58 protein-coding genes and 1 pseudogene (1 of these 59 cut by a window edge) are annotated in these 57671 nt (G+C 53.0%); 18 read left to right on the top strand and 41 right to left on the bottom strand.

Annotated elements, in window-relative coordinates:
• Positions 1-210: 210 nt before the first annotated feature.
• Positions 211-1089, bottom strand: a complete 879-nt coding sequence (locus GC56T3_RS15555; protein WP_013146298.1) for a nucleotidyltransferase-like protein — start codon at positions 1087-1089, stop codon at positions 211-213.
• Between the two features lie 374 nt (positions 1090-1463).
• Between GC56T3_RS15555 and GC56T3_RS15565 the strand changes: the two genes are divergently transcribed.
• Complete coding sequence (locus tag GC56T3_RS15565; RefSeq protein ID WP_011229983.1) at positions 1464-1817, top strand: YgzB family protein; 354 nt, start codon at positions 1464-1466, stop codon at positions 1815-1817.
• A 25-nt stretch (positions 1818-1842) separates the two neighbouring features.
• Here GC56T3_RS15565 and perR read toward each other — a convergent pair whose 3' ends face one another.
• From perR to GC56T3_RS19750, 8 genes are all read right to left on the bottom strand, one after another.
• Positions 1843-2301, bottom strand: a complete 459-nt coding sequence (gene perR, locus GC56T3_RS15570) for a peroxide-responsive transcriptional repressor PerR (protein ID WP_020279379.1) — start codon at positions 2299-2301, stop codon at positions 1843-1845.
• Between the two features lie 224 nt (positions 2302-2525).
• Positions 2526-3002: a thioredoxin-dependent thiol peroxidase gene (gene bcp, locus GC56T3_RS15575; protein WP_013146299.1), complete on the bottom strand. Its 477-nt coding sequence runs from the start codon at positions 3000-3002 to the stop codon at positions 2526-2528.
• Between the two features lie 66 nt (positions 3003-3068).
• Positions 3069-3473: a potassium channel family protein gene (locus GC56T3_RS15580; RefSeq protein ID WP_013146300.1), complete on the bottom strand. Its 405-nt coding sequence runs from the start codon at positions 3471-3473 to the stop codon at positions 3069-3071.
• Positions 3474-3642: 169 nt separating this feature from the next.
• Entirely contained in the window at positions 3643-4596 is a 954-nt protein-coding gene (locus GC56T3_RS15585; protein WP_013146301.1) for an L-lactate dehydrogenase, read from the bottom strand.
• 145 nt (positions 4597-4741) lie between these two features.
• Positions 4742-5527 (bottom strand): ABC transporter permease, encoded by a 786-nt coding sequence (locus GC56T3_RS15590; protein WP_013146302.1) that lies wholly within the window; start codon positions 5525-5527, stop codon positions 4742-4744.
• Between the two features lie 3 nt (positions 5528-5530).
• Positions 5531-6322 carry an ABC-2 family transporter protein gene (locus GC56T3_RS15595; RefSeq protein ID WP_013146303.1) on the bottom strand — a complete coding sequence of 264 codons (792 nt, stop codon included), beginning with the start codon at positions 6320-6322 and terminating at the stop codon, positions 5531-5533.
• Positions 6315-7319 (bottom strand): ATP-binding cassette domain-containing protein, encoded by a 1005-nt coding sequence (locus GC56T3_RS15600; protein WP_013146304.1) that lies wholly within the window; start codon positions 7317-7319, stop codon positions 6315-6317. Before GC56T3_RS15600 ends, GC56T3_RS15595 begins: the two co-directional genes overlap by 8 nt.
• A 69-nt stretch (positions 7320-7388) precedes the next feature.
• The gene (locus tag GC56T3_RS19750) at positions 7389-7556 is read right to left on the bottom strand and encodes a hypothetical protein (RefSeq protein WP_164834633.1); all 168 of its coding nucleotides are present in this window, start codon (positions 7554-7556) and stop codon (positions 7389-7391) included.
• Between the two features lie 157 nt (positions 7557-7713).
• On the opposite strand from GC56T3_RS19750, the gene GC56T3_RS15605 reads away from it, so the two are divergent.
• Entirely contained in the window at positions 7714-9000 is a 1287-nt protein-coding gene (locus GC56T3_RS15605) for a glutamate-1-semialdehyde 2,1-aminomutase (protein WP_013146305.1), read from the top strand.
• 262 nt (positions 9001-9262) lie between these two features.
• Complete coding sequence (locus tag GC56T3_RS15610; protein ID WP_013146306.1) at positions 9263-10342, top strand: aromatic acid exporter family protein; 1080 nt, start codon at positions 9263-9265, stop codon at positions 10340-10342.
• Positions 10343-10355: 13 nt separating this feature from the next.
• On the opposite strand, the gene nikC is transcribed toward GC56T3_RS15610, so the two are convergent.
• From nikC to GC56T3_RS15630, 4 genes are all read right to left on the bottom strand, one after another.
• The gene (gene nikC, locus GC56T3_RS15615) at positions 10356-11255 is read right to left on the bottom strand and encodes a nickel transporter permease (protein WP_011229973.1); all 900 of its coding nucleotides are present in this window, start codon (positions 11253-11255) and stop codon (positions 10356-10358) included.
• 15 nt (positions 11256-11270) lie between these two features.
• Positions 11271-12275 (bottom strand): ABC transporter permease, encoded by a 1005-nt coding sequence (locus tag GC56T3_RS15620; RefSeq protein WP_013146307.1) that lies wholly within the window; start codon positions 12273-12275, stop codon positions 11271-11273.
• 71 nt (positions 12276-12346) lie between these two features.
• A complete protein-coding gene (locus tag GC56T3_RS15625) occupies positions 12347-13951 on the bottom strand; it encodes an ABC transporter substrate-binding protein (protein WP_013146308.1) in 1605 nt (534 codons plus the stop codon).
• On the bottom strand, positions 13948-14895 hold the full coding sequence (locus tag GC56T3_RS15630; protein ID WP_304411977.1) for an ABC transporter ATP-binding protein: 948 nt from the start codon (positions 14893-14895) through the stop codon (positions 13948-13950). Before GC56T3_RS15630 ends, GC56T3_RS15625 begins: the two co-directional genes overlap by 4 nt.
• Before the next feature lie 140 nt (positions 14896-15035).
• Between GC56T3_RS15630 and GC56T3_RS15635 the strand changes: the two genes are divergently transcribed.
• Positions 15036-16703, top strand: coding sequence for an IS1634 family transposase (locus GC56T3_RS15635; protein ID WP_013144996.1), 1668 nt, complete (start codon positions 15036-15038; stop codon positions 16701-16703).
• Positions 16704-16793: 90 nt separating this feature from the next.
• Here the strand turns inward: GC56T3_RS15635 and GC56T3_RS20045 are convergent.
• From GC56T3_RS20045 to fabL, 6 genes and pseudogenes are all read right to left on the bottom strand, one after another.
• A pseudogene (locus GC56T3_RS20045) lies at positions 16794-16901 on the bottom strand (dipeptide/oligopeptide/nickel ABC transporter ATP-binding protein); the annotation flags it as partial.
• A complete protein-coding gene (locus GC56T3_RS15645) occupies positions 16867-17892 on the bottom strand; it encodes an ABC transporter ATP-binding protein (protein WP_013146309.1) in 1026 nt (341 codons plus the stop codon). The gene GC56T3_RS15645 and the pseudogene GC56T3_RS20045, both read right to left, overlap by 35 nt.
• Positions 17893-18493: 601 nt before the next feature.
• Complete coding sequence (locus GC56T3_RS15650; RefSeq protein WP_013146310.1) at positions 18494-19027, bottom strand: DUF402 domain-containing protein; 534 nt, start codon at positions 19025-19027, stop codon at positions 18494-18496.
• A 134-nt stretch (positions 19028-19161) separates the two neighbouring features.
• Entirely contained in the window at positions 19162-19371 is a 210-nt protein-coding gene (locus GC56T3_RS15655) for a YgaB family protein (RefSeq protein WP_013146311.1), read from the bottom strand.
• Positions 19372-19598: 227 nt separating this feature from the next.
• The gene (locus GC56T3_RS15660; RefSeq protein ID WP_011229970.1) at positions 19599-19790 is read right to left on the bottom strand and encodes a gamma-type small acid-soluble spore protein; all 192 of its coding nucleotides are present in this window, start codon (positions 19788-19790) and stop codon (positions 19599-19601) included.
• A 58-nt stretch (positions 19791-19848) separates the two neighbouring features.
• The gene (gene fabL / locus GC56T3_RS15665) at positions 19849-20598 is read right to left on the bottom strand and encodes an enoyl-[acyl-carrier-protein] reductase FabL (RefSeq protein ID WP_013146312.1); all 750 of its coding nucleotides are present in this window, start codon (positions 20596-20598) and stop codon (positions 19849-19851) included.
• 60 nt (positions 20599-20658) lie between these two features.
• On the opposite strand from fabL, the gene GC56T3_RS15670 reads away from it, so the two are divergent.
• On the top strand, positions 20659-20883 hold the full coding sequence (locus GC56T3_RS15670; RefSeq protein WP_011229968.1) for a hypothetical protein: 225 nt from the start codon (positions 20659-20661) through the stop codon (positions 20881-20883).
• Here the strand turns inward: GC56T3_RS15670 and mutY are convergent.
• The 4 genes from mutY to GC56T3_RS15690 form a co-directional block, all read right to left on the bottom strand.
• Positions 20880-21980 carry an A/G-specific adenine glycosylase gene (gene mutY, locus GC56T3_RS15675; protein WP_013146313.1) on the bottom strand — a complete coding sequence of 367 codons (1101 nt, stop codon included), beginning with the start codon at positions 21978-21980 and terminating at the stop codon, positions 20880-20882. The two genes, GC56T3_RS15670 and mutY, sit on opposite strands and share 4 nt — an antisense overlap.
• Positions 21981-22085: 105 nt before the next feature.
• The gene (locus GC56T3_RS15680; protein WP_013146314.1) at positions 22086-23351 is read right to left on the bottom strand and encodes an OFA family MFS transporter; all 1266 of its coding nucleotides are present in this window, start codon (positions 23349-23351) and stop codon (positions 22086-22088) included.
• Positions 23352-23367: 16 nt separating this feature from the next.
• A complete protein-coding gene (gene fdhD / locus GC56T3_RS15685; protein WP_013146315.1) occupies positions 23368-24159 on the bottom strand; it encodes a formate dehydrogenase accessory sulfurtransferase FdhD in 792 nt (263 codons plus the stop codon).
• A gap of 260 nt (positions 24160-24419) precedes the next feature.
• Positions 24420-24767, bottom strand: coding sequence for a DUF2294 domain-containing protein (locus tag GC56T3_RS15690; RefSeq protein WP_013146316.1), 348 nt, complete (start codon positions 24765-24767; stop codon positions 24420-24422).
• A 261-nt stretch (positions 24768-25028) separates the two neighbouring features.
• Between GC56T3_RS15690 and fdhF the strand changes: the two genes are divergently transcribed.
• The 5 genes from fdhF to GC56T3_RS18950 all read left to right on the top strand — a co-directional run bounded on the left by fdhF (position 25029) and on the right by GC56T3_RS18950 (position 30467).
• Positions 25029-27992 carry a formate dehydrogenase subunit alpha gene (gene fdhF, locus GC56T3_RS15695; RefSeq protein ID WP_013146317.1) on the top strand — a complete coding sequence of 988 codons (2964 nt, stop codon included), beginning with the start codon at positions 25029-25031 and terminating at the stop codon, positions 27990-27992.
• On the top strand, positions 27985-28473 hold the full coding sequence (locus GC56T3_RS15700) for a DUF1641 domain-containing protein (RefSeq protein WP_013146318.1): 489 nt from the start codon (positions 27985-27987) through the stop codon (positions 28471-28473). Before fdhF ends, GC56T3_RS15700 begins: the two co-directional genes overlap by 8 nt.
• Positions 28474-28985: 512 nt before the next feature.
• Entirely contained in the window at positions 28986-29969 is a 984-nt protein-coding gene (locus GC56T3_RS15705) for a metal-dependent hydrolase (RefSeq protein ID WP_013146319.1), read from the top strand.
• A 107-nt stretch (positions 29970-30076) separates the two neighbouring features.
• Complete coding sequence (locus tag GC56T3_RS15710) at positions 30077-30238, top strand: small, acid-soluble spore protein K (RefSeq protein ID WP_011229959.1); 162 nt, start codon at positions 30077-30079, stop codon at positions 30236-30238.
• A 67-nt stretch (positions 30239-30305) separates the two neighbouring features.
• The gene (locus GC56T3_RS18950) at positions 30306-30467 is read left to right on the top strand and encodes a YpzG family protein (RefSeq protein WP_011229958.1); all 162 of its coding nucleotides are present in this window, start codon (positions 30306-30308) and stop codon (positions 30465-30467) included.
• A gap of 75 nt (positions 30468-30542) precedes the next feature.
• Here the strand turns inward: GC56T3_RS18950 and GC56T3_RS15715 are convergent, their stop codons facing one another.
• The gene (locus GC56T3_RS15715; protein WP_011229957.1) at positions 30543-30884 is read right to left on the bottom strand and encodes a YfhH family protein; all 342 of its coding nucleotides are present in this window, start codon (positions 30882-30884) and stop codon (positions 30543-30545) included.
• A gap of 169 nt (positions 30885-31053) precedes the next feature.
• Positions 31054-31863, bottom strand: coding sequence for a recombination regulator RecX (recX, locus tag GC56T3_RS15720; protein WP_013146320.1), 810 nt, complete (start codon positions 31861-31863; stop codon positions 31054-31056).
• A gap of 93 nt (positions 31864-31956) precedes the next feature.
• Here recX and GC56T3_RS15725 point away from each other — a divergent pair, with 93 nt between their 5' ends.
• From GC56T3_RS15725 to GC56T3_RS15735, 4 genes are all read left to right on the top strand, one after another.
• Entirely contained in the window at positions 31957-32874 is a 918-nt protein-coding gene (locus GC56T3_RS15725) for a TIGR01777 family oxidoreductase (RefSeq protein WP_013146321.1), read from the top strand.
• A 244-nt stretch (positions 32875-33118) separates the two neighbouring features.
• Entirely contained in the window at positions 33119-33673 is a 555-nt protein-coding gene (locus GC56T3_RS15730; RefSeq protein WP_013146322.1) for a GNAT family N-acetyltransferase, read from the top strand.
• Between the two features lie 130 nt (positions 33674-33803).
• Complete coding sequence (locus GC56T3_RS18955; RefSeq protein ID WP_013146323.1) at positions 33804-33932, top strand: YfhE family protein; 129 nt, start codon at positions 33804-33806, stop codon at positions 33930-33932.
• Positions 33933-34021: 89 nt separating this feature from the next.
• A complete protein-coding gene (locus tag GC56T3_RS15735) occupies positions 34022-34207 on the top strand; it encodes a YfhD family protein (protein ID WP_011229952.1) in 186 nt (61 codons plus the stop codon).
• Between the two features lie 110 nt (positions 34208-34317).
• Here the strand turns inward: GC56T3_RS15735 and GC56T3_RS15740 are convergent, their stop codons facing one another.
• Positions 34318-35148, bottom strand: a complete 831-nt coding sequence (locus tag GC56T3_RS15740; RefSeq protein WP_013146325.1) for a glycosyltransferase family 8 protein — start codon at positions 35146-35148, stop codon at positions 34318-34320.
• Between the two features lie 492 nt (positions 35149-35640).
• Here GC56T3_RS15740 and GC56T3_RS15745 point away from each other — a divergent pair, with 492 nt between their 5' ends.
• Together GC56T3_RS15745 and GC56T3_RS15750 are read left to right on the top strand one after the other, a co-directional pair.
• Positions 35641-36825 carry a CaiB/BaiF CoA-transferase family protein gene (locus GC56T3_RS15745; RefSeq protein ID WP_013146326.1) on the top strand — a complete coding sequence of 395 codons (1185 nt, stop codon included), beginning with the start codon at positions 35641-35643 and terminating at the stop codon, positions 36823-36825.
• Positions 36826-36932: 107 nt separating this feature from the next.
• A complete protein-coding gene (locus GC56T3_RS15750) occupies positions 36933-38132 on the top strand; it encodes an acyl-CoA dehydrogenase family protein (protein ID WP_013146327.1) in 1200 nt (399 codons plus the stop codon).
• An 84-nt stretch (positions 38133-38216) separates the two neighbouring features.
• Here the strand turns inward: GC56T3_RS15750 and GC56T3_RS15755 are convergent, their stop codons facing one another.
• The 6 genes from GC56T3_RS15755 to GC56T3_RS15785 form a co-directional block, all read right to left on the bottom strand.
• A complete protein-coding gene (locus GC56T3_RS15755; protein ID WP_011229948.1) occupies positions 38217-38534 on the bottom strand; it encodes a DUF3870 domain-containing protein in 318 nt (105 codons plus the stop codon).
• Positions 38535-38685: 151 nt separating this feature from the next.
• Complete coding sequence (locus tag GC56T3_RS15760; RefSeq protein WP_013146328.1) at positions 38686-41298, bottom strand: DUF2309 domain-containing protein; 2613 nt, start codon at positions 41296-41298, stop codon at positions 38686-38688.
• Positions 41291-42793, bottom strand: a complete 1503-nt coding sequence (locus tag GC56T3_RS15765; RefSeq protein WP_013146329.1) for an NADH dehydrogenase subunit 5 — start codon at positions 42791-42793, stop codon at positions 41291-41293. The genes GC56T3_RS15760 and GC56T3_RS15765 overlap by 8 nt, the downstream gene beginning before the upstream one ends.
• Positions 42794-43126: 333 nt before the next feature.
• Positions 43127-43495, bottom strand: a complete 369-nt coding sequence (locus GC56T3_RS15770) for a DUF2294 domain-containing protein (RefSeq protein ID WP_013146330.1) — start codon at positions 43493-43495, stop codon at positions 43127-43129.
• Between the two features lie 430 nt (positions 43496-43925).
• Positions 43926-45632, bottom strand: coding sequence for an ABC-ATPase domain-containing protein (locus GC56T3_RS15780; protein WP_013146331.1), 1707 nt, complete (start codon positions 45630-45632; stop codon positions 43926-43928).
• Between the two features lie 333 nt (positions 45633-45965).
• Entirely contained in the window at positions 45966-47423 is a 1458-nt protein-coding gene (locus GC56T3_RS15785; protein ID WP_013146332.1) for a YdiU family protein, read from the bottom strand.
• A gap of 193 nt (positions 47424-47616) precedes the next feature.
• Between GC56T3_RS15785 and GC56T3_RS15790 the strand changes: the two genes are divergently transcribed.
• Positions 47617-48018 carry a hypothetical protein gene (locus GC56T3_RS15790; protein WP_013146333.1) on the top strand — a complete coding sequence of 134 codons (402 nt, stop codon included), beginning with the start codon at positions 47617-47619 and terminating at the stop codon, positions 48016-48018.
• A 192-nt stretch (positions 48019-48210) separates the two neighbouring features.
• Here GC56T3_RS15790 and GC56T3_RS15795 read toward each other — a convergent pair whose 3' ends face one another.
• From GC56T3_RS15795 to GC56T3_RS15835, 9 genes are all read right to left on the bottom strand, one after another.
• A complete protein-coding gene (locus tag GC56T3_RS15795) occupies positions 48211-48843 on the bottom strand; it encodes a response regulator transcription factor (RefSeq protein WP_013146334.1) in 633 nt (210 codons plus the stop codon).
• The gene (locus GC56T3_RS15800; RefSeq protein WP_013146335.1) at positions 48836-49870 is read right to left on the bottom strand and encodes a sensor histidine kinase; all 1035 of its coding nucleotides are present in this window, start codon (positions 49868-49870) and stop codon (positions 48836-48838) included. The genes GC56T3_RS15795 and GC56T3_RS15800 overlap by 8 nt, the downstream gene beginning before the upstream one ends.
• Positions 49867-50598, bottom strand: coding sequence for a cell wall-active antibiotics response protein LiaF (liaF, locus tag GC56T3_RS15805; RefSeq protein WP_013146336.1), 732 nt, complete (start codon positions 50596-50598; stop codon positions 49867-49869). The genes GC56T3_RS15800 and liaF overlap by 4 nt, the downstream gene beginning before the upstream one ends.
• A 64-nt stretch (positions 50599-50662) precedes the next feature.
• Positions 50663-51286: a PspA/IM30 family protein gene (locus GC56T3_RS15810; RefSeq protein ID WP_013146337.1), complete on the bottom strand. Its 624-nt coding sequence runs from the start codon at positions 51284-51286 to the stop codon at positions 50663-50665.
• A 27-nt stretch (positions 51287-51313) separates the two neighbouring features.
• The gene (locus tag GC56T3_RS15815) at positions 51314-51673 is read right to left on the bottom strand and encodes a permease (RefSeq protein ID WP_013146338.1); all 360 of its coding nucleotides are present in this window, start codon (positions 51671-51673) and stop codon (positions 51314-51316) included.
• 267 nt (positions 51674-51940) lie between these two features.
• Complete coding sequence (gene rlmD, locus GC56T3_RS15820; RefSeq protein ID WP_013146339.1) at positions 51941-53344, bottom strand: 23S rRNA (uracil(1939)-C(5))-methyltransferase RlmD; 1404 nt, start codon at positions 53342-53344, stop codon at positions 51941-51943.
• A complete protein-coding gene (locus GC56T3_RS15825; protein ID WP_013146340.1) occupies positions 53341-54207 on the bottom strand; it encodes a DNA-3-methyladenine glycosylase in 867 nt (288 codons plus the stop codon). The genes rlmD and GC56T3_RS15825 overlap by 4 nt, the downstream gene beginning before the upstream one ends.
• Before the next feature lie 178 nt (positions 54208-54385).
• Positions 54386-55177, bottom strand: coding sequence for a delta-lactam-biosynthetic de-N-acetylase (gene pdaA, locus GC56T3_RS15830; RefSeq protein WP_013146341.1), 792 nt, complete (start codon positions 55175-55177; stop codon positions 54386-54388).
• Positions 55178-55357: 180 nt separating this feature from the next.
• A complete protein-coding gene (locus GC56T3_RS15835) occupies positions 55358-56905 on the bottom strand; it encodes a fumarate hydratase (RefSeq protein WP_013146342.1) in 1548 nt (515 codons plus the stop codon).
• A gap of 230 nt (positions 56906-57135) precedes the next feature.
• On the opposite strand from GC56T3_RS15835, the gene yfkAB reads away from it, so the two are divergent.
• On the top strand, positions 57136-57671 hold the beginning of the coding sequence (gene yfkAB, locus GC56T3_RS15840) for a radical SAM/CxCxxxxC motif protein YfkAB (RefSeq protein ID WP_013146343.1). The gene runs 589 nt beyond the window's last position; the window shows 536 of its 1125 coding nt (coding positions 1-536); it begins with the start codon at positions 57136-57138; its stop codon lies off the right edge, out of view.

Genomic DNA, 57671 nt, shown 5'->3' on the forward strand with positions numbered 1-57671 from the left:
TCATACAGCTCCGCAACATTTTCCCGCCGCGGCAGCGATTTAAAATATATCATCGTTCGACAAGGAAGTCAAGAGCTTTTTTCGGCCGGGTTGCCTCCTTCCTTCAATGATCTTGGCAACTGACATTTGTATAAACACAATGAAATTCCTAATAGCATCCATCCTCTCACCGGCTCCCTTCCACTTTTTAGGATCAGCGGAAGGGGACCGTCAAAATTCTTTTTTTTGCAATGTGTAATACCGTTCGAACATTGTATTTCCTTTTGTCGGCATTTCCACGACGGTTAGCACTTTCCTTTCGACAAGATACTCAAGCATGATGACAAGATCAACCGAGTAAGGCGCAAACTGCGGATGACCGGTCATTTCCTCAATGCTCCAAGCACCATTTTTTTCTTTCAGCGCTTCGCATAAATGAGAGGAACCTGATTCTACGTAAGAATGAATCAAAAATTCACTGGCCAGCAACAAAAGTTCCAGCCGTTTCGGAAGCGGTTCTTCACTTCCGACGAGTTCTTCATACAGTTTATAAATCCTTCCATCCATTCGCTTGACTTGATTCCATACGGTCACTTCCGGGTAAAGTCCGTGCTCGATCACGGTCAATCGCGCCAAATGATGGAGGGCTTGCACCATATGGTTGTATGAGTCGAGCCAATGCTTGGCGGCAAACAGCGCCTTGCCACCTGTATAGCGGCGGATCAGTTTGGCAAACTCGAGTCCCATTTTCAATCGCCGTTCTTTAGGCGGGAATTGCTCAAGGCGCTGGCGCAACTGCTGAACATAGCCGTTTCGGTCAAACACGACCTTTCCGTTGAACACCCAGTCGACCGCCTTTCGATGTGACCCGAGAACAAGCCATTCATTTAACTGCCGTTCACTGACTGCATAAAGCACCGCCTTTTTCTCGTTTAGTGAATACTGTCTGAGAAGCATAGGCTCGCTTTGCGGGTCGACAATGACGAGCAGCACGACATCAAACGTATCCGTTGTTGCTGCATGGCAAGCCGTTTTTTCAATCATTAAAATTCCGTGCGTGTTGCAGCGGTTTGCCCATTCGTGATAGATGGGATGCAGCAATTCTTTCATACCTCGCGTCCGTTGCAGAAAGCCGGCCGCGATATCCGGCGGACAAATCCCTCAGATATCCCAACATATCGATTGACAGACAACCATACGTTCCCATTTTGAGCCGGCTGTTTTTTCTGCAACGTTTTTTCCTCCCTTCCACCGTCATCAATCATCACATTGCGTTTGTGCAGATGTTCAAACAATGCTGTCAACGCTTGTTTCATTTCAGAAAGACCAGAATGCTTGCATCCATGAAGCTGTCGTTTGTTGCCGTCATTCGTTATTCGACAAAAAACGAGGAATTCCTTTCTTTAAAACGTCGATTTTGTTGATTTCTTCTTCGCGATGGGACCCCGTTTTATGGTATAGTGGTCTATGTAGGAGGGACTGTGATGAGCATCAAATATTCGAGCAAAATCAACAAAATTCGCACTTTCGCCTTAAGCTTGATTTTTATCGGTGTCATTGTCATGTATCTTGGGCTGTTTTTTCGTACGTCCCCGGTCATCATGACGTTGTTTATGTTGTTTGGGATGTTGTTTCTTGTCGCCAGTGGCATTGTGTATTTTTGGATCGGCACACTCTCGACGAGAGCCGTCCAAGTTGTTTGCCCGTCGTGCGGCAAAGTGACAAAAATGCTCGGACGCGTCGATTTATGCATGTTTTGCCGTGAACCGTTGACGTTAGACCGCGAACTGGAAGGAAAAGAGTTTGACGAAAAGTACAACAAAAAAAGAAAAAGCTGATAGCCGCCTTGTGCTATCAGCTTTTTTAATGCGAATGCGCCGGCGCCCCGCTTTTTTGACAGTCAGGGCAGACTCCGTACACTTCCATGCGATGATGGTCGACCTTAAAGCCGGTGACGTGAGCGGCAAGCTGCTCGACTTCATCAAGCGCTGGATAGTGGAAATCGACAATTTTGCCGCACTCTTCACAGATGACGTGATAATGATTGGAAGTGACGAAGTCAAACCGGCTTGACGAATCGCCGTACGTCAGCTCTTTGACAAGCCCGATTTCCTTAAAGACGCGCAAGTTATTGTAGACGGTAGCGACGCTCATGTTTGGGAATTTCCCTTCCAGCGCTTTGTATATTTCATCAGCCGTCGGATGGGACATCGAGCTGATCAAATACTCCAATATCGCATGACGCTGCGGCGTGATGCGTATGCCAGTCTTTTTCAGCATGTCAAGCGCTTCCTTCAGTTGCTCGTTGTCAGACACCGTCATGCACCTCACTCTCTGTTCAAAGGTGAAAAAAATTATCACTTTATAATATTTATAATTAGTCTACAAAGAATACATGCCATTTGTCAATATAGATGCCATTAATATATGGGCTCAGACGCCATTTTAACAAAAAAAGGAGGCGGAAATTGTTTCCGCCTCTTATGTCATTCATTTGAGGAGGTTACTATGTATCATACGCAAAACGATGTACATTGTCTGGACGCTTACCTAGATGACGCTAGTCGGGCGACTTCCGCAAGCGCCTCATCGACATGCCCCTTCACTTTCACCCCGCGCCATTCTTGAACCAACGTTCCGTCGGGGGCGATAATGAATGTCGAGCGATCAATACCCATATATTCCTTGCCGAAATTTTTCTTTTTCTTCCATACCCCATACAGCTCGGCCACTTCATGCCGCTCATCAGAAAGAAGCAAAAATGGCAACTCATATTTTTCGATAAACGCCTCATGCCGCTTCATCGGGTCGGTGCTCACTCCTAAAATGACGGCGTTCAACTCGGCGAACTGCGCATGGCGATCGCGAAAGTCGCACGCTTCGGCTGTGCACCCCGGGGTCATGTCTTTTGGATAAAAGTAAAGCACCACATACCGGCCGCGAAAATCAGACAGCGAAACCATTTTCCCATTGCTTGCCGGCAAGGTGAAATCTGGAGCTGGCTGGCCAATGGCAATCGTCATGTCGTTCCCCCCGTCTTCTTCATTTTCTTTTAGCGTAGCGAAGACGAAGGGAAATTGCAACTCATATCAGCGATGATCCCAGTCAAACACGGTGCGCGTCACGATGACAGCGGGCATAATGTAGCCGAGCAGCGCTTCGGCAATGGCGATCCACCGCCCGACGCCGATCGGAGTGACATCACCGTATCCGACCGACAAAAGCGTCATACCGCTTAAATACAAGCTGTCTTCAAGCAGCGACAAACGATCTTTCGATGCGCTATTTGGGGATGGGGTAAACACGGCATGGCCATTTACTTGCAAAATCATATAAATCATGGCAAAACCGAGCAACATCGTTAAATACCATTGGACGAGAACCCATAAGCTATCGAGTGACATGCGATGCGTCGCTTGCACGCGCACTGTCCAAAGCGAGGTGATGCTGCCGAGCAGTACGGCGGCAACAACGCCAAGGAAGGCGTAATCCATCACGTTCCCCCCATTTTTGTCCGTCGTTCATATATACGCGGACAACCGGGCGATTATACCGCATGACCCTCCGAACCCTGCTTGAATCGGCAGCACTCCTGTATTCCACCGGATCGCCCGACCCATTTGACAAGCCAGCGTCCCGTCAGACGAAGCCAATCGTTGCGCTTTACTGAGCAAAATAGCGCGCCAATACACCTTTTAACGTCGCAGCACTACGGTGGAACCATTTTTTCTCCTCCTCGTCAAGTTCAATTTCAATCACTTCGCGGATGCCATTTCGGTTGATCACAGCAGGCACACCGATGTAGACATCGCGTTCGCCGTATGGGCCGTCCAAGTAAGCGGAAACGGTCAAAATGGCATTTTCATGATGCAAAATGGCGCGCGTCACGCGGGCAAGCCCCATAGCAATCCCGTAGTACGTCGCTCCTTTTTTCTCAATAATTTGGTAGGCGGCATCGCGCACATTGACAAAAATGCGCTCGAGCTCTTTTTGCGCTTCTTCCCCTTTGGACTCGACCAGCTTGCGGATCGGCACGCCGCCGATATCAGCCTGGCTCCAGACCGGGAGTTCAGTGTCGCCATGTTCGCCGATAATATAGGCGTGCACGTTCGTCGGGGCGACGGCGAAATAGTCGCCCAACAAAAAGCGGAACCGCGCCGTGTCCAAAATCGTGCCCGATCCGATTACTCGCTCTTGCGGCAGGCCGCTGAATTTCCACGTCGCGTACGTTAAAATGTCGACCGGATTGGTGGCGACGAGAAACAGTCCTTGAAATCCGGATGCCATGACCGACTCAACGATCGAGCGGAAAATGGCAATGTTTTTGTCCACAAGATCAAGCCGCGTCTCGCCCGGTTTTTGGTTGGCGCCGGCGCAAATGACAACCAAATCGGCATCGCGGCAATCATCGTAATCGCCGTGCCAAATGTCAGCCGGCTTCGGCGCAAATACTTTCCCATGGTTTAAGTCCATCGCATCGCCCTCAGCCTTGTTTTCATTTGCATCGATGAGCACGATCTCATCGGCAATCCCTTGATTCATTAAGGCAAACGCATAACTGGCGCCGACAAACCCGGTGCCGACGACCGCTACCCGATTTCCTCTCCCGTTTTTCATCACTATTCACCTCTTCTTCCTTTTTGTGAATATATTCACATTTTATTTTACGCCATAACATGCTAACGATACAGACAAGGTTGTGTCGATTGCTTGACCATTGTTTGTCATTTTGATGGCAAATGAACAAAAACGGGCGGGGCGCCTAGCTCCCCGTCCCGCGATATCGCCTCACCCCGGCGTTCCAAAGCATGACCGAAACGGTGAAGCAAACCATGCCGACCACTGGGGTGAAAAAGGCATAACTGTACCATTCCTTTTTATCAAGAAAATAAGCAGCTGGATAAACGCCGACAAAGGCAAACGGCAGCACCCACGTTAAAATATAGCGGATGACGCGATGATAAATATCGATCGGATAGCGGCCATAGCTGCTGATGTTGTACATCATCGGCATGATGGATGTGCGGGCGTCGGCAAAAAAACTGATCGTCGCCAATGAAATGAAAATGCCGGCATAAATCAATGCACCGCCAATGACAAACAAAATAAACACGAAGACATCATACCAATGAAATGAAAGAGACAAGCGGCTGCCGGCATACAGCATAATGATCAGCCCGGGCACAGCGCCAAGCAACGATTCGAGCTCCATCCGCTCCAAAACAATTTGAAACAGGCTGTTTAGCGGGCGCGTCAACACGCGATCCATTTCCCCCTGCACAATATATCGTTCATTAAAATCCCAAAGGTTAAAAAAGGCGCCAAATACGGCATACGGAACAAGAAAAAAACCGTAAATAAACAAAATCTCATCGCGCGACCAGCCGTGAAGCAGTGTCGTATGGCCGAACACGACAAGCAAGAACACTAAGTTCACCGCCTGCGCCATTAAGTCGGACAACCATTCAATGAGCAAATCAGTGCGGTATTGCAATTTTGTCTTCATGTACTGGGCCATATATTGAAAAAAAACAGATACGTAAAACAATGTCTACCCCCCTTGCACAACAAGCCGCTTTTTCGCCACCCGCCATAGCAGCGCGATCGGAAACAATAACAGCACGCACCACGCCGCCTGCGTGAACAATCCATCGCTTACAGCGGCGCCTTGGAAGCTTTCCGTAATGATCATGCTTGGAATATAGCTAATGGCTTGAAATGGCATATACGCCATGAGCTGCTGCGCCCAATCCGGGTAAAACGACAAAGGCAAAATAAGACCGGAAAATAGATCGATAATAAACCGTTTCGCCCTAAGCAACCCTTCATTTCGGAACGTAAAAAACGTCACAACCCCCGCAAGCAAGTTCAGCTCCGAAAAAATGATAAAGCTGAATAGAAGCGACAAGCCAAAAGCGAGCCACGTTTTGGCGTGTCCCGGAAACTGAAGCGGCAAAAAAAGCGATACGACCAAAAGCCCAGGCAGCGATAAAAAGAAAAGGCGAAACAACCCTTCGCCAAGCCCTTGCACAGCTTTCATCCCTAAATAGCTGTACGGGCGGATCAGTTCAATCGCTACTTTTCCATCGCGGATTTCCATGGCGATTTCACGGTCAAGGTTGTTAAAATAAAACGCCCGCGCCAGCCAGGAAATGGCGACATACGTCGTCATTTGCCCAAGCGACATCCCTTGCATCGATGATTTACCGCCATAAATAGCCGACCAAAGGAAGTAATACGCTGCGATGTTAATGGCGTAAATCAAAATGCCAGTGTAATAGTTTGTCCGGTAGGCGAGCATCATTAAAAAGCGGATGCGGACCATTTCGACATACTTACCCATGAACCGCACCTTCCTCATAAATATTGCGGATGATCTCCTCCGTCGGCACTTCGTGAATATGGATGTCGTTTAACGCACAACGGGCAGCGACGCGACTGACAACTTCCGGCACGCCTCCTGATGGGACGTGCGAGACCCAAACGTTTGGCTGTTCACCTTTTTTCCAAACAACCTCCAATCCTTCAGTCAACTGCTGCAAAAAAGCGGCCGTCACCGCTTCGGCGAACGTAAAGGCGACCCGTTTTCCTTGCCCCCATCTTTCTTTCAGGCGCTCAAGCGACCCGTCGTAAATGATTTTCCCTTCATCGAGCATAATGACCCGCTCGCAAAGCGCTTCAATGTCTGACATATCGTGCGTCGTCAGCAGGATCGTCGTGCCATACCGTTCATTCAATTGCTTTAAAAACTGGCGGATGTTGAGTTTGACAAGCACATCAAGGCCGATCGTCGGTTCATCCAAAAACAATAGCGGCGGGTTGTGAATGAGCGCGGCGGCAAGCTCACAGCGCATCCGCTGGCCAAGCGACAGCTTGCGCACCGGCTTATCAAGCAGCGGGCCGATCTCAAGCATGTCAATCACCTCGGCCATATGGCGGCGATATTGCTCGTCCGAGACGCAGTACACTTTTTTCAACAGCCGGAACGACTCTTGAACAGCGATGTCCCACCATAATTGCGAACGCTGGCCGAACACGACGCCGATCGTGCGCACGAATTTTTCCCGCTCTTTATGGGGATTCATCCCGTTGACGACAATGCGCCCAGACGTTGGCGTTAAAATGCCGGTCAACATTTTGATCGTCGTGGATTTGCCGGCGCCGTTTTCGCCGATATAGCCGACGATTTCCCCTTGCTTAACAGCAAACGAAATGTCATCAACCGCTCGAACGAGCGTATAACGGCGCGTCCATAAATCGCGAAACGCTCCGACAAGGCCGGAGCGGCTTTTGTGCACTTTAAATTCTTTGCGCAAATGTTCTACTTCAATCGCGTTCATCGTTCTCCTCCTGACCTCTCCTTGGCGTCAAATGAAAAAGGCGGCTTGCGCCCTTCTCCCTATGTTGCATTATACATGAATCGCCGCCATTTTCATCTTTTTTGTTTTCCAGTCTGTTGACGCCATTGCGTTAGGCGCCGCCGCCGATTTGGAAAGAACGGCAAAATGCTTTTGTCCTAAATCAATGCCCACTCGCCGATCGACCGTCGGCAACAGTTGGATGTCAGTTCCGCCCATACGGAAACAAACGATTTCCTGTCGGATTTTTTCGAATCGGCACGTCAATGATGGGAGAAACCGATCCGTCTCCCGCTTTACACCTATAGCATTGAAGTTTGAGTCTTCTCGGTTTACTATATAAAGAGGCAGTCAGCGGAAACAGGAGGATCAAACAATGCAGTGGACCAAATCAGAACAATTATATGAAGAAGCGCTCCAGCACATTGTTGGTGGAGTGAACAGCCCGTCCCGCTCATACAAAGCGGTCGGCGGCGGTGCGCCAGTCGTGATGGAGCGGGCGCAAGGAGCCTACTTTTGGGATGTGGATGGAAACAAGTACATCGACTACTTGGCCGCCTACGGACCGATCATCGCCGGGCACGCCCATCCACACATCGCGGAAGCCATCCGCCGCGCCGCCGAGACCGGTGTGTTGTACGGCACGCCAACGCCGCATGAGATCACGTTTGCCAAAATGTTAAAAGAGGCGATCCCGTCGCTCGAGAAAGTGCGGTTTGTCAACTCGGGAACAGAGGCGGTGATGACCACGATCCGCGTCGCCCGCGCCTACACCGGACGAAGCAAAATCGTCAAATTCGAAGGCTGCTACCATGGCCATTCGGACCTTGTGCTCGTCGCCGCCGGCTCGGGGCCATCGACGTTGGGGACGCCGGACTCAGCCGGCGTGCCGCCGAGCATCGCCCAAGAAGTCATTACCGTGCCATACAACGATGTCGAATCGTTCCGCGAAGCGATGAACGTTTGGGGCGAGCAAGTCGCAGCGGTCCTCGTCGAGCCGATCGTCGGCAACTTCGGCATCGTCCTGCCAAAACCGGGCTTTTTAGAAGCGATCAATGAGATTGCCCACAAGGAAGGGGCGCTCGTCATTTACGACGAAGTGATCACCGCCTTCCGCTTTATGTACGGCGGAGCGCAAAACTTGCTCGGTGTGGAGCCCGACTTGACGGCGATGGGGAAAATCATCGGCGGAGGCTTGCCGATCGGGGCGTACGGTGGACGCCAAGACATTATGGAACAAGTCGCTCCGCTCGGACCAGCGTACCAGGCCGGGACGATGGCCGGCAACCCGGCGTCGATGCTCGCTGGCATCGCCTGCCTTGAAGTGTTGAAACAAGAGGGCGTCTATGAGCATCTCGACCGATTGGGAGCAATGCTGGAAGAAGGCATCCTTGCCCATGCTCGCCAATGCGGCCTGCCGGTGACCGTCAACCGCTTAAAAGGCGCGCTCACCGTCTTCTTCACTGACGAAAAAGTGGAAAACTACAAGCAAGCCCAGCGCAGCGACGGCGAGTTGTTTGCGAAATTTTTCAAGCTCATGCTCAAACAAGGGATCAATCTCGCGCCGTCGAAATACGAAGCATGGTTTATCACCCTCGCCCATACGGAAGACGACATCGCCTACACGATCGACGCGGTCGGCAAGGCGTTCCGGCAGCTTTGAACACTCGAAAAGGCCGGTGAAAAACCGCTGTTTGCCTTGATCGATGGGTGAACGTGTGAAAATAGGGGCTGATGCTACAAAGTTTTTCTACTTGAGAAGCGATTCCAGGAAGCTGTTGCCCTAGTAAATCACCGGCCTTCGAAATTTTCCAACGCTCCTCCTTCATCGGCGGGGCGTTATATTTTTTCCTTGCGCACATAGGATGAAACTGTGTATAGTACTGAATGGTTCACCAAAACAAAAAGGAGAGTTTTGATCATAGATGAAACTCGGTGCCCGCATTTTCAAAACGGGGATCGCAGTGGCGCTCGCCTTGTTCTTAGCAACGCTCTTCCAGTTTCCATCGCCGTCATTCGCCGGCATTTCCGCTGTGTTCGCCATGCAGCCGACCATTTACCGCTCCTATTTATCGCTGATCGAGCAAGTGCAAGCGAATGTGATCGGCGCCTTGTTCGCGATCGCGGCGGTTTTCATTCTTGGGCGCGATCCGTTGGTCGTCGGTTTGACGCTGATGATCGTCATCGCCCTTTGCCTGAAAATGCGCCTTGAATCATCGACGATTTCCGTAGCGCTTGTCACAGTCATTGCCATTATGGAATATACAGACCGCCAGTTCATTGAATTTGCGGCCATTCGCTTTTTAACGATGATGCTCGGTATTTTCGCCGCCTTTGTCGTCAACTTGATTTTCTTGCCGCCGAAATACGAAAAAAAGGTATATGAAAAAATCAGCGAAGAAACAGAGGCCATTTTAAAATGGATCCGCCTGCATAAACAGCAAGCAGCCGACCATCACCATTTGAAGGAAGAAATTGAAGCACGACACGAAGAAATGACCAAACTCGAGCATCTATATTTTATGTACAAAGAAGAACGCACATATTTTCGACGCCAACGCTTCCAAAAATCTCGCAAACTCGTGTTGTACCGGCAAATGATAGCAGCGGCCGATCGGGCTTTATCTGTCTTAAAATGGCTGCACCGGCTCGAAAACGAGTTCAGCCGCTTGCCCGCCGAGCTTCGTCAAGCCGTCTGCCTGCACCTTGGCTGCTTGCTTGACTACCATGAGCAACTGTTACTGAAATTTATCCATAAGGCAAAGCCGCTCCCTCACAGCAGACGGGCCGAGGAAATTCATCATCAGCGCGAGCGGCTCACTTCCGCCTTTTATGCGGACGGCCAGCCGCCGGGCGATTATCGGTTGTTTTCTTTAATCGGAGCGATCATGGATTATGGGGATCGCCTTGAACATTTAGATAAACTGATTGACAGTTACCATCATTACCATTACGATGACACGCTGGAAAAAGAGCTGGAAAAGTCAGCAGGCGGCCGCTCGTAGCGGACCGCCTGCTTCAATTTTTCATCCGTGGGTCAAGCGCATCGCGCAGCCCGTCGCCCATTAAGTTAAAGCCAAGCACCGTCAGCATGATCGCCAATCCAGGGAAAATCATCGTCCACGGCGCCTGAGTCAAGAAATCTTTGGCGTCCGATAGCATTTTCCCCCATTCCGGATTGGGCGGCTGCGCCCCCAAGCCTAAAAAGCCAAGTGCGGCCGCTTCGATAATGGCCGTGGCGATCGCCAGTGTCCCTTGAACGATAATCGGCGCGAGGCTGTTGGGCAAAATATGATGGATTAAAATGCGCCAGTCGCTCATGCCGATCGCTTTCGCTGCCATAATGTATTCTTCTTGCTTAATGCTTAGCACGCGAGAACGGATGAGCCGCCCAAAGTTCGGTACATTAATGACAGCGATGGCGATGAGGGCGTTTTGCAAAGACGGCCCGAGCACAGCGACGATGCCGATCGCCAATAAAATGCTCGGAAACGCCAGCATAATGTCAAACAAACGCGAAATCACCCCATCAATCCAGCGCCCATAGTAGCCGGCGATAATGCCAAGCAGCGAACCAACCATGACCGAGCCGAGCACGGAAAAAAATCCGACCCACAGGGAAATGCGGGCTCCATATATCACGCGGGAAAAAATGTCGCGGCCGAAATCATCGGTGCCGAACCAATGCTCGCTAGAAGGCGGCTGCAACCGCTCGGCCAACTGTTGGTCTTTATAATCATACGGTGCCAGCCACGGCGCCAAGATGGCGACAAGGATAAAAAACAAAACGATCCCAGCGCCGACCAAGGCGATTTTATTTTTTCGAAACCGCCGCCATGCTTCTTTCCATAAAGAAACCGATTCCGTCTCCCTAATCGCCGCCGGCGGTGTTGCCGGCGTGCGCGCTAGTTCAGCCATAGGCGCCCTCCCTCCTTAATTGTACTTAATGCGCGGATCAATGATCGCATAAAGTAAATCAACGATCAAATTAATAAAAATAAAAATGGTGGCAATGATCAAAATGCCCGATTGGATCACCGGATAATCCCGATACCCGATTGCATCATAAATATAGCGTCCGATGCCGGGCCAACTAAAAATGGTTTCCGTCAAAATCGCACCGCCAAGCAGCAGCCCTGTTTGCAGCCCAATGACCGTCAACACGGGAATAATGGCGTTTTTCAACGAATGTTTGTACACGACCCAAAACATGCTTAACCCTTTCGCTCGAGCGGTGCGAATGTAGTCCGATTTCATCACTTCCAACATGCTCGAACGCGTCATGCGGGCGATAATCGCCATTGGGATCGTCGCCAGCGCCATGCTCGGCAAGACAAGATGCTGCACCACTTGCCAAAACTGATCGGTGTTCCCAGACAGAAGGGTATCGATCAGATAAAGATGAGTGATCGGCTCAACAGGGTTGCGTACGTCCTCGCGACCGGACGTCGGCAGCCAATCAAGTTCAATCGAAAACAGCCACTGCTCCATTAAGCCAAGCCAAAAGATCGGCATGGAAACACCAATCAATGCCAACACCATCGCAATATAATCAAACCATGAATTTTGAAACCAAGCGCTAATAATGCCGGCGTTCACGCCAATGATCACCGCAATCAGCATCGCCGCCAGCGACAGTTCAATCGTGGCCGCTAAATACGGCCAAATTTCTGCGGCGATGGGGGCGCCGGTGCGGATCGACTCGCCTAAGTCGCCGTGCAGCAAGCCGCCGATGTATTTGACATACTGCACATACCACGGCTGATCCAACCCCAGCTTATGGGTCAAAGCCGCTACAGCCTCTTTCGTCGCTTTTTGCCCTAAAATGACTTGCGCCGGGTTGCCTGGAATGGCTCGGATCATAAAAAAGACGACAAGCGACATGCCAAACAACACCGGGATCACCATCAGCACCCTTCTCACAACATACGACAGCACCTGACTCTCCCTCCCTTAACATGCGGCAAACAAAGAGGGGAAGATGCGCTCCTTCCCCTCTCTCAGTCGAATTATTTAAACTCGACTTTCGTAAACTTATCCGAACCGGTCGGGTGCGGGTTAAAGCCTTGGATATTCGCCTTGCCGGCCAACAGCGGAGTTGAATGGACGAGCGGAATCCATGGCGCTTCTTCTTTAATGATCTCTTGCGCTTTTTTATACAGCTCGTTCCGTTTGTTTTCATCGCTCACCGTTTGCGCTTCGACCAAAATTTTATGCAGCTCATCATTCGAGAAATAGGTGTAGTTGTTGCTGCCAATGCTGTCTTTGTCAAGGAGCGCATACAAGAAGTTATCCGCGTCGCCGTTGTCGCCCGTCCAGCCGAGCAGGAAGGCGTCCGCTTCCCCTTTGGCGAGCTTGTCTAAATAGGTCGCCCATTCATACGTCACGATTTTCGCTTTCACGCCGATTTTGGCAAAATTCGCTTGAATGGCCTCAGCGATTTTTTGCCCGTCCGGCATATACGGACGCGGCACCGGCATCGCCCACAGTTCGATTTCAAAGCCATTCGGATAACCCGCTTTCGCCAGCAGCTCTTTCGCTTTATTCAAATCAAACGGATAGTCTTGAATCGCATCGTTGTATCCCGGGATGCTGGGCGGCATCGGGTTTTTCGCCGGTTCCGCCTGGCCGGCGTAAAACGCATCGATGATCGCTTTCTTATCAACCGCGTAGTTCAACGCTTGGCGAACCAACTTGTTTTTCAGCGGCCCTCTCGTCGCCGTCAGTCCGACATAGGCGACGTTCATCGACGGGCGCTTGAAAATTTGAAACTCTTTGTTTCCTTCCACTTGTTTTAAGTCCGTCGGATTCAAGTCTTCCATGATGTCGATTTCGCCTTTTAAGAGCGCATTGAGACGCGCCGAGTTGTCCGGAATGGACACGAAGATGAGCTGGTTCAGCTTTGGATAGCCTTTTTCCCAATAGTCTTTATTTTTTTCAAGTACGATCCGTTCGTTGCGCTTCCATTCTTTAAAGACGAACGGGCCGGTCCCGACTGGGTGTTCACCAAACTTGTCGCCGTATTTTTTCACGGCTTCTGGGCTGGCGATGGCAAACGGCGTCATGGCGAGATTTTTCAAAAATGGAGCTTGCGGCCGTTTCAGCACAAATTGCACCGTGTACTTGTCGAGCGCCTTTACTTCTTTAATCACATGGCTGTCATCCTGCTTGTAACCGCCAAACATCGATCCGTAATACGGAAACTTGTCGGCATTGCCGTTCGCCCAACGCTCGAAGTTAAAGACCACTGCATCGGCGTTAAACTCTGTCCCGTCATGAAACTTGACACCTTGGCGCAATTTAAACGTATAGGTCAGTCCATCCTTCGAAATCGTCCATTCCGTCGCCAACGCCGGCTTGACGGACGTATCGTTGTCGTTGTAATCAAGGAGCGTATCAAAAATGTTTTTCGTTACTTTCAGCGACTCCCCATCCGTCACAGTCGCCGGGTCGAGCGACACCGAATCACCGCCGCGCCCGTACACCAGCGTATCCTGGGTCGACGGTTTGTCACTGCCACCCCCTGCGGTTTGCTTCGACTTGCCGCAGCCAGCTAAAACAAGCATGACTGCCAGCATCATGGCAAGCCACGTAAACCATGTTTTTTTCCTCATCGTGTTTCCCCCTTGTGTTTCATTTGTTTATCATCACGTTGCTCACCTGTTGGCTCGTATAAATGGCAAGCAACGTAATGCCCATCGGTCACTTCTCGCCACTCCGGACGCCGCTCGCGGCAAATGTCCATGCAGAATACACAACGCGTATGGAAGGCGCATCCTTGCGGCGGATTCGCTGGGCTCGGCAAATCGCCGGAGAGCAACTGTCGTTCTGTTTTATGATCAGGATCTGGAATCGGCACAGCGGACAAAAGCGCCTGCGTATACGGATGCTTCGGCGATTCATACAACGATTCGCTGTCCGCCAATTCGACCATTCGCCCCAAATACATGACGCCGACCCGGTCGCTGATATGACGAACGACCCCTAAATCATGGGCAATGAAAATATATGTAAGCCCAAACTGCTTTTGCAAATCTTCGAGCAAATTGAGCACTTGCGCCTGAATCGAGACATCAAGCGCCGACACCGGTTCATCGGCGATGATCAGTTTCGGACGGGTCATCAGCGCCCTTGCAATGCCGATGCGCTGGCGCTGGCCGCCGCTGAACTGATGTGGATAGCGCTTGGCATGATACAAACCGAGTCCGACCACCTCAAGCATCTCCCGCACCCGCCGCTTCCGTTCCTCTTTTGATCCAATGCCGTGGACAATAAGCGGCTCTTCCAAAATTTTTTCGACTGTATGGCGCGGGTTCAGCGAAGCGAACGGGTCTTGGAAAATCATTTGCATATCGCGCCGCAACCGACGCAGCTCCACTTTGGATAAAGCGGTTACATTCTTCCCTTCAAATAGAATCGAACCGTCTGTCGGCTCAATGAGCCGCAGCAGCATTCGGCCCGTCGTCGACTTGCCGCAGCCCGACTCGCCGACAATGCCAAGCGTCTCACCGCGGTACACGGTGAATGTCACACCCGAGTTCGACAGTTTTGAGGCCATTTTAGGCAAATGAAAATGGTCAAAATGCTGTAATATCAAGGATTTCACGATGCGGATCCTAGAAAAAACGCCGAATTTCATAGGCACACGATTTATTAATTTTTCTTTTAAAAATAAAGTTTATACGTTATAATATAGGCATGTACATACGACGAGTCACACGCAAAAACAAGAATGGAACAACCGTTGCTTATCTCCAGCTTGCTCACAATGAATGGGATCCAAAGGCCAAATATGCGAAAGCGAAGGTGATTTATTCGTTCGGGCGCGAAGACGAGGTGGATCGCGCCGTCTTGGAACGTCTGGCCAAAAGCATTTCGCGATTCCTTTCTCCTGAGCAGGCTTGGGAAGTCGAAACGTTGACAGGAGAAGCTTCCGATGACTTTCAATTCCAGTCATGCAAACACCTCGGCGGCGTTTGGCTCTTGGATCAGCTCTGGAGACAACTGGGGTTGGGAGAGATTCTCCACTCCTTGTTTACCTCCCGACATCACCAGATTTCGCTGGAACGGCTGATTTTTGCCATGGTGGCCAATCGCGCCCTTCATCCGTCAAGCAAGTTGGCGATGGAGGAGTGGGTGGAGAAAGACGTGTATATCCCTCACCTTCCTCAAGCCGCCAGCCACCAGTTGTACCGGGCGATGGATGAACTGCTGGCCGTGCAGCCGGAATTGGAACGTCAAGTGTTCCATGCCGTGGCCGATTTATTGAATTTGGAAGTCGACTTGATTTACTTCGATACGACTTCGTCGTACTTCGAAGTGGATCCCTCTGAAACACCGGAAGGAGAATCGCTTCGAAAACAAGGATTCTCGAAAGACAAACGCCCAGACTTGGTTCAAATCGTCATTGGGCTGGCTGTCACCCGGGAAGGAATCCCGATTCGCGCTTGGGTATGGCCTGGCAATACCATGGACATGACGGTCATCAAACAGGTGAAACAAGACTTGATTGGCTGGAAGCTTGGACGTGTGATCAGCGTCATGGACCGCGGCTTTTCCTCTGAAGAGAATTTGCGAATCTTGCAACAGGCCGGGGGACACTACATTGTCGGCGAAAAAATGCGATCCGGCAAAGCCGCCGTCGAAGAGGCCTTAAGCCGTCGCGGACGTTATCATGAAGTGGACGAGAATTTGCACATCAAAGAAATCATCGTCGGCGACGGAGAAGCGCGTCAGCGCTATGTTCTCGTGTACAATCCCAGCGAAGCCGAACGCCAACGCAAGGAGCGAGAAAAGCTGCTCGAATCGCTGAAAGAGGAGTTAGAAGGGCTTCGCCAACTCCCAAACGAAGCCCATCATAAGGCGACCTGCCGGTTGCGTTCCCATCCGTCCTACGGAAAATACTTGCGCCAGTTGAAGGACGGAACCCTTCGCATCGACAAGCAAGCGGTTCGTGACGCGGAAAAGTACGACGGCAAATATCTCATCCGGACATCCGATGACACCTTGTCTGCCGAAGATGTCGCCATCGGGTATAAGCAGCTGGTGGATATTGAGCAGGCCTTCCGAACATTGAAGTCTACATTGGAATTGCGACCTATGTATCATCGCTTGGAAGACCGCATTCGGGCGCATGTGCTACTCAGTTGGCTTGCTCTCTTGTTAGTTCGGATCGTGGAGATCCGAACCCATGAATCGTGGCCGAAAGTAAGGGATGAATGTGAGCGTCTTATGCTTGGACATTTTTCTTCCAAAAACGGCGACCTTTATCAACGAACCGAACTGACGGCCAAACAGGCTCAATTCTTTGCGGCTCTAGGGCTGGAGCCTCCTCCGAAGATCCTAGGCATCCATCCTCGCGCCTAGATACACGCCCAAAGTGTGCCCAAATGTCTCTCGTCCCTTTTGCCTCAAGGGGCGAGAGGCATTTTGTTTGCCTAGTGACTGTCGAACTCGGGTCACATCATCGACCGCTTTGACCGTCCCAATTTGTTTGCTAAAAACGCCCCCGGTAATGGGAAAGTATTTTTTAAGCCCTTTCGCTTCGAGCAGCGGCTCGCTCATCAACCAGCCCCTCCTTCTCTAACGCCAAAAAACAGCGGGCGCGATGGCCTTGTTCACTCGTTTCGTACAATAGCGGATCTTCGTGGCGGCAGCGGTCAACGACCCATTCGCACCGAGCGGCAAACCGACAGCCGCAGCGGACCGTTCCGGGTTTTGGCACTTGGCCGGGAATGGAATACAGCCGCTCCTTTTTGCCGCGGATATCCGGGATCGAGCGAATCAGGCCGGCGGTGTACGGATGCTTCGGATTGCGGAAAATGTCCCGAACGCTTCCTTCTTCCACGATTTGGCCAGCGTACATGACAATGACGCGATCACATAGTTCAGCGACAACTCCTAAATCATGGGTGATCATCATCACTGCCGTGCCGAACGTCTGGTTCAATTCTTTCATCAGTGCTAAAATTTGCGCCTGAATGGTCACATCAAGCGCCGTCGTCGGCTCGTCCGCGATCAAGAGCGCCGGACGGCACACCATCGCCATCGCAATCATCACGCGCTGGCGCATGCCGCCAGACAACTGATGCGGATATTCGTCCAACATTTGCTCAGCGCGCGGCAGCCCGACAAGCTTGAGCATCTCCACCGCCCGCGCTCGCGCTTCTTTTTTCCCTATTTTTGTATGTAAACGAATAGCCTCGACTAATTGGTTTCCAATGGTAAACAATGGATTTAAGGAAGTCATCGGCTCTTGAAAAATCATCGCGATCTCGTTGCCGCGAATTTGCTTCATCCGCCGCTCCGAGGCTTCGATCAAGTTCTCGCCTTTAAACCAAATCTCACCGCCAACCACCTTGCCGATTCCTTTTGGCAACAACCCCATAATAGACAATGACGTCACACTTTTCCCACACCCGGACTCCCCGACAATGCCAAGCACTTCGCCTTCACGAATGGAAAAATCTACACCATCGACCGCCGGGATCTCCCCATCATCCGTAAAGAAAGACGTCCGAAGCCCACGAACTTCCAATAAAATCTTTTCCCCCATCACGCTCCCCTTCTCTCATTCGATTTTGATGAAACTTTTGCTCTCTGAATAAAATTATGCCATGTATTGTTTTCTAACACAATATAATATTATAAAAAATTAAAATTATCGAAAAAGGAAAAGTAATAAAATAACGAGGGGATGAAACAATCCCTCGTTGACCTTATTTGTTGTAAAGATGCACGCACCTTGAACGACCATTTTCACGCCGGATAGATTGCAAAAATAGCGCATGGAGATTTTTTATCATAATTTCTAACGTCTCATTCCATTTTTGCCTCCAAATCAACTGATCACTCCTGCTTGACCGTCACCATTCCTCATGCATGCGGGAAAAAGCAGAAAAACTGCCGACTTGCGAACAGGATTTTTCATGTCGCTATTTCTCATCTCTAATCGAGACCCCTGCTTTTAAACATAAGCGTTAGCAAGGCAGCCCAACCGTGGGACGCACGAGGATGGCTTGACTGACAACCTGCCGTAGGGCGGGTGTGCCCAACAATCCCCCGCCTCACCATCAGCTCTTCATGCGTGCCGCTTTCGACAAAAAAGCAGAAAAAACCTGCCAGCGATGCCGAACAGGCTTTTTTCATGCCGCTATTTACGTTTGGTACGCCTGAAACACTCCGTACCATTTGTCGATAAACTCGGGCGCAAACGGCCCTTTCCGCTCCTTAATCCAGCCGATCAGTTTTTGAACGTTGTTTTTTAAAATGCGGTCGATCACATCGGGATAGTGCATTTCGCGGCGATGCCGCTCATACTCATCTTCATCCAGCAGCATGTACGTCATATCGGGAAACACTTTAATATCCAAATCATAATCGATGTACTTCAGCGCTTCTTCATCCCAAACGAACGGCGAGCTTAAATTGCAATAGTAGTACACCCCGTCCTCACGAATCATGGCGATAATGTTAAACCAATGCTTAGCATGAAAAAAACAAATCGCCGGTTCGCGCGTCACCCACGTCCGGCCGTCCGCTTCCATGACGAGTGTTTTGTTATTGCCGCCGATCACATACGATGGCGTCCCTTTTAATACGACCGTTTCCTGCCAAATCCGGTGAATCGTCCCATTATGTTTGTAGCTATGGATTTGAATGATTTTCCCTTCCCGAGGGTAAGCTGGCATCATTCTTCCCTACTTTCCGATGGGAGCTTCTTCGTTATATTATACCCTGTTCCTTTTGCAAAAGGAAAGAAAAGCAGGCCGCCTTACTGAGGAAAAGGCAACTGGCGCGTTGGCTCAAGGACGCAGCCTGTCCGTCAGACACCGGATGCCATCTGCCCTAAAAATGCGCGGCGGATGGCTTCCACCTCCCGTTTCATTTGCCGCACTTCCTCGCGCAAGGCGGCGGTCGGCGCTTCACGTTCAAGTTCATCCAACTGGCGGGTGATCTCCTCGCAACGCTCCATCTCCTGTTGCAAAAACAGCGCCTCGTCGCCTACATTCGTCCATGCGTGCTCCATCGCCATTCCGTTCTCCCTTCCCCTTTGCCGTGTGATTTCCTTTCATCATTTCGCGTCCGCACCCACAAATCCCTTTCACTAATCTTGTAAAGAGATGACAGCTTTTGTCGACAAAAAAAGCAGAGGCGCGCCGCCCCTGCTTTTGCCTTCCATCTTCGGCCTATCGCCTGCGCTCTTGCAGCAACATACGCCGTCGTCACAACCGCCAGGCGTCAGCCATGGATGATCGTTGGTTATTGATTGACATTTTGCGCTTTGCGGGCTTCCGCTTGCGCATTTTGTTGTTTTACGTGTTGCACATTCGTCTCAGCCGCAAATTCCGTCGCAAATTGGCCAGCTTGAGCGGCTTGAGCCGATTGGGCATTTTGTTGTCTTACTTCTTGAATGTTTGTGCCAGCTGCTGTTTTGTTCGGTTGTTTGGCCATTGTTCTCACCTCCACGTGCTTTACTATGCCCCGGGGGTGATCGTTCTATCCGCTGACGTTACAAAAGTAAAGATCTTCCACCATCGACAATGATCGTCTGCCCGCGAATCATCTCGGCTGCATCCGAGAGCAAAAACAAAACCGCGTTGACGATATCATCGGGTTTGACCGGGCGGCCAGCCGGCGTGTTCGCAGCCGCGTCGGCGAGCAGCTCTTCACGGTTCGGGAAGTGCTTCAGCGCATCTGTATCGACCGCCCCGCCGGAGACGGCGTTGACGGCGATGTTTTTCGGCGCCAGCTCGACAGCCAAGTAGCGGGTCAGCGCTTCAAGCGCGGCCTTCGAGACGCCGACCGCCGTATAGTTTTCCAAATAGCGGATCGACCCGAGCGAGCTGATGCTCACAATTTTCCCGCCGCCGACCCGCTCCATTCTTTTGGCCGCTTCCTGGGCGCAAAACAAAAGCGCTTTGCTGTTGATATTCATCGTCCAGTTCCAATGCGTTTCTTCCAATTCCATCGCCGGGCGCAAGACGCCGGATGCGGCGTTGTTCACGAGCACGTCGACCCGCCCGAACACCTCATCGATTTGGGCAAACATGGCGTGAATTTTCTCAACGTCGCCGACGTTCGCTTTGACGACGAGCGCTTTTCTCCCGAGCGCTTCAATTTCGCGCGCCGTTTCTTCGGCGGCTGTTTTGCTGCGGGCGTAATTGACGACAATATCATATCCTTCCTTGGCCAGCCGCAAAGCGATCGCTTTGCCAATGCCGCGGCTGCTGCCGGTGACCACTGCTACTTTTCCGCTCATGTTTTTCACTCCTTATACATATAATATAGCCGAATTCCATAGATGAGGGAGGGGCTGCCTATGTACGTCGGCCGCGATATGACTGAGCTGTCGATGATTCCGAAAACGGAATGGACCGATGACGAACTCGCTTATTTTCATCATTCGTTCCAACAAATCGCTCCATATTTAAACGTCGAAGGGCAGACGATTCACCGCGAAATCATCGAGGAAATCGAAGCGCGCGGCGGCCTTGGGCGCCGTGAAGCAACGTATACACACGGCACGATGCCGGTGCCTGATTAATCGGGGCGGCGTACTCCGCCCGCCCATTCTTTATATTCGCGCCAAACACGTTGATGGGACACCGGAAAGGCGTACGCCTTCAACTCGTCTTCCGGCGCAAGCCGGTAAGGCTCCTCGACCGGTCCGCCATGAACCAAACGGCCGGGAAACACGGTCAACTGCCAGACTAAATGGGAAAACGCATGCTCAAACGAAACGATCGGTTCTGTAAGCTCCACTTGCAAACCGTATTGCTCCCCAACCATTTGCTCGAGCTTCTCTTTTCCATCTGCGCCGTCCGTTTCGCAGCTGGGGAACTCCCATAAGTTCGCAAGCAAACCGGTGCTGTCGCGCTTGCGAATGAGAACGCGGCCTTCATCATCGGCCAGCACCGCTACTGCGAGCGACACTTGTTTGACCGCTGTTTTTTTCATTTTCACCGGCAGCTCTTCCGCCACCCCTTCGGCGAACGCTTGGCAGTAGGCTTGCACCGGACAAAGAAGGCACGACGGGCGGCGCGGTGTGCAAACAAGAGCGCCAAGCTCAATCAGCGCCTCGTTAAACGCTCCCGGGTTTTCGTACGCCATAATTTCGCGGACGATTTGTTCAAATCGTTTTCTCGTCGACGGTTTGGCAATATCGTCTGTCACGAGAAACAGACGCGACAAGACACGCATTACGTTGCCGTCAACAGCCGGCTCCGGGACGCCATAAGCGAGGCTCAACACCGCCCCGACCGTATACGGTCCGACTCCTTTCAGCCTAGAAAATTCATCTGGATCGTCCGGCACTTTGCCGCCATAGCGCGTTTTCACTTCTTTCACCGCCGCGTGCAAATTGCGCACGCGCGAGTAATAGCCGAGCCCTTCCCACGCCTTCAGCACCTCGTCCTCATCAGCGTCAGCAAGCGCCTCCAGCGTCGGAAACCGATCGATAAACTGTTCAAAATACGGAATGACCGTCTCGACGCGCGTTTGCTGCAGCATCACTTCCGACACCCATACTTTATATGGGTCGCGGTCTTTCCGCCACGGCAGGTCGCGGCGCTCGCGGGCGAACCAGTCAAGCAAATCGCGCTGAAACTCGCGCGCTGGAAATCGCTCTGTTTCTCTTGTCATCCAACGTTTCCCCCATGATGCCTATTATCCATATCTACTTTATTATATCAAAAAACCCCCGGCGTGGCTTGCCGCACGCCGAGGGGAAACGGAAGGAAATCGTTCTCAACTTTCCTTAGCCGCAGAAACATAGGCGATTTGTTCATGTTGGGCGCGCAATCGGCGAATATCGATGCGCACGAGCAACGAGATGATGAAAGCGATGACAAACAATCCGCCAAAAAAGGCCAAACTTCCTTCATAAGAACCGGTCGTGTCTTTAATATACGCGGCAAACATCGGTCCGACGAGACCAGCCGCGGCCCAAGCGGTCAAAATATAACCATGGATGGCACCGAGTTGCTTTGTTCCAAACAAATCGCCGATATACGCCGGGATACAGGCGAATCCGCCGCCGTAGCACGTATAAACAATCGTCAGCATCACAACAAAAAGCCATTTGGTGGACACGTTCGGCAACAGGAAGAAAATCAAGATTTGCAAAACGAAAAACGTCGTATACGTATTCGGCCGCCCAATATAATCAGAAGCCGATGCCCAACCGATGCGCCCTAACCCGTTAAACACCCCAATGGCGCCAACTAATGCCGCCGCGGCCGTTTGGCTGATGCCGATGCTTTCCACCGCCAACGGTTTGGCCACCGCCAAAACGGCAATACCGCACGTTACATTGATAAATAGCATCAACCATAAATACCAAAACCGTCTTGTTTTGACCGCCTCATTGGCCGTCAATTGCGCCAAATCAAGCGAAGGTTTGGCTTTTCCGGCCTTCACTTTTTCCTGAAATCCTTCCGGCAGCCATCCTTCCGGCGGTTTTTCTAAATAAAGAGAAGATAACGTCATAATAACAAAATACGTAATCCCTAAAATGAAAAACGTATTTTGGACGCCGACGGAGGCAATCAAACTGTTCATCACCGGACTCGCGATCGCTGCGGCAAACCCAAACCCCATAATCGCCAGCCCTGTAGCCAACCCGCGCCGGTCTGGAAACCATTTGACAAGCGTTGACACTGGCGCAATATACCCGACGCCGAGCCCAATTCCTCCCAACACCCCGTAAAACAAATACAGCAAGTATTTCGAACCAAGCGCTACGGCCAAACCAGACCCCGTCACCCCAAGGCCAAAAAAGATGGCGGCCAATAGCCCGGATTTCCGCGGTCCGTGTTTTTCAACAAAATGGCCAAGGAACGCAGCCGACAATCCTAAAAACAAGATCGCAATGCTGAACGTGAGCGCTACTTCCTGATCGGACCATCCAAACAATTGTTTTAATGGATTGGTAAAATTGCTCCACGCATAAACAGACCCAATCGAAATATGAATGCCAACGGCCGATAACGCAATGAGCCAACGGTTTTTCACAGCCTCTCCTCCCCTTTTACCCGATTATGATCCGACTCTCATGCGTATACACGTTAAACACCTGTCCGCGCAAAAAGCCAACGACGGTTATGCCGAGTTCATCCGCCAAATCTAAGGCTAGCGTCGTCGGGGCCGATTTTGAGAGCAGGACGCTCACTCCCATTTTCGCCGCCTTTAACAGCACTTCCGACGAAACGCGGCCGCTGAATACAATGAGCTTGTCTTTCACCGCAACTTGATGACGCAGGCAATAGCCATACAGCTTATCAAGCGCGTTGTGACGCCCAATGTCAGAGCGGATGGCGACGATCCCGTCCGGTGTGGCGAGCGCGGCGTTGTGAAGACCGCCGGTTGCCGCAAAGTCCGTCGACTGCTCGTGCAGCGCTTTCATGAGGCGAATGCAGTCATCCGCCTTCACGGCGATGCCGCCGACGATCGTTTTCGCCGTCTTCATGTCATTGTAAAAATAAAACTGCCGACTTTTTCCGCAACACGAGCCGATGAACCGCTTGGCATAAAACTGTTTGGCCGGCAGTCCGCCCGCGGCGAGCTCAACATAAGCAAAGCCCCGCTCCCCATCAATGCTCATTCCTTTGATGTCGCTGTACGTCCGAATGACTCCTTCCGAGGCCAAAAATCCGATTACCAATTCATCTAGATGCGCCGGCGTGCAAACGATCGTCGCAAACTCCTCGCCATTGACCGTTATGGTCAACGGAAACTCGAGCGCGATCTCGTCCTCTTCCTCAACAAAGCGCCCGTTCCGGTATTTCGCAATCGGTCGCCGTTTCGCCGCAAACCCGCTCACCTTGCCATTCCCCCTTTCCATGCAAAATAAAACCGCCGCCTTCCGGACAAGAGGACAAACTCGCCCCTGTCAGCGAAAAGCGGCGGTAGTTTGCGCCCAGCACTTCTGCAGCGAAACCAACGCACATCCGTTTCCGAAACCTGCCTGCCAAGCGGCAAAACCGTTTAGCCGGCAAGGCTTCTACTATTTTCATCGTGCTAACTATTCATAAGCATACCACGAACAGCAGCGAAAAACAATGGTTTCCGTTCACAAAATCGTCACAATTCAATCGGTTTTTCAAATACAAAAACGGAAACAGCCATATCCTCTTCCACTTTAATATCACTGAACAAATAAAGAAGCTTCGAACCGACAAGCTCTTCCATGCCGTCCGGCACATGCTGGGCGTACACATCTTGGATCATTTTCGTTCTCGCTGCATGCACCATGTCCCGCCCTTCCGGCGTGCGGGCGATAAATTTTTCCGTCGGCGTCAAATTGCCGTGCAAAATGGTAATCGCCAAATTGTCAACAAAATACGTTTTGATCCGCTCCGGCCCTTTCCCAAACAGTTGTTTGCGCACTTTGCGCACAATATCGTTGAAAGCGGCTTCTTTTTTAGACATTCTCACCCCTCCTTGCAGTCAGCAGAAAAACTTCCGGCCCATCCGTTGTGTTCTTCCTTTCGCCGTACTATAATAAACTATAGCAAATGTATACATAGTGGAAAAATAATAAGGCAAGAAGCGGCCTTGTTATTTTTCTACTAAATATAAAAAGTTTGGATTGGTTGTTTAGTATCGTGATGCTAAAGAACTACTCCACCACGATGAAGCATTCGTCTCGTCGCTGGTGGAGTTTTTTATTTTAACAAAGGGGGAGCGATGATGGAAGCGCAAATGGTGACGGTAACCATCAACGAGCGTACCTACCACGCCAAGCCAGGGATGACCATTTTAGAAGTCGTCAATGAACACGGTCTTCCGCATCCGCAAGTTTGTTATACGCCGGAGCTTGGCGCCATTCAGACATGCGACACGTGCATCGCTGAAGTCAATGGAACGCTGCTTCGTGCCTGTGCGACACCGGTTGAGGACGGCATGGTCGTCGAACTCGGCTCGCCGCGGGCAAAGGCAGCGCAAAAAGAAGCGATGGACCGCCTGTTGGAAAATCATCTCTTGTACTGTACGGTGTGCGACAACAACAACGGCAACTGCAAGCTGCACAACACGGCGGAAATGATGCAAATTGAACATCAAACATATCCGTACCGGCCGAAAGTCGACCCGTCCGAGGTGGACATGTCGCATCCGTTCTACCGCTACGACCCGAATCAATGCATCGCCTGCGGGCAATGCGTCGAGGCCTGCCAAAACTTGCAAGTGAACGAAACGCTTTCGATCGATTGGGAAGCGGAACGGCCGCGCGTCGTTTGGGACGGTGGGGTGCCGATCAACGAATCGTCGTGCGTCAGCTGCGGGCATTGCGTCACTGTCTGTCCGTGCAACGCGTTAATGGAAAAATCGATGCTTGGCGAAGCGGGCTTTCTCACCGGCTTGGACAAAGACGTCCTCAACCCGATGATCGATTTTGTCAAGGAAGTCGAGCCAAACTATACGAGCATTTTCGCCATTTCTGAAATCGAGGCAGCCATGCGCGAACAACGGATCAAAAAGACGAAAACGGTTTGCACGTTCTGTGGCGTCGGCTGTTCGTTTGAAGTGTGGACGAAAGGGCGGAAAATTTTAAAAGTCCAGCCGGTATCCGAAGCGCCGGTCAACGCCATTTCCACATGCGTCAAAGGAAAATTCGGCTGGGATTTCGTCAACAGCGAAGAGCGCCTAACGAAACCGCTCATTCGCAAAGGCGACGTATTCGTCGAGTCGACATGGGACGAAGCACTCGACTTGGTCGCGGAAAAGCTCGGGGCGATCAAGCGGCAATACGGCGGCAACGCCATCGGTTTTATTTCATCGTCAAAAATTTCCAACGAAGAAAACTATTTAATGCAAAAGCTCGCACGGCAAGTATTTGAAACGAACAATGTCGACAACTGTTCGCGCTACTGCCAGTCGCCGGCGACGGACGGCCTGTTCCGCACGGTCGGCATGGGCGGCGATTCCGGCACGATTCATGACATCGCTTCAGCCGGCCTTGTCATCATCATCGGCGCCAACCCAGCGGAAGGGCATCCGGTCATCGCCACCCGCGTCAAACGGGCGCATAAACTGTTTGGCCAAAAACTCATTGTTGCGGACTTGCGCCGAAATGAAATGGCCGAGCGGGCTGACCTGTTCATCCGCCCGAAACAAGGCACCGACCAAGTATGGCTGATGGCCGTGACAAAATACATCATCGACCAAGGCTGGCACGATGAGGCATTCATTCGCGAGCGCGTTCATTTCTTTGAAGAGTTTAAACAATTGCTGGAAAAATATACACTTGATTATGCCGAACAAGTCACCGGCGTCGCCAAAGCCGACCTCATCCGCATCGCCGAGATGATCCACGAAGCAGACGGCACGTGCGTCCTCTGGGGCATGGGGGTCACGCAAAACACGGGCGGCAGCGATACATCGGCGGCGATTTCCAACTTGCTTTTGGCAACCGGCAACTACGGTCGTCCGGGGGCGGGCGCGTTCCCATTGCGCGGCCATAACAACGTCCAAGGCGCCTGCGACATGGGTTCGCTTCCTGCCTGGCTGCCTGGCTACCAACATGTCACCGATGATGAGGCGCGAGCGAAGTTTGAAAAAGCGTACGGCGTCCGCATCGATGCGAAACCAGGCCTTGACAACATCCAAATGCTCGAAGCGGCCGAGCGCGGCGAGCTGAAAGCGATGTATATCATCGGCGAAGATATGGCGCTTGTCGACTGCAACGCCAACCATGTGCAAGAGACGTTGGCGAAGCTTGACTTTGTTGTCGTTCAAGACATTTTCTTGTCAAAAACGGCGCAATTTGCTGATGTCATCTTGCCAGCAGCGCCAAGTTTGGAAAAGGAAGGAACTTTCACGAATACCGAGCGCCGCATCCAACGGTTTTACCAAGCGCTGGAGCCTCTTGGCGACTCCAAGCCAGACTGGTGGATCATTCAAGAAATCGCGAAGCGGCTTGGCGCCGATTGGAATTACGCCGGTCCGAAAGAAATCATGGATGAAATCGCCAGCCTCGCTCCACTGTACTCACAAGCGCATTACGACCGGCTCGAGGGCTGGAACAGCCTTTGCTGGGGCAGCCACGACGGCGCTGATACGCCGCTGTTGTACAAAGAGCGGTTCAACTTCCCGGACGGCAAAGCCCGCTTTGCGTTAGCCGATTGGGTCGAACCGGTGCAATATCCGGAAGAGTACGATTTGCTTGTGAACAACGGCCGATTGCTCGAACATTTCCATGAAGGAAACTTGACGTACAAATCCAAAGGCATCGAGCATAAATTCCCAGAAGTGTTTGTCGAAGTATCCCCTGAACTCGCCAAAGAACGCGGCATTGAAGATGGGGCGCTCGTTCGGCTCATCTCGCCGTACGGCCGCGTCAAAGTGCGCGTGCTCGTCACCGATCGAGTCAGAGGCAATGAACTGTTCTTGCCGATGCACTCCACAGCCAATGAGAGCGCCATTAACATGCTGACCGGCCCGCAAACCGACCATCGCACGAACACGCCGGCTTACAAACAAGCCCGCGTGCGCATGGAAGTCATTGAACGGTCCGGCAAGACGCCGCTGCCGCGCACAAATCCGCGCTTTAAAAAGCGGCATCCGCAAAACGGCGTCGAGGTGGAGCGGAAGTGGCGGCGAAGCGACTACGTGCCGCTCACCGAGGAAAACAAGGGGGTGACGATCGGTGGCTAAGCCGATTACCACCATTCAAAAGCGCCAAATGACGGAGGAAGAAAAACGAACTGAAGCGCTGGCCAAGCTAAAAGCCGCTGTCGGCGACAGTGAAGAGGCGGTCCGCGAGCTCTTGGAGTTCATCGATCAGCTCCATGAAAGCGGCCTGCTCGAAGCAGCCAACGCCTTGTTAAAAGCGCGGGAAGACGTGGCGAAAATCGTCGTCGGCCAGCTCAACCAAAAACCGGTGACAACGATGATCAACCATGCGTTCGCCATAGCTGGCCTTGCTGCTTCACTTGATCCGGAGAAAACGGCGAAACTGCTTGAGCACATCGCCGCCGGCGCGCTGGAGGCGTACGAACAAAACTCCGCCGAAACAAAAAAAATCGGGTTGTTTGATTTGCTTAAAGCGCTCAATGACCCGGACATCAACCGCGCGATCCGCTTTTTCCTGTCCGCTCTCAAAGCGATCGGCAAACGGTTCAGAAATGACGGCTAATCGATCGGCTGGCAGAGAAAAGGACAGTTGACCAATGAGCCGCCAAAAGAACGGATGGTGAACCGATCTTCCATCAGCATGGAATGCTCCCCACTTACACCTATATAGACGTTGAAGTGGGGAGCTTCTCGGTTCGAGATGATCAACAAAACGTCCCGCCTCATGCGGGGCGCTTTTCGTTTTTGGTTGAAGCGCTTCCCTTTTCGTCTGACGAACGGCTTGCTTCCTGTTTCTTTTTCTCACTCCACTGTCTATCAATCGTTTCCTTTTTTGAATCTTTGTGAAATTGGTCGTTCCGCCTCTCGCCAACGATTGTCGCCCTATGATACACTAGCCATAACCTTGTTTGTCTCTCGCCTCCTTTCGGCCAATGCCTCAAACGGTTATTGGCTGAACACAAGGTGGGGCATACTAATAGTTGCATGAAAAAGAAAGATGTGCTCCGGCCGAGAGACAACAGACAGTTTCCATCCGAACATGCAACGATGCTGCAAGAAGGAGGCGCCTTCACGTTGGATACAGGCACACATGTTTTGATGGGGGTGGCGCTCGGCAGTATTGCTTCACTTGACCCTGCGATCGCCCACGATCCGCTCTTGTCCCACGCTGTGTTGATCGGCGCGCTCGCTGGCTCGCAAGCGCCGGATATCGACACGATTTTCAAATTGCGCAACAACGCCCAATATATTCGCAACCATCGCGGCATCACCCATTCGATTCCCGCCGTCGTTCTTTGGCCGCTGCTCATCGTCAGCGTGATGGCCGCCATCTATCCGAAAACGGATTGGCTTCGCGTTTGGCTTTGGACGTTTGTTGCCGTCGCCTTGCACGTATTTGTTGACATTTTTAACTCTTACGGAACCCAGGCGTTGCGCCCGTTTACAAAAAAATGGATCGCCCTTGGCGTGATTCATACGTTTGATCCGGTCATTTTTGGGCTTCATTTGGTTGGCGTCGGCGGCTTGTTTCTCGGCGCCCATCCCGGTTATACGTTTCTTGTCGTCTACGTGCTTATCGCTGCGTATTATGGGCTTCGCTTCCGCCAGCAGGCCAACATCAAACGGCTCGTGCACGCCTCGGTCGCCGGGGTGACCGAGATCATCACCGTACCGACATGGCGGCCGCGCGAATGGCATTTAGCCATTTCAACCTGCGACGAATTTTACGTCGCCCGCGTCAAACGCGGCGAGCTCATCATCCTTGACCGCTTCCAAAAGCGTGCGCTTCCCGACCATCCGGTGATGAACGCCGCCAAACGCGACGAAAATATCGCCGCTTTCTTATCTTTTTCCCCGGTTTACCGTTGGGAAATGAACGAATACGATGATTACTATGAAGTGCGCTTTACTGATTTACGCTATCGAAGCAAAGGGTATTACCCGTTTGTCGCTGTCGTCCAGCTCGACCGCGATCTCAATATTGTCAGCTCATACACCGGCTGGATTTTCAGCGAAGGCAAACTGCGCAAAAAGCTCGAACTTGCTCCAAACGGCTGATGGGCTCCGCCCCAATCATTGCCACACATAAGCGCTACAGGGTGTCCCATAATAAAAATACGTGTTGGCCATCCAACACGAGCACGCCGTTAAGGAGGGAATGTGCCGTGCGGAACAAAGCGCACAACTTCCCGAACCAAAACAACAACAAGCTCGAAGGCGAACCGCGCGCCAAGGCCGAGTACGCCTCGAAGCGGGCCGACGGCACGACCAACACCCACCCGCAAGAACGGATGCGCGCCTCCGGCGAACGAAGCGATTTCTTTTAACATGAAGGGGGAGCACGGCATCGTTCGCCGCACTCCCCCGGCACATTCCGCAGCGAGGTGAACAATCATGGGTCACCATCGGCACAAAAAATTTTATGACAACTTTTATTCGAACCCGTTTCAGCAGCCGTGGGCCAATCCAAAACACGCCCACTCGCAAGTGAACGGCGAAACGCAGCAAACGCTTGACCTCATCATTTTAGAGCGGCAGACGCGCAAGCAGTCGTAGCGGAACAACCTAGGGAGACACCCTCCCTAGGTTTTTAGGCTCTCTTTCCGTCCGACTGTGAACTTGTCCCGACCGTCATGATTGAGGCAAATTCGGTTTACGAAGCAGTGAAATCGGCAACGCCTCCTCCTCTCCGTTTCCTTTCAACCGCCATCCCCAGGCAAACACTCCTTTTAAATAGCGCACTTTAAAATACTCTCCGGGCGCCCCTTCAATTTCATAAATCTCCCCAGGATGAAAATCAGCTGGATTAAGCATATACGCCTTCGCCATGGCGATTTTCCGCTCGTAGACGGCGTATTCGTTCACCATCCCCATCTGCTCCGCCTTGCGTGCCTTTTCCGTCAACATGGCGATTTCTTGTTGCAGTTCTTCTTTCGTCATTTCACTGTACCGTTTTTGTTCTCCTTTGATCATAGGCAAGCCTCCTTTTTGAGCATTCCGGATGGATCGTTTTCATCCACATGGAACTCGGCAAAAGGCTCAGAACATCTCTTGATTTATGGAACTGGAACGATTTTGTGATCAACATTCAACGACAAAACTGATAATATCCCCTAATTTTTTCAAATCCTTTCATTCGAGATCACTCGTCATTACCGTGCATGCGCAGCCATTCATTGATCAAGTCAAGTGCGAATCCTTTTCGGTACAGGGCTTGGCGCATCTTTTGCTCATAAAGCGGCCGCGGGTGGTGCGCATAACGGCGGTGCGCTTTCTCCGCCTGAACACTGAGCGCCTCCCGTTCTTCTTGTTCAGTATGAGCGCCGCCATCCGCCAAAACGGCGGCAATCACCTCATGCGGAAACCCTTTGCGCATCAGCTGCTGCCGCACCCGTTCCAAAAACGCGCGAGCCGATTCAGCCCGGCGCTGTTTTTTCGCTTTTTCGTAAAGCGAGCGGGCGATGGCCATCTGTTCATCCAACGTATACTCCGCCAAACTCTGCTCGATCAAGCAGCCCAAAACACCGAGCCGTTCCAGTTCAGCGCGGATGAGAAGCGGCCCTTTCGCCGCCGTCTTTTTTTGCGTGCGTACGTAAGCGGCGGCAAACGCCTCGTCATCGACATACCGCTCGGCGCGAAGTTTTTTGAGCACTTCATCAATCACCGAATCCGGAGCGCCTTTTTTTCGCAAGTGTGCGGCGACCTCATGCTCCGAACGCATCCGGTGCGCCAAAAAGTAAAGCGCCTGTTGATACGCCTTTTTCACCTCATCGGCATACACAATATGTTGAAGCAGGTCGTCGCTGATCTCCATCCCTTTTTTCAAGTGGAATTGAAGCAATACATCTTGATCAACTGTCAATCTCAACGACGGTGCGCCGTCACGGTGCACGACAATCCAAAATCGTTCAGCATTTTGTTCGGTTACGACAATGTCGGCAATCGTTCCCATTGTTTGTCCCCCTTATCTTTTATCGTATCATAAGCAGGAACTTCTGACACCAAAAGCGAAGTCATAAAATAAACCAATGGAAGGGGAATCAAGATGCGCATCGCCATCAACGGCGGCACTGGGCTGATCGGCCAGGCGCTCGCCCGCCATTTTTCCAAACAAGGACATGAGATCTACATTTTCACCCGCTCTCCCAAACCTTCTGAAGGCAACATTCATTACCTTTCCTTCGACAACCACCGAAAGCCTGAAGCTGTCGATGTCGCCATTAATTTAGCCGGGGAGCCGCTCAATCGAAAACGTTGGACGGCGAAGCAAAAAGAGATCATCCTTGACAGCCGCCTTCGATCCACCGAAGCGATGGGCCGCTACATCGATTCACTGTCCCGCCCCCCGTCGTTGTTTATCAACGCCAGCGCCATCGGCATTTACGGCACTTCGGACTCCGCAACATTTACCGAGCAAACGACCGATTACGGCGGCGACTTTCTAGCCCAGACCGTCCAAGCATGGGAAGCATCGGCCCGTCCGATTGAGCAGCTTGGCATCCGCACCGTCTACGCTCGCTTTGGCGTCGTGTTTGCCCGACATGGCGGCGCCTTGCCGATGATGATCAAGCCGTACCGGCTGTTTGTCGGCGGCCCAATCGGCAGCGGACGGCAATGGCTATCGTGGATTCATCTTGAAGACGTCGTGCGCGCGGTCTCGTACATCATCGAACACGAGGAATTGTCCGGCCCCATCAATTTCACCGCGCCCCATCCAGTACAAATGGAAGAATTTGGACTGACCGTCGCCCGACTTCTTCACCGCCCGTATTGGCTTTCGATTCCCGCTTGGGCGCTTCGCCTTCTCCTTGGCGAAATGAGCATGCTTGTCACCGAAGGGCAACGCGTCATCCCAAAGAAGCTATTGCAAGCCGGCTTCCGCTTTTCGTTTCCAACGTTGGAAGGCTGTCTCACCGATTTGCTTTTGCCCCATGACCGACAAAAAATATCCAAAAAAAATTAACAAAAAAACAATTCCCTTTTTGCCTCCGATCGTGTATGATAAAGGAGACCTTAGGCTAGTTGTCGTCATAATCGCATACGGACAGGAACAAGGGGAAGGCAAATGGTGCGTCACCAGCGCTCGCGCTGGTCCTAGTGGGTTCGATTCCCACCCCGAAATTTTTTTAATGAAGTTTTAATAAAAAAATTTCGAGGGTGGGTTCCCGCTGGGAGGCTGCCCTCGGCATCCAAAGGAGGGATTGGCCATGTTGAAAAAACGCGAGCTGCAAGACTGCCATGCGCTGTACGAGCTGATGGTGCATCCGGACGTCTTCCCTTTCGTGCGCCAAAAAGCCAGCTCGTACGAAGAGTTTTTATTCATGACAAAACAGCTCATGGAGGCGGAAGAACGTGGCGAATTGATTTCGCGCACGATTTTAGACGAATGGGGAAACCCGATCGGCACAATCAGCCTCTTTGATATCCAAGATGGCGCCGGCTTTTTAGGCACGTGGCTCGGCAAGCCGTATCACGGGCTCGGTTACAATCGGCGCGCCAAAGAAGCGTTTTTCCATGAGCTGTTTTATGAGCTGTCGATCGAAACCGTGTTTTTGCGCATTCGCAAAGTCAACGTCCGCTCGATCAAAGCGGCGGAAAAACTGCCGTACGTCACGCCGGCCAATGAAACGCGGCGGGCGTTGCTCGAGCAAATCGGCTCGGATGTATACAATTTGTACGAAATTACAAAAGACAACTACACGCTCTATACAATGCGCCATCCTTCCTTTGCCCACAATGAAGAACAGCGCAAAGAGGCATAAGCCGCGGGAGAGCGCATCTGATGCAAAAAGAGGCTGTCCAAACGGACATCCTCTTTTTTACGCATAAAAACGGCTGATTTTGCGCAAAATGGAACTAAAGGAATATTGATGCAAAGCGAGGGAATAAGCGATGGCGGAAAAACGAAAACGCGAAAAAGCGAAGCATACGCTGACAAGCGCCCAAGAAGTAAGCTATGCCCGCGATTTTAAAATGGCGGACCAAGCGGGCGGCTATACGGCCAAAAAAGCGCGCCATTAGAAACGATTGCTATTTATACGCTGGCGCCGTCCATGCCATCCTAATGATTGAATCGTACGATTCACACTTTTGGATAGGGGGCATGGATGATGGGCCGTTCTCGCGGACAACGAACACGCGACAAAAACAAGGCGACTTTGCCGCAAGTGCCGAAACAGCTGAAATCTGACGGCATCGATGTGGAATACTCGGCAGAATTTGCCGACCATGAAGACCTTGAAGCACAGGCACGCGCTGCGGCAGCCGGCATCCGCCGGCAAGAGCGCAAACAGTAACCGAACATGGCGCCCGCTTTGATGGGGCGCCTTTTTCCTGTGAACCGCTTCCACTTCGCTTTGCTTGGAGTGAGAGACTTTCTTTAGTTAAACACGTCTCTCAAGCCGCGCTACACCGTCGCCTCGCCCTCGAGCTCCAACACTTGGCTGTACCGTTTGTAAAACCGCCCCAACTCCCCTTTGTAATTGTCTTTCCACGGTTTTTCCTTGCCGCAATAATGGATAAAAACGGTGTTTTCCTCAATCCAAGCTAAATCGTGTTTCGGGTTGGGCAAAAGCTGCAAAAAGTCATAATAGCGCGCGTCGTAGTTGTAGCGGTAGCAGTCGACCGGTTTAATTTTGTCCCAGTACAACCCGTTTAAGACGTCTTGGTCAGGAAGAACAAGCTTGAACCGGTTGTCGCGAATGAACTGGTAAATGTCCGCAAGCCGAACGTGTTCGCGCATCATCGCAATGTTCATCATCATCACACCCGTGTTGAAATACCCTTTCGCGTTCGGCGTTTTTAACCGCAACTTGTTGAACAAGTTTGCCACCTTCGTCGAATGGGTATGCTCAGCCGCAATGAACAAGTTCCCTTCAAAATCCATGTCATACAGCTCATCCATCGGGTTGATCGCCACAATATCCGGATCAAGGTACAAGACACGGTCGACGTCTGGCGGCAAAAACAAATGCGCCGCCAGACGGTAATACATCTCCACCGTATAGTGGCGGAAAACAGGCGCATCATGAAACAGTTGCGGATCAACGTAAATCGGCACCAGCTCATGCCCCTGCCGGCGAACAAACTCGCCAAGCGCCTGAATCTCTTCCTCGGCAATGCGCGAGTAAAGCAAGTAAAACGTAAACGAGCGCCGGTTGTTGCAAAACAGCGAATGCATCAAGACTCTCAGCGGCGGAAGATAATTGGCGTCTGTCGTGACTAACACTTGAAACATGCACCATCACTTCCTTTTTTGCGTCATCGATTCCCCTTTCTCTACAATTATATAGAAATTTAGGTGAATGTTGCGCCCTTTTCATGCCAAATTGTCCGACCGGGCGACGATTTCTTGTCATTCCTTTACATTGAAAAGGGCCTATGCCAGCAACGCGGCAATGTGCCTTACTCCCCTCGCCAGCCGGCTTTCGCTGGCGAATTTCTTGTTCGACTATTTACAATTATCAAACAAATCACTATAATAAACGTATAAGCCGTCTCCTGCCAGCTTGGCCGCTTGTGCAGACCGGACGGCCCCTGCCATCTGTCCGATAGCCCCGTTGCCTGACAGGCAGCGTTGGCAGCTTTTATGCATCGACCACAAAAAGAACTGTGCGGCCTGACGGCATCTCCGCGCCGGAATGCCTTCTCAGTCCGTTCAAGCCGGTTCCTATCTTGCACGCTGTATAGGAACCGGCTTTTTGCATGTAAACAGAAAGGAGGGAAATCGATGCCAGGAGCGCTCGATGGCGTGCGCGTGCTCGACTTATCGCGCGTGTTGGCTGGTCCGTATGCGACGATGATTTTAGGCGATTTAGGCGCTGATGTCATCAAAGTCGAAGCGCCCGGGGGGTCGGATGACACCCGGTTTTGGGGGCCGCCGTTCCAAAACGGCATGAGCGCTTACTATACCGCCGTCAATCGAAACAAACGAAGCATCACCGTCAATTTAAAATCGGCAGAAGGACAAGAGACGATTCGCCGCCTCGCCGAAACAGCTGATGTCCTCATTCACAATTTTAAGACCGGAACGATGGAACAGTGGGAACTTGGCTATGAATCGTTGTCGCGCCTCAACCCACGTCTCATCTACTGCTCCATCACCGGGTTTGGCGAGACAGGACCGCTCGCTCCATTAGCCGGCTACGACTATATCATTCAGGCAATGAGCGGCTGGATGAGCATTAACGGCACTGCGGACACCGGCCCGCTCAAAGTCGGCGTCGCCGTCACGGATGTGTTCACCGGCCTGTATGCCGCCATCGCGATCGAAGCGGCGCTTTTGGCCCGCGAGAAAACGGGGCGCGGGCAAAAAATTGATCTCGCACTGTTTGACTGCGCCGTGAGTGCGCTTGTCAATGTCGCCGCCAATTATTTGTTATCCGGCGACGTCCCGAAGCCGCTCGGCAATGAACACCCGAACATCGTGCCATACTCAACGTACATGGCAAGCGACGGTCCGATCGTCATCGCCGTCGGCAATGACCGACAATTTCAAGCGCTTTGCTCGTTGTTGTCCGATCACTCGCTTGGAACCGATCCGCGCTTTCAAACCAATCCCGGCCGAGTCGCCCATCGCGAAGAGCTGAACCGGCGGCTGAACGAGGAAATCAAGCGGCGGACGCGGGCCGAGTGGCAGCGCCTTCTCGCCGAGAAAGGCATTCCATGCGGACCGGTGCAGACGCTCGATGAACTGTTCCGCCATCCGCAAACGGCGGCGCGCGAGATGACAGTCACGGTGCACCATCCAATCGTCGGTCCGTTAACGCTTGTCGCCAGCCCACTGAAACTGTCTGACACGGCGGTGTCTTACCGGCTGCCGCCCCCGCTGGCCGGCGAGCATAACGGCGAGGTCGAAGCTGGATGGCAAGGCAAACCGGCCGCTGAAAACGGTCCGCACGACAAAAACCAATGAATAAACCGTTGTTCTCCTCAACCGCTTCAGCGCCCGCTGAAACAAGGGAAACGAACGTTGACACGAAAACCATGAAAAACAAACAGTTGCATAGGGGGATGGAAACGATGATGAACTTCGACTTTACACCCGAACAAGAAATGCTGCGGCAAACGGTGCGCAAATTCGTCGATAAAGAAATTATGCCTTATATCAAAGAATGGGATGAGCGCGGCGAATTTGACCGCAACATTTTCAAGCGGCTCGCTGAGCTCAATTTAATGGGCGTCTGCATTCCCGAAACATATGGCGGCATGGGCATGGATTACAACTCGCTTGCCATCGTCTGCGAAGAGCTCGAACGCGGCGATACGGCGTTTCGCACCGCCGTATCGGTTCACACCGGGCTGAACAGTTTGACGCTCCTTCAGTGGGGAACTGAAGAACAAAAGCAAAAATATCTCGTCCCACAAGCGCGCGGGGAAAAAATCGGCGCATTCGGCCTGACCGAACCGAATGCCGGCTCAGACGTCGCTTCCATCCAGACGACAGCCGTCCGCGACGGAGATGACTACATTTTAAACGGACAAAAAACATGGATTTCCCTCGCTGACATCGCTGACCATTTTCTCGTATTCGCCTATACGGACAAATCGAAAAAGCACCGCGGCATTTCCGCCTTTATCGTCGAACGGACGATGCCCGGCTTTTCGTCGCGCCCGATTAAAGGGAAACTTGGCATCCGCTCTGGCAATACGGGCGAGCTGTTTTTTGACAACGTCCGCGTCCCGAAAGAAAACTTGCTCGGGGAAGAAGGCGAAGGATTCAAAATTGCCATGTCAGCGCTTGACAACGGCCGCTTCACCGTCGCCGCCGGCGCGGTCGGCCTCATTATGGCATGTCTTGAGGCGAGCGTTAAATACTGCCACGAACGAAAAACATTCGGCAAAGAAATCGGCCGCCATCAGCTCGTCCAGCAAATGATCGCCCGCATGGAAGCTGGTTTGCAAATCAGCCGCCTGCTCGTTTACAAAGTCGGCTTTCTCAAAAACGAAGGCCGGCGTTGCACGAGAGAAACATCGCTCGCCAAATGGATCGCCTGCGACTACGCGAACCAGGCGGCCGACGATGCCGTGCAAATCCATGGCGCCTACGGCTATTCGAACGAATACCCGGTCGAGCGCTACTTGCGCAACTCGAAAGCGCCGGTCATTTACGAAGGAACACGGGAAATTCATACGATCATGCAGGCCGAATATGTGCTCGGTTACCGCCAAGACAAACCGTTGCGCAAAACGCTGCCGGCATGGCGGCCGGCTGAAAACTGAATCACCAACGAAATCATGGGCGGCCAAACCGCTGACCCGCACCAAAACGCCGCTGCCCCCCATCAACCGATGAGGGGCAGCGGCTTATGGCTCTTTCTCCTCCATTTTGCAATATTGTTTGTACAAATCTTTTAGCGCCGCGCACAGAGCAGAATGGGCTTTCCCTAAATACCCTTCGTCAAGCTCGGCGAGCAGACCGTCGATGCCATCGCGCAGCGAATGGCCGCGAAGCAGGCGGGCCACGTAATCGCGCCCATGTTCAGTAGCCAATGTGCATGATGCCTCCACGATCACCCCGTATTTTTTATCAATTTCCGCTGTGATCGTCAGCGTATCGTAAAGGCTTTTCGCCGCCATTCCGGCCGGCAGCCGCGCATGACCAGCGATAAACTGCGTTTTCATCCGCTTTCCCTCTTTCCTCGTCTTTCCTGTTGCTGTTATACCAGCTGCTATCTTATTTCGCGGCGTGCATCCATTTTCCCTGCCTCGTTTGGCAGTCAACGAAAAAAAGCCGCCGGCCAGACAAACCCGGCAAGCGGCATATCGTTGCTTTTTAGCGCTGCTGTACCGACGCAAGACGGCCTGCCTCCCAGTTCACCCACGCCCCGCTGTCTGGGTCAATCGAGGCGAGACGGAGCCAGCCGTTTTGGACTTTGCGCCGAAATTCGCTGTTTTCATCGAGCAACCGCTCGATATAGGAAAACGGCGCTTCAATGATGACGAGCAACCGAAGCGGAGAGTGGAACCACTCACGGTCAGATGCGGCGACGGACTGCCACGGCAAGCCGGCTAGCAAGTCGCTTCCGTTCCCTTGCATGACGCCGATGCCGCCGGTCACCGTCTGGGTCGTTTTGTCGCCGCTTCCGTAATGATGCGGTGCCACTGTCGAAGCATAATATTGCAAGTTGATCCACTGCCCAACCGTAGCCGGCCCAGCGATGATGCCGGCCAGCGCCTCACCGGTCGGATCTTCGCGCCAATCGTAGCTGTGCAAAAACACCCGGCCGTCTAAATGAACGCCCTTTGTCAACGCCCGCCGCCCAATCAGGAAAGCGGCGTTCCCCGCCAATCCCCACTCCGGACGAATTTCACTCCAGTCGACGGCGCGGCGTCGGGCTTCGGCAACCGGATCGCGCGGCATGGCGCCGACATGCGGCAGCTTCGCCATCCGCTCAGCATTGGCTTGGCGGCTGACGTCGGCAAGCGCTTGTTTCAGCTGTCGAAACGCCGCCTCAGCCGCTTCGGATAACGGCGGCACTTCCACCCAACGCAACTCGTCAACGGTCGTGATATGTTCAGCGGCGACGAACACGGTCTCATCCGGGATGATGATTCCCTCTTTCGCCAATCCATCCCGCACGTGCGGCAAGTTGGCCAACGCGGCGAATACGCGGGCGTTGAACGCCCCAGCCGCGCCGCCGCACGCCCCGCAATCGAGCGCGGACGCATACGGGTTATTTGTCGTCTCGCTCTCATGGCCGCAGACGACGACAAGCGGGGCAAATGAAGACGTCAGGCCGATGTTCACGAGAAGCTGTTTTACGTATTGCACTTGCTCTTCTTTTGTCAACCCGATCGGCAGCCCAGTCGTTTCGTCATGCCCTTGGCAATCAAGCGACAGCGTCGTCTTCGGTTTTTGTTGCGCCGACATTTCCGCCTGATGAATGGCTTGCCCGGCCCAAGCCGGCGCCGCGCTGCGGGCGATCGTATGCAAACCGAGCCACGGGCCGCTCATTTCCGGAAGCAGCAAACCAGCCAGCAGATGCTGCTTGATTTTTTTAAACGTCCGGCCGACAAAGCGGAACAGATCGCGCCGCCGGCGGTACGGCGCCGCCGTTTCGGGAGAAGCGGTTTCGTTGATTTCATGCCGCGGCGCCACAATCGCCGGGCAAGATGGATGGGCGTCATCTCCGTCAAGCACGCGCGTTTGGATCGGCAAGCCGAAAAAGCCAGCGCAGCCGTACGTTTCAAACGGGCCGACCGCCTCTACATGACGGCGGAACGGCTCGGAGCGCACATCAATGCAAAACAATAGCTGCGCTGCCGCCTGCTCTTTTGGCTCCTCAGGTTGACGGGTGAGAACCGCTTCTTTCAGCTTCGCTTCATACGTATCTTCCCACGCCTCAAGCCAAAGATGGCGGCGGCCAATCCGCCAGAACCGATCGGCGAACACCAGACGAGCTTGGCGGTCTTCGAGCGACAGGCGCCGCCAGTCGTCCAGCGTCATGCCGCCCCAGTGGATCCAGGCGGCCAACAGCGGCCCAACCGCACGATCGTCTTCGTTTTCTTCCTCCTTCAGCGGCAGATGGGGCGCTGTGAACACCCACTCCAGCGACAAACGAACGGCCAAGTAATTGATCAGCCCGCCGATTTCGTCACCTGCACGGCGCGATTGCCAGACCATCATCCCCGCCCAGCCGGGCAGAGCTAATAAATGCGCTTCTAAATAGGCCACGGCCTCCTCATCCTGCACCCCGAGCTGCTCAAGCGCCCGTTGCAACGCCTCCTCTGGATGGTGAGGCCAATCGAAAAGCCGTTTCCGCTCCTCCTTGGACAAGGATGGATCAAGAGGCGCCAAGCGACGCCAAGACCCGTAAAAGCCGTGTTCACGGTGCGGTAGCGCCCACACCGCCTCTCCCCGATCGTAAAACAGCTTGCACCATTTGATCATTTGTTGATCCAACCGCTTTTCCAAACCAAGGCGCACAGACCGCGTGCGGATGGAAACAGAGCGCAGCGGCATAGCGGCGGCCAACTCGATCAGTTTCGGCATCTGAAGCGCTTCTTCGGGCACCGCATCGTTCCAAAGGAGGGCGCGGCATAGCCGTTCCGCTTCATGGCGCGGCGCAGGAAGCGGCTCGTCATCCAACCATCGTTGCAGACGCCGCTCGATGAAGGAAACGTCAATCTCCCCTTTGGATAGCGCCGCATGAAAAACGGCCATTGGCGGATACAAGTCGATGCCGTAAGCTTCTTGCAGTCGGTCAGCCGCGTCGACAAACGACTTGTCTTCCATCCCCATCCACGGATGGCGGGCGATAAACGCGGAAATCGGCCAAAGCGGAGCGATCACCTTCGCCGCTTCGCTGACAATCGCCTCGAGCGGACAAGCGGCTGCTTTTTTTGCCTCCGTTGACCGTTCAAGTGATATGACGCTTCTACTCATGAGCCATCCCCTCCTTTAGATAGGACGCCAAATAACGCGGGTGTGCTTCGGTCGCCGCCGGACGCGGTTCACCAAGGTGAACAAGCCACATGTACAGCTGAATGGCAAGCATGGAACTGCGCCGGTTCGCGATCCATACAGCAACCAGCGCCGCGGCAACAAACAGAGCGCAGACAAGCCATTCGAACGAAGCGGGCGGCAGAAACGCGGACGGCATCCCGTTATGAAGCAGCGCCATAAATTGATGGCGCACCGTTTCGGACACCAACGCCAAAGCAACGACAACCGCAAAGCCCAGCCAACGGCCTTCGCGAAAATCCGTAAGCCGTCCCCAGGCAACCGTTGCCGAGGCCGCAAGCAAAAGCGCGCTCAACAGCCGGGCCGGTTCGTGCGGAGCCGCCTGCCAAAAGGCCCACCCAAGCAGCACGCCGAGGATGATGCCGCCCGGCCACGAACTGCCTGTTTTTCGCAATCCTGCCCGACCGACTCGCGGCACGACGGACCCGGACTGCAAAAAGAGCGTCGCTTTAAACAACCCGTGCAACACTAAATGCACTACTGCGGCCCCGTAAGCGCCCAGGGCGCATTGCACAAGCATGACGCCCATTTGCGCCATCGTCGAACCGACAAGCTGGCGCTTATAGTCGACGTGAACTAAGCTGATGCCCGTGCCAATCAAAATCGAGGCAAAAGCGATCAGAAAGAGCGCCACATGCGCCCATGTTTCGTGAAAAAGCGGAGAAAAGCGCCAAAGCAGCAATCCCCCCGCGTTCACCAGCCCTGCATGCATCACCGCTGACACCGGCGTCGGCGTCACGACTGATTCCATCAGCCAGCGATGAAACGGCCACTGACCGGCCGGAATAATGGCACCCAATAGGAGCAGCCCGTTCAACACCGCTTTTTCCCATGAGCCAAGTTGAGCCAACCGTTCCGCTGACAGCATAGAGGCCAGCGTCCATTCACCGCCTCTCATCCCAAGCCAAACGGCAACAATGGCAACAGCGAGCCAACTAGTCAAAAACATCACGCTCATCTGCCGAGCGACAAACTGAACCGGTTCCCATTCTTTTTTCAATACAGTCAACGCCACAAGCCCCGCGAGCGGCAGCCCCCAGCATACCGCGACCAACCGCAAATCATCAGCCGCCCACGTGAGCGAAGCAGCAAACGACGTCCAAGTCAAGAGCGAAAAATACAACCGATAGCGGCGGTCGCCGTGCAAATAGCGAACCGCAAACCGTTGAATCGCCCAGCTGAGAAGCGAAATATAAACGGCGGACAGCCAGCTCGTCGCATCAAACCGCCACGGGCCGATGTCGACCGCGCCGGCGCCGATCCATCCGAATAGCGCCGCCGCCCCCGGCAACAGCAACAGCCAAACGTGCACATGCACATATCGTTCCGACACGCGCGGAGACAGCCACACGATCGCGCTTAGGAAAACGACCGCAATCGCCGCCAGCCATCCCCATGCGAACCATTCGTTCCCCATTGCCATCTCCTCCCCTCATCTGCTTGCACATCGTTCGAGAGAAAAAAGAAAAAACCGGCTATGTCAATCAGGCAAAACGGCCGAAAAAGGCCGTTCCATTGCCTATCGATTGCCCATAGCCGGTTTACCTTCAACCAATCATCGCTCGATTGTTTGAAGATCTCCCGTTCGTTGTCGCGCGGCAGGCGACGGTCGGTTTCCCTTCAACGAACCTAAGCCTGCGTAGGTTTTTTGAAGGGCTCCCGACAGCATCGTCCACTATTTTATTCTATACTTACTATACAAAAGTTGTTTCAATTATACAATAACTTTGTTGAGTTGTCATGGAAAATTTTATTTTGTCAACTGTTTCTCCAAATCGTTGAACAGCTTAAAGACAATAATCCGCTCACCCGTTCGGGTGCTTAAATCGGTATGGAAACTTTTCACCTGCTCGCCTGTGATTTCCAAAATCATTTCTTTCAAGTCATCAACTCCCGATTCCACTAGGCTCGTCCGCGACCGTTTCACCGCCAGCATTCCCTCCTTCGATTCACAAAGAGCGTACTCAGCAGGTGTTAGGATGCCGTGCAGGGAAACGATAATCATATCGCGCAAAATATCGGTTTTCACTGACACCGAGCCGCGGCCGAGAAAATCTTTTTCCCATTTCGTCAACGCTTTGCTGATTTCCGATTCCATCCAACCTTTTGACTTGTTCATGCCTTGATCCCCCTAACCAACCCGCGGCTTCCCACCGCCATCCGCCACGTTGCACTGATAAACATTATTATAGCCGCAATTGATGGATAGCGCTAGAGGAAAATGGGCAAGGCGCCGATAGAAAGCGGATTCATTCGCGTTTTGCCAGGGCATGAGGCATCGTCTATAAGAACAAGAGCAGCGGCCCCGCACCGGTCGCGCCTGGGTCGATACCGGCACACGGCCGCCCCTGTTGAAACAAGAGCGTCCGTTGTTCCGTTGGCCAGCAGGGAAAACAAACGCCCTTGCCGCACATCCTGCGACCCTATTTTTTGTTGCAACTGGGAAAAACAAAAACCAAGCCATTCCTCCTCCCCAATAACCCCGTCATCCAACCTGCACGGAAACGTCGCCAAGAACAAGCAAACCGGCTTTCTCCTTTCCAAGCTGGCTACTGCTTTATACACCGGAGCGACCGCAGCCGGTTCAGCGCCGCCGCCAGCTCGAAGCGGCGCGGGCGAGCAAGTTCACCCGGATTCCCTTTTCGGAACGAAACGGAGCCTAGCCCTTGACGGTCCCATTGTTCTTCGATCGCATCGAGTAGTTGGCGGATGGTTTTCTTCCCGTCGAGCCATCCTTTTCGTTCCATATACAGCAGCGCCGCGGCAATCGCCCGAGTCTGGCTGTCATCGACCAGCTGCTCAAGCGCATAAAGCAATAGATCGGTTTGCCCGTACTGAATAACGTGCCGTCCGCGCGCGACGGCTTTTGCTTTTTTTCCTTTTTGGCTGTTCAAACTTTCGGGCAGGGGAATGCGCTCGCGAATGTGGCCGAACGACTCTCCGCCTTCCGCTTTCCGTCCCGACGGCATCTCTGCAGCGATCCGCTTCGCCTCCCCCGTCACATCAAACGGGACGTACTGCTCCATTTTGATCACGCAATCAGCGATATCGAAGTAATCCCCCAACCCGCCGACGACAAGAACCGTCGAAATGCCGTAATCGCGAAATAGTTGACGCGCCTTGTCGATATACGGCGTGATTGGTTCGGCTTCTTTCGCCACGAGCGCCTGCATGCGTCCATCGCGGATGAGCAAATTCGTCGCGCTTGTATCTTCGTCAATCAAAAACGCCGATGCCCCCGCTTCAATCATTTCGATCATGCTCGCGGCCTGTGAGGTGCTGCCGCTCGCGTTTTCCGTCGAAAACTGTGTTGTCTCTTTGCCGTACGGCAGCGTGCCAATGAGCGGCGAAATGTCAACACTGGCGACGCTCCGGCCGTCTTCGGCGCGAATTTTCACCGCCCCGCTGTCGGTGATGACAAACTCCCGCCCGTCGCCGGCGATATGGTCATACACGCCGTGCTCTAACGCCTGAAGCAGCGTCGATTTGCCGTGATACCCGCCGCCGACAATAAGCGTAATCCCTTTGCGGATGCCCATGCCTTTGATCGGTTCAGCGCGATGCGGAACGGGGATCGCAATCTCCAGCTCCGGCGGGCTTTGAAACGGCACCGCTCCATGTTGCAGCGGCTTGTCGCTCACTCCGCTCTCCCGCGGCAAAATCGCGCCGTTTTTGACAAACGCCACCAAACCATGCTCGCGCAAATAACAGCGAATGGCGTGCTGCTGATCGGCCAGCTCCACCGCCGGGCGGATGTCTTCTTCCCGAAGGCCGTACACCGCCCGCTCAATGACGGATGGAATTTGCTCGAAAAAGATGGCCTCGGCTTCTTTCGCCAAAATGCGCCGTCCATTCGCCGGCAAGCCGACCGACAAACAAACGGTGATCGTCTCGTCAGCCACTTGCACCGCCGTCCGCTCAAGCACTTTTTGCCCCGGCGCATCAATCAAGACGAGTCCACTTTTTCCCGACCCGCGCGCCCGCAGCGGCCATTGCCGCAATTCGCGGTGGACGCGGCGCAAAAGCAAATCCTCACAGCGAATGCGGCGCGGTTTCGTATCGGTCCACTCCGCTGCCAGCGCCGTTTTCGCCCGCGGCACGATCACGCGGACCTTGGACGGCTCAGCGAACGGATCGCCTTGCACATGGTCAATTGCGAGCGTAAACGTTGGAAACCGATACGTACCTTCGATCGCTTTATATGCCTTATAGCCTTTTTGATCGATCGACCGCAGCCGTTGTCTCAGCGTTTCCATCCAGCCATCCCCTTTCTTTTTCCCTTGACTCCTACTTCTAACAGACACCTTTCAGAATTGGATCCAACTCCAAGGATGCCCAGCCATGCCTAATGGATCCTGCGTGACACTTCCATAGCAATGTTCAGTCCTTGCCTTTGTTCTAAAACGACCCCTATGCACCATTTTGATTGTACCGCAAACCGATCCCCTTCATCCATCACCAGCAAAAACAGCGGCCCGCCTATTCTTAGGGCGAGCCGCCTGCTGCTTAACGATCTTTCATCTCTATCCAAATTAGACGATGCAAGAGGTGATTCGTTTCTCCTTTGCCGCTAAACGAAAACGCCATCATCATGTCCCGCAAAACGTCCGGTACGGGCGGGCGGACGGCGGGGGCAGTTCCGCGTATTTCTCTTGCTCCCGCGAGTAGGCGTACGGGTCGGCCAGCGCTTCCAAGAAACGCTCCATCACGCTGTAGTCGCCGCAGTTGACCGCGGCGGCCAACGCCTCTTCAACCCGGTGGTTGCGTGGAATCACAGCCGGATTATGGCGGCGCATCTGTTCATACGCTTCCTCTCTTGACACCGATTCTTGGCTGAGCCTTGTCTGCCAGCGCTCATGCCACTCTCGGAACTCAGCGGAATCAAACAGCGCCATCCCCGTATATTCGCCTAACGTCAACGCCCGGAACGTGTTCGTATAATCAGCGCGGTGCGCCTCCATCAGCCGCAATAAATCCGCAATCAGCTTCTGATCCCCTTCCTGCTCCTCGGCAAGGCCGAGCTTCGCCCGCATCCCGCTAAGCCAATGGTCGTGGTATTGCTTCGGATACTCATCAAGCGCCCCTTGGGCAAGCGCGATCGCTTTTTCTTCATTCTCATCAAGCAACGGCAACAAGCTTTCCGCAAACCTTGCCAAATTCCAGCCCCCGATGTACGGCTGGTTTCCGTACGCATACCGCCCTTCCGTATCAATCGAACTGAACACCGTCTCCAGGCTGTATGTGTCCATAAACGCGCACGGCCCATAGTCGATCGTTTCCCCGCTGATCGTCATATTGTCCGTGTTCATCACCCCGTGGACAAAGCCGACAAGCTGCCATTTCGCGATCAGTTCCGCTTGGCGTTCGATCACTTGTTCAAGCAAAAACAAATAGCGGTTCTCAGCTTCCTCAAAGCCAGGAAAATGGCGCCAGAGCGCATAATCGGCCAGATCGCGCAACTCCTCTATCGTCCCCCATTGCGCCGCATATTGAAACGTCCCGACGCGCAGATGGCTCGAGGCGACACGGGTCAACACCGCCCCAGGCAATTCCGTTTCGCGCATAATCGTCTCTCCCGTGGTGACGACCGCAAGACTTCGCGTTGTCGGGATGCCAAGCGCGTGCATCGCCTCGCTCACAATGTACTCCCTCAGCATCGGCCCAAGCGCCGCCCGCCCATCGCCGCCGCGCGAATACGGCGTCCGGCCCGAGCCTTTCAGCTGGATGTCCACCCGCTCGCCGCTTGGGGTGACGTGCTCGCCAAGCAGCACCGCCCGTCCGTCGCCAAGCATCGTAAAATAACCGAACTGATGCCCCGCATACGCCTGCGCCAGCGGCTCAGCTCCGTCTGGAATTTTGTTCCCAGCTAACACGACCACCCCATCTTCACTTCGCAGCGCTTCCTCATTCAACCCAAGCTTGACTGCCAACGAACGATTGAGCACCGCCAGCTTCGGCGCGCGCACCGGCGTGGGGAGGACTTTGCTGAAAAAGCGCTCCGGCAGCCTTGCATAACTGTTGTCGAACTTCCATCCTGCGTCCAACATCGTCATCTCCTTTGCGGCCAAAACAGCCTTTTTATATGAGTTTATTGTACGGCAAAGCGGGCGGCATGATAAACCGAAAACGCGCGATCCTAAACCAAAAACCGAACCGTCAACGTTCGACGAAAACCACCATATTTTCTCTTTCTTTCTCGCCCCGTTTCTTTGTATAATACCTGTGAGGAGGTGAGAAAAAGTGGAAGAGAAAACAATCATTCAAGCGGTGCTTCAAGCGCTCGAACAGCATTCTGACAAAATTAGCTCGAAAATGCAGGAAATGGAGCAACGACTGCATCATGAAATGCAAACGATGGAACAGCGACTTCACCATGAAATGCAAACAATGGAGCAACGACTCCGCAGCGAGATGCAAGAAATGGGGCAACAGCTCCGGGCAGAAATCCGTGCTGTTGAGACTCGGCTTGAGGCCAAAATCGACTCCCTTCGTGAGGAAATGCAACAGATGAACGGACAACTGAACGAACGAATCGACCACCTTGAAGAAGAATTAACAGATACTCAAGCCTCGGTCGAAGTGTTGACAACAAAAGTGCTCCACCACGACCGAAAACTTCGCCAACTGACCAAGCAAGCGTAACCCCTCTCAGTTAGCCAGCCATTTTCCCTGTCCACCGCACGTCAAAAACCGCTTCCGTTTCATCTTCCATGTTCATCTTGATGAAACGGAGCGGTTTTGGTGTTCACAGAACACCTACTCCCTATCAAAAAATGAATCGCGTTCGACATAGCATACTCTCAATGCATAGCGCTTGTGCCACTCACACGCTCTTCATTTCACCAATCCATGCCGAAACGCATAAATAACCGCTTGCGTCCGGTCTTGGACGCCGAGTTTGGCGAGGATGTTGCTTACATGCACTTTCACCGTTTTAAGTGAAATGAACAATTCATCGGCCATTTCTTGATTCGTTTTCCCTTGCGCCATCAACAAAAGCACTTCCATCTCCCGGCTCGTGAGCTGCTCATGCGGCAGGCGCTCTTCTTGTTTCCGATAGTTTCGCATCACTTTTCCGGCCACTTCCGGTTCGAACACCGACTGCCCGTGGAACGTGGCGCGAATGGCGTCGGCAATTTCGCTCGCTTTCGATGTTTTCAATAAATAGCTCGTCGCCCCTGCTTCAAGCGCGGCAAACACGTTTTCATCATCCAAAAAACTCGTCACGACAATGATTTTCGCCTCCGGCCACGCGCCGATGATTTCGCGCGTCGCCGCAATGCCGTCCATCGGTTCCATCACGAGGTCCATTAAAATGACATCCGGACGCAACTGGAGGGCGAGCTCCACCCCTTTTTTACCATCTTCCGCCTCGCCAATCACCTCCATATCTGGTTGGGCGGATAAATACGCCGACACGCCAAGCCGCACCATTTCATGATCATCGACCAGCAGCACCTTAATCACGGTCATCCCCCCTGTGCAAAAGCGGCACTTTCACTTCCAACCTCGTTCCTTGACCTTTTAAGCTGACAATTTTCAACATCCCACCGATTTCCGCCGCCCGCTCATACATGTGCTGCAACCCGTACGAGCCGCTTTTCGAACGTTCCACATCAAAGCCAACGCCATCGTCGGTGACGCGCAAAATGGCAAACCCGTCCCGTTCGATGAGCAATACTTCCAACGACTTCGCTTTCGCATGGCGCAGCGTGTTGGAAAGCGACTCTTGCAAAATGCGGAACAGATGGTCCTCGACTCCTTTATCCAGCGAAATGTCTTCGATTTTCCATTTCATCTCGAGCGGCACTTTACCCGCCAGTTCAGTAAGCAGTTCGTTCATCCCTTCTTGGAGCGATTTTCCTTTCAGATGCACCGGCCGCAAGTGCAGAAGCAGCGCCCGCATTTCCAATTGCGACTGGTGAATCATTTGTTCGACCATTTTCAGTTGCTTCCGATGGCGTTCATCATCGGGCGGCATCGTTTCCATGACGGCTGACATCATCATCGAAGCGGCGAACAATTGTTGGCTTACGGAATCATGCAGTTCCCGCGCCAGCCGCGTGCGTTCTTCGGAAAGAATGCGTTCAACGAGTCGTTCTTCCTGTTCGGCCTTTTCCGCCGCCAATTTTTGAACGCGTTTCGTTTGCTCGAGCCATTGCGTTTGCAGCTTCACGATTTGCCGCCAAAGCTCTTGCAGTTCCGGCGGCGGCTCTTCCCGATGCAACTCCCCCATCTCTCCTTGTTCAATGTGCCGAAGCGCCTGCACAACCGCTTGCCATTGCTTGCGAAAGAAGGAATCAAGCATAAGTCCAACAGCAATCCCCATACACAGGCTTACAGCGAACACAAACAACAAAAACGGCAACCCCATCACAGTTTGATCCCACAAAGACGACCACATTCCAGGCGGAAGGAAATAGAGAAAGGAAATGAGCAACGCCACAGCAAGCGCAAGCGCAAGCAAAACAGAAGCGAGCATCGGTCGGCTCATACGCGTGTCACCTCGACATTGCCAATGATCATCGAGGTGACGATTTTTAGCTTTTGCTCCGCTTGATCATACGAAGAAGTTTGATAAATGAGCGTCTCGTTGAACATTTTTTCCTGTTCCTTGCCAAACAGCGAGGCAACACCGAAAATGGCGGAATGAACGAGCCGTGTTTCAATTTCGTACGGAACGAGAATTCGAATGTTGCCGATCAACCCTCTCACGATAATGACCGCTTCCCCTTTCGGAAGCACAGTATAGCTGACATCAATGACCGTATCCCCGATCCCCGTTTGGATATTGACATCATTCCACTCATACGCCCGTTCTGGGGTCGCTTGCCGGCCAACCCATACATTTTGAAACAGCGGTTGACGGCGCACGATTTCCTCTCCCCCATACGAGTTCTCAGCCATAGTCGGGCGGATCACCGTCGGATGCCGCTTCGACTGAAACAATTGCCAAAGGGCATAACCCAACAGCGCGACCATGACAAAACGAGCGGCCATCATCGTTAACACATGAATGGCCAACATGATGCAGCCAAGCCAAAACAGCCATTTTCCTTTCCGCCGATGCCATTTTTTCCTTCCAACATAAATCAAACAGACCGATATACTTAACGAAAACAGCACGCCCGGGCGAAAAAACGAAATTTCGATTGCAAAAAGGAGCAGTGTCACCAAAACAACCCAACTGACATAGTCAGTTTTCTTCCGTTGATCAAGCATGTGGGGAGCCCCCTGTTGTCCAAAATGAAAAAGGCGTAACCATGTACGCCTTTAGCATATCCGGTTATTTTCCTTCCTGCAACTGCTTTTCCAGCTGAGCGATGCGCGCATCGATCGTGCTTCGGTAATAATCGGAGCGAACTTGCTGCTCAAGGCGGTCAAGGTAGACTTCCGCATCAGCAAACGCCGCCAACGCCGGGCCGGTGTCCCCGTTGACCACCCGATGGATGCGGTAGTGCGCCCGAGCCGCATTCTCCCGCCCCATCAGCTCCATGCGCCGCATTTGCATATCTTTCAGCTTATGCTTCATTTCTTCATATTTCGCTTCTAACTCAAACAGCTCGCGGCTCGTTTGCTCGAGCAGCTGTTTTAAGCGGGCCGCGCGTTCCGCATATTGCGCTTGTTCACGCCGCGCAAATTCGGCCAGCTCCATTTCCCCGGCTTGCGCCGCCACCTCCGCCTGCTTGCTTCGTTTTTCCGCCATCTGTTCGGCTTCGCGATGTTCGCGGGCAAATTGCTCTTTCAGCACATATTGGCGCTCGAGCAGCTGCCGCACCCGCTCGACTTCCTGTTCACATTGGCGCAAATAGTGATTGAGAAGCGCGATCGGGTTTTTCTTTTCTTTTTCGTCAAGCCATTCATGGAGATCGGCTTCAATGATCGTTTTCAAGCGTGAGAACACACTCATCATCGATTCGCTCCTTTTCCATTGATTTCATGAATAATGCTTTTGCAGCTCCGCCCATTGTTTTTCAAAGTTGACAAACGGGTCATCTGCTTCTGGAACGACGCGCTCGTCTTTCACCCCGTTCCATTTTTTATACACGACATACAGCACATACGCCGGGACAAGCGCGATGAGCGCTGGCACATTCGAAGCGCTGGCCACCAACGCCGCACAGCCAATGAGCGCCCACACCACTTTCCCGAATGTCGACGGGGCTTTCAACCATTTCTTGAACGCATAGTACAGCACCGCCAGCGTGATTGCCAACCCGACAAGCGGCCCAAGATGAAACAGCAGCACAAGCAACGCCACCGCGCCGGCAACGAACAGCACGATCTTTTTTGCCATCCTTTCGCCTCCTTTCGTTTTCCATCATACCGCGGACAATCCGTTTCTCATCATGTTCCATAGATATATTTTGTCTACGACTGGAGGCGTATTTTTCATTTTACAAGGCCTTAAAAATAAAACTGACAGCCATGTTGACATGACTGTCGTTTCTAGCGCTTTATCATAGCGCTTAATCCCTTGTTTTAAAATGGATTGAATAATACCCGACTTTCTTTCTCTCATTATGAACGGTTATTTTTGCAATAGAACGAGCTTATTTGGTGTTTACAATTCCAACCGAACCTTCGCCACACACTCCACATGCGCCGTGTGCGGAAACATGTCCACCGGCTGGATGTAGTCGACGCGGTATTGTGCGGCCAAGGCATCGAGATCGCGGGCGAGGCTGGATGGGTTGCACGAGACGTAGACGACCGTTTTCGGGCGGACGTGGAGAATCGTTTCAAGCAACGCCCGGTCGCAGCCGACGCGGGGCGGGTCGACGATGATGACGTCCGGCTTCCAGCCTCCTTTCACCCATTTTGGCAGCCAATATTCGGCTTTGCCGACGACATAGTGCGTGTTGGTGAAACCATGCTTTTTGGCGTTGTTTTGCGCGTCTTCGATCGCTTCCGGAATCGTGTCCATGCCGCGCACTTCTTTGGCATCGCGAGCAAGCCACAAACCGATCGTGCCGACGCCGCAGTAAGCGTCAACGATCCGCTCCGTTCCGGTGAGGGCGGCCGCTTTTTTCACTTCGTCGTACAATTTCACCGTCTGCAACGGGTTGAGCTGGAAAAAGGCACGCGACGACAGTTCAAACGACAAATCGCCGAGCGTTTCTTGAATATATTCGTCGCCGGCGAGCACTTCTGTCTCGTCGCCGAAAATAAGCGACGTTTTTTCGCCGTTGATGTTTTGCACGATCGATTTCACTTCTGGAAGACGGCGGCGAATTTCGTCAATGAGCAGCTGTTTGCGGGGGATGTCTTTTGTCGCCGTCACCAGCACAAGCTGGATGTCGCCCGTATGGAAGCCAACGCGGACGACGATCGTCCGCACGACGCCCGTTCTTGTCCGCTCGTTGTAAATCGGGATGCGCAAGTCTTGCAAAATCGTTTTCACAATGTTCGTGACGCGCGTCGTTTGCGGATGCTGGACGCGGCATTCCGATAAATCGATGAGCCGGTGGGAGTTGATGCCGTACAGCCCGGCGAGCACCTTCCCTTCCTTCATTCCAACTTGAAACTGGCTTTTGTTTCGGTAATGCCACGGGTTGTCCATGCCGATCGTCGGGCGGATGTCAAGCTTGTCGACATCGAGGCGCCGGGCATGGCGGCGGAGCGCCTGGATGACAATGTCGCGCTTCGCCTCGAGCTGCGCCTCGTACGATAAGTGCTGCAACTGGCAGCCGCCGCACTGGTCATAGAGCGGGCATGGCGGCTTGATGCGGTTTGGCGAGCGCTTGCGGATGCGCTTGATTTTCGCCTCGGCGTAGGTTGGGTGGATGTCCGTCGCCTCAACGATGACTTCTTCCCCCGGCAACGCACCGGGGACGAAGACGACTTGTTTTTGGAAATAACCGACCCCTTCGCCGTTAATGCCGATCCGTTGAATCTTCACCGGAAATTGCTCGCCTTTTTTGATTTTGATGTTCATTTGTTGCTTTGCCATATCGGTCCCTCTCATTCGATACTTCTCCATAAATAAAGCGCCGCATAGCTGGCGTACGGCTTCCACCGCTCGCTAAGCGCCGCCATCTCTTTTGTGGTCGGCCGCTTCGGAAGACCGAACCATTTTTCGACCGCCCGCTGCAAACCGATATCCGCCGGCGGAAAGACGTTCGGACGGCCGAGGCCGAAGAGGAGGAAATTTTGCACGGTCCACGGACCGATGCCGCGCACGGCGGTCAGCTTCTCCATCACCTCGCCGTCTTCCATCTGCTCGAGTTCATCAAGCCGCAGCTTCCCCTCGGCAATGAGGCGCGACACATCGACGATATATTCGGCTTTCCGCCCGCTCAGCTGCAAGGCGCGCAAGTCATCGTACGAACGGGCGGCCACTTCTTCCGGGCGCGGGTAAAACCAAACACCGTCCCGCTCCTCGCCAAACGCTTTCACAAACCGCTCTGTGAGCCGGTAACCGACTTTAAGATGAAGCTGCTGGTGGATCAAACATTTCATTAGGCAAAAATACAAGTCAAAATCGAGCACAAGCGGCAGCCCCTCATACTCGGCAAACAGCGGCGCCAGCTCGGTCGCGCGAAAATGATCATACACCAGAACGAGCGGCGTCCGCCATTGAAATAAATGAGAGACGCGCTCGATGATGTCTTCCTGCCGCTTGGGATGCGGCGCCGAGACGACAAAGCGAGGATCGTCTTTTGTGCCGATGCTTTCAATCACGACCGGCACCTTTAAACCATCGAGATGAAGCGGCACGGTGATGCGCCGCCGCTCTAAATCGACCGCCAGGAGCGGATCCAATGCAAGCCGTTCAAGCGCGTGGGCGAAATCATACGGCGCCGGCACAGTGATCGTTCGTTTCCACATCGTTCTCACCTTTCTCATTTGTCCGTGCCCCTATTATAACGAAAAACGCCCCGTCGAACCAACTTGTTGGCAGGACGAGGCAGCGGCATATGGTTCGGTTGACAGAACGAGGCGGGTTTTCGAATGGTCCAACACACAACGTTTCGTACCGCTTTTGTGCTCAAGTGATGAAAGCGGCTTATGGGCGAAACAGCCACGGATGAAGGCCGGTCTTTTTGGCCATAAGGTCATCAAGGCTGGCGAACGTGTACCCTTGTTTGCGCAAGTCGTCGATCACGTTCGGCAATGCTTCGGCGTTGTCTTTGGACACGGAATGCAACAGCAAAATCGCCCCCGGATGGATTTGTTTCATGATTTGGTCGTAAGCATATTGCCAGCCGCGCTGGCGGTCGGTTTGCCAGTCAACGAACGCCAGCGACCAAAAGACGTGATAATAGCCAAGGTCGCGGGCGAGAGATAACGTCCGCTCGCTGAAAATGCCGCGCGGCGGGCGAAGGTACATCATCCCTTTTTGTCCGATCAGCTCTTCTGTCTTTTCCTTGACTTTTTCCAGCTCTTCGCGCACCTGCTCATCGCTTTCAGTTGTTAAATCGGGATGATGCCACGAATGGTTGCCGATGATATGCCCTTCCGCCGCCATCCGTTTGACTAAATCGGGCGCTGTTTGCAAATAATGGCCGGTGACAAAAAAGGCGGCCGGCACATGTTTTTCCTTTAACACGTCCAAAATTTGCGCCGTATAGCCGTTTTCATACCCGTTGTCAAATGTTAAATAGATCGTTTTTTCGCTCGTGTCGCCTAAATAAAAGGCGTCATATTTGGCGAGCAGCTCATCGAGCTCTTTTCCCGCCGATGGGGGCTCGTGGTTTTCGCTTCGCTTCAATCCCCAATGGATCGGCGCATTGCTTATGGCAAAAGCAGGGGCGGGAAAAAGCGCGAGCGCTAAAACGAGAGAAATGAGCCATCTCATGCCTAGTTCCTCCTTGGCCGCCATCTTTTCCTCTTTCTTATTGTTTTCACCCCTGACCGCTTTACGCGCGCCATTTTTTGCAAAAAAAAGCCCCAAAAGCGAGCGCTTTGGGGACAGAGAAGAAAACGGGATCAGCTTGTGAATACCAATAGCCATGTGCTTGAAATTCAGCTCTCCCTCTTACTTGAACACCGGCTCTTTGAACTGGGCCAGCTTTTCAAGCGACGATTTTTCCACATCTTCATGCAAGCTGTTGCCGTGCGAATCCATCGTGACAACAGCAGTGAAGTTTTCGACGCGCAAATGCCACATCGCTTCGGGGATGCCAAACTCCAGCAAATCAACGCCTTCCACGGATTTGATGCAATCGGCGTAATATTGCGCCGCGCCGCCGATGGCGTTCAAATACACGCCGCCGTGTTCTTTTAACGCTTGCAGCGTCTTCGCGCCCATGCCGCCTTTGCCGATGACAGCACGGACGCCGAATTTTTTCATGATGTCGCCTTGGTACGGCTCTTCACGGATGCTTGTCGTCGGGCCGGCAGCTTTGGCGTGCCAGCGGCCTTCTTCATCTTTTAACATGACCGGGCCGCAATGATAAATGATTTGCCCGTTCAAGTCGACCGGCGCGTCATGGTCCATCAAATATTTATGAATGGCATCGCGGCCGGTGTAAATGACGCCGCTGATGCGGACGACGTCGCCGACGCGAAGCTGGCGCACTTGTTCTTCCGACAGCGGCGGAACAAGGTCGATGACGCGCGTGTCGCCTTGTTCAAGCGCCGCGGCGGCTTCCGCTTTTTCCAACTCTTTTGCAAAATCGACGTCTTCGCCGTCTTGGTACAGCCATTCGATGATCTCACCGGTCGCCGGATCGATTTTCACGCCCATGCGCCGGAACGCCCAGCAGTTGTAGGCGACCGAAACGAAGAAGCTCGCCGGGATGCGGTGCATGACGCCGATTTTACAGCCAAGCAGCGTCGATTCGCCGCCAAAGCCCATCGTACCGATGCCAAGTTTGTTGGCGTTTTCCATAATGTATTCTTCGAGTTGGCGCAATTCTTCGATCGGGTTGACGTCATCAACCGGACGGAACAGCTGCTCTTTCGCCAACTCATAGCCGGATGAGCGGTCGCCGCCGATGCCGACGCCGATAAAGCCGGCGCTGCATCCTTGCCCTTGCGCTTGGTACACCGCATGCAAAATGCATTTGCGGATGCCGTCCAAATCGCGGCCAGCGCGGCCGAGCCCCTCGAGTTCACACGGAAGGCTGTATTGGATGTTTTTGTTTTCACAGCCGCCGCCTTTTAAAATGAGGCGAACGTCAATGTAATCGTTTTCCCATTGTTCGAATTTAATGACCGGCACGCCTTCCCCTAAATTGTCGCCGCTGTTTTTGCCGGTGAGCGAATCGACCGAGTTCGGGCGCAGTTTGCCGTTTTTCGTCGCTTCGGCAATGGCGGCCCGGATCGCTTTTTTCATTTCGATTTGGTTGACGCCGACCGGCACTTTGATTTTAAACGTCGGCAAGCCGGTGTCTTGGCAAATGGGAGACACGTTTTCATCCGCCATCTGAATATTCTCGACGATCGTATTGAGCGCCATGGCCGCCCGCGTGCCGGCGTTTTCGCGCGCTTTCGCCCGAGCGATCGCTCGACGGACATCCTTTGGCAGCTTCGTAGATGTTTCCACAATCAAGTCATACATGCTTTGCTGGAATTTTTCCATTTGTGCAAACGCCCCTTCCCCTGTTTATCGTCCATATGCAGTTGTCCCATCTTTTCCTATTATACTCCGTTTTCCAGCGTTGTGTAAAAAATCTTTCTTTTCGATCTCATGATTGTTCCATCCTCATCATACGAATGGGGTAGATGCAAAACATCCAAAACGATTGACAAGCGCTGCTAAGGCGGCTAATAATGAACGATAGGACTTTGTCATGGAGAGAGGAGAAAGTAATGCGTTCATCGACCATACCGGCCATTACGCCGGCGTATGACCCTTGGGAAGCGTACGTCGATATTGAAGAATATGGAAAACTACAACTGACGAATATTGAGTTTACCACAACGACGCTTTGCAATATGCGCTGCGAGCATTGTGCTGTTGGCTATACGTTGACAATGAAAGATCCCGAGGCGCTGCCGCTTGATATGTTGCTCCGCCGGCTCGAGGAAATTCCGCATTTGCGGTCATTAAGCATCACTGGCGGCGAGCCGATGCTGTCATTAAAATCCGTCGAACAATACGTCGTTCCCCTTCTCCGCTACGCGCACGAGCGCGGGGTGCGGACGCAGCTTAATTCGAACTTGACGTTGGATTTGTCTCGCTATGAACCAGTCATTCCGTATTTGGATGTGCTCCATATCTCGCACAACTGGGGGACGGTCGACGACTTTGTCGAAGGTGGTTTTGCCATGATGGAGCGGAAGCCGACGCGCGCCCAACGCGAGAAATACTTCCAGCGCATGCTTGACAATGCAAAAGCGCTGGC

Source organism: Geobacillus sp. C56-T3 (assembly GCF_000092445.1).
Lineage (GTDB): Bacteria > Bacillota > Bacilli > Bacillales > Anoxybacillaceae > Geobacillus > Geobacillus thermoleovorans.

Bases quoted from the DNA above. Each gene is read 5' to 3' on its own strand.
- GC56T3_RS15555 (WP_013146298.1), bottom strand. From the start codon at position 1,089: ATGAAAGAATTGCTGCATCCCATCTATCACGAATGGGCAAACCGCTGC.
- GC56T3_RS15565 (WP_011229983.1), top strand. From the start codon at position 1,464: ATGAGCATCAAATATTCGAGCAAAATCAACAAAATTCGCACTTTCGCC.
- perR (WP_020279379.1), bottom strand. From the start codon at position 2,301: ATGACGGTGTCTGACAACGAGCAACTGAAGGAAGCGCTTGACATGCTG.
- bcp (WP_013146299.1), bottom strand. From the start codon at position 3,002: ATGACGATTGCCATTGGCCAGCCAGCTCCAGATTTCACCTTGCCGGCA.
- GC56T3_RS15580 (WP_013146300.1), bottom strand. From the start codon at position 3,473: ATGGATTACGCCTTCCTTGGCGTTGTTGCCGCCGTACTGCTCGGCAGC.
- GC56T3_RS15585 (WP_013146301.1), bottom strand. From the start codon at position 4,596: ATGAAAAACGGGAGAGGAAATCGGGTAGCGGTCGTCGGCACCGGGTTT.
- GC56T3_RS15595 (WP_013146303.1), bottom strand. From the start codon at position 6,322: ATGGGTAAGTATGTCGAAATGGTCCGCATCCGCTTTTTAATGATGCTC.
- GC56T3_RS15600 (WP_013146304.1), bottom strand. From the start codon at position 7,319: ATGAACGCGATTGAAGTAGAACATTTGCGCAAAGAATTTAAAGTGCAC.
- GC56T3_RS19750 (WP_164834633.1), bottom strand. From the start codon at position 7,556: ATGGGCGGAACTGACATCCAACTGTTGCCGACGGTCGATCGGCGAGTG.
- GC56T3_RS15605 (WP_013146305.1), top strand. From the start codon at position 7,714: ATGCAGTGGACCAAATCAGAACAATTATATGAAGAAGCGCTCCAGCAC.
- GC56T3_RS15610 (WP_013146306.1), top strand. From the start codon at position 9,263: ATGAAACTCGGTGCCCGCATTTTCAAAACGGGGATCGCAGTGGCGCTC.
- nikC (WP_011229973.1), bottom strand. From the start codon at position 11,255: ATGGCTGAACTAGCGCGCACGCCGGCAACACCGCCGGCGGCGATTAGG.
- GC56T3_RS15625 (WP_013146308.1), bottom strand. From the start codon at position 13,951: ATGAGGAAAAAAACATGGTTTACGTGGCTTGCCATGATGCTGGCAGTC.
- GC56T3_RS15630 (WP_304411977.1), bottom strand. From the start codon at position 14,895: ATGGCCTCAAAACTGTCGAACTCGGGTGTGACATTCACCGTGTACCGC.
- GC56T3_RS15635 (WP_013144996.1), top strand. From the start codon at position 15,036: ATGTACATACGACGAGTCACACGCAAAAACAAGAATGGAACAACCGTT.
- GC56T3_RS15645 (WP_013146309.1), bottom strand. From the start codon at position 17,892: ATGGGGGAAAAGATTTTATTGGAAGTTCGTGGGCTTCGGACGTCTTTC.
- GC56T3_RS15650 (WP_013146310.1), bottom strand. From the start codon at position 19,027: ATGCCAGCTTACCCTCGGGAAGGGAAAATCATTCAAATCCATAGCTAC.
- GC56T3_RS15655 (WP_013146311.1), bottom strand. From the start codon at position 19,371: ATGGCGATGGAGCACGCATGGACGAATGTAGGCGACGAGGCGCTGTTT.
- GC56T3_RS15660 (WP_011229970.1), bottom strand. From the start codon at position 19,790: ATGGCCAAACAACCGAACAAAACAGCAGCTGGCACAAACATTCAAGAA.
- fabL (WP_013146312.1), bottom strand. From the start codon at position 20,598: ATGAGCGGAAAAGTAGCAGTGGTCACCGGCAGCAGCCGCGGCATTGGC.
- GC56T3_RS15670 (WP_011229968.1), top strand. From the start codon at position 20,659: ATGTACGTCGGCCGCGATATGACTGAGCTGTCGATGATTCCGAAAACG.
- mutY (WP_013146313.1), bottom strand. From the start codon at position 21,980: ATGACAAGAGAAACAGAGCGATTTCCAGCGCGCGAGTTTCAGCGCGAT.
- GC56T3_RS15690 (WP_013146316.1), bottom strand. From the start codon at position 24,767: ATGTCTAAAAAAGAAGCCGCTTTCAACGATATTGTGCGCAAAGTGCGC.
- fdhF (WP_013146317.1), top strand. From the start codon at position 25,029: ATGGAAGCGCAAATGGTGACGGTAACCATCAACGAGCGTACCTACCAC.
- GC56T3_RS18950 (WP_011229958.1), top strand. From the start codon at position 30,306: ATGGGTCACCATCGGCACAAAAAATTTTATGACAACTTTTATTCGAAC.
- GC56T3_RS15715 (WP_011229957.1), bottom strand. From the start codon at position 30,884: ATGATCAAAGGAGAACAAAAACGGTACAGTGAAATGACGAAAGAAGAA.
- recX (WP_013146320.1), bottom strand. From the start codon at position 31,863: ATGGGAACGATTGCCGACATTGTCGTAACCGAACAAAATGCTGAACGA.
- GC56T3_RS15725 (WP_013146321.1), top strand. From the start codon at position 31,957: ATGCGCATCGCCATCAACGGCGGCACTGGGCTGATCGGCCAGGCGCTC.
- GC56T3_RS15730 (WP_013146322.1), top strand. From the start codon at position 33,119: ATGTTGAAAAAACGCGAGCTGCAAGACTGCCATGCGCTGTACGAGCTG.
- GC56T3_RS18955 (WP_013146323.1), top strand. From the start codon at position 33,804: ATGGCGGAAAAACGAAAACGCGAAAAAGCGAAGCATACGCTGACAAGC.
- GC56T3_RS15735 (WP_011229952.1), top strand. From the start codon at position 34,022: ATGGGCCGTTCTCGCGGACAACGAACACGCGACAAAAACAAGGCGACT.
- GC56T3_RS15740 (WP_013146325.1), bottom strand. From the start codon at position 35,148: ATGTTTCAAGTGTTAGTCACGACAGACGCCAATTATCTTCCGCCGCTG.
- GC56T3_RS15745 (WP_013146326.1), top strand. From the start codon at position 35,641: ATGCCAGGAGCGCTCGATGGCGTGCGCGTGCTCGACTTATCGCGCGTG.
- GC56T3_RS15750 (WP_013146327.1), top strand. From the start codon at position 36,933: ATGATGAACTTCGACTTTACACCCGAACAAGAAATGCTGCGGCAAACG.
- GC56T3_RS15755 (WP_011229948.1), bottom strand. From the start codon at position 38,534: ATGAAAACGCAGTTTATCGCTGGTCATGCGCGGCTGCCGGCCGGAATG.
- GC56T3_RS15760 (WP_013146328.1), bottom strand. From the start codon at position 41,298: ATGAGTAGAAGCGTCATATCACTTGAACGGTCAACGGAGGCAAAAAAA.
- GC56T3_RS15765 (WP_013146329.1), bottom strand. From the start codon at position 42,793: ATGGGGAACGAATGGTTCGCATGGGGATGGCTGGCGGCGATTGCGGTC.
- GC56T3_RS15770 (WP_013146330.1), bottom strand. From the start codon at position 43,495: ATGAACAAGTCAAAAGGTTGGATGGAATCGGAAATCAGCAAAGCGTTG.
- GC56T3_RS15780 (WP_013146331.1), bottom strand. From the start codon at position 45,632: ATGGAAACGCTGAGACAACGGCTGCGGTCGATCGATCAAAAAGGCTAT.
- GC56T3_RS15785 (WP_013146332.1), bottom strand. From the start codon at position 47,423: ATGTTGGACGCAGGATGGAAGTTCGACAACAGTTATGCAAGGCTGCCG.
- GC56T3_RS15800 (WP_013146335.1), bottom strand. From the start codon at position 49,870: ATGAGCCGACCGATGCTCGCTTCTGTTTTGCTTGCGCTTGCGCTTGCT.
- liaF (WP_013146336.1), bottom strand. From the start codon at position 50,598: ATGCTTGATCAACGGAAGAAAACTGACTATGTCAGTTGGGTTGTTTTG.
- GC56T3_RS15810 (WP_013146337.1), bottom strand. From the start codon at position 51,286: ATGAGTGTGTTCTCACGCTTGAAAACGATCATTGAAGCCGATCTCCAT.
- GC56T3_RS15815 (WP_013146338.1), bottom strand. From the start codon at position 51,673: ATGGCAAAAAAGATCGTGCTGTTCGTTGCCGGCGCGGTGGCGTTGCTT.
- rlmD (WP_013146339.1), bottom strand. From the start codon at position 53,344: ATGAGAGGGACCGATATGGCAAAGCAACAAATGAACATCAAAATCAAA.
- GC56T3_RS15825 (WP_013146340.1), bottom strand. From the start codon at position 54,207: ATGTGGAAACGAACGATCACTGTGCCGGCGCCGTATGATTTCGCCCAC.
- pdaA (WP_013146341.1), bottom strand. From the start codon at position 55,177: ATGAGATGGCTCATTTCTCTCGTTTTAGCGCTCGCGCTTTTTCCCGCC.
- GC56T3_RS15835 (WP_013146342.1), bottom strand. From the start codon at position 56,905: ATGGAAAAATTCCAGCAAAGCATGTATGACTTGATTGTGGAAACATCT.